The sequence below is a fragment of the Arthrobacter sp. V1I7 genome (assembly GCF_030817015.1).
In the GTDB taxonomy this organism is placed as follows: domain Bacteria; phylum Actinomycetota; class Actinomycetes; order Actinomycetales; family Micrococcaceae; genus Arthrobacter.
Window position 1 is genome coordinate 1,303,999 of the sequence record NZ_JAUSYS010000001.1, and the last position, 55,242, is coordinate 1,359,240.

The following is a 55,242-nucleotide window of genomic DNA, read 5'->3' on the forward strand; positions in this document are numbered from 1 at the left end:
TCCGGGGACTACGCCACGGCTGCCGCCGCGTACCGGCAGGCCCTGCTGGAGATGCCCGCCGACGCCGATGCCAAGGCCGGACTGGCCCAGGTGGAGCTGATGGGCCGGCTCCAGCCGCTCTCCGCCGCGGACACCGAAGCCCTGCGGCGCCTGGCTGCCGACGAGCCGGACAACCTGGAGGCCCAGCTCGGCGTGGCGGATCTCGACGTCGCCGGCGGCCACGTCGAGGACGGCCTGGGCCGGATCGTCTCCTTCATCGGCAGGAACTTCGGCCCCGAGCGCGAAACGGCCAGGGTCCGCCTGCTGGAGCTGTTCGACGTCGTGGGCACCGGCGACGAGCGCGTCGCGAAGGCACGCCAGAACCTCGCCCGGGTGCTGTTCTAGTGGGATCAGCCCTGTTCGCCCCGCTGGAACTGCGCGCCCTGCAGCTGCAGCACCGCGGCTGGGTATCGCCGATGTGCCAGTACAGCTGCGGACCCGAGACCGGCGAAGGAGTGCCCAACGACTGGCATCTGATGCACCTGGGCTCGTTCGCCACCGGCGGGGCCGCCCTGATCCTGACCGAAGCCGCGGCGGTGAACGCCGCGGGCCGGATCAGTCCCCGGGACGCCGGCCTGTACAACGACGAGCAGGCCGCCGCCTGGGAGCGGATCAACGCCTTCGTGCATCGCCACGGGGCCGCGGGAACCAAAATCGGCACCCAGCTGGCGCATGCCGGGCGCAAGGCATCCTCCTATTGGCCGTTCTCCGGTAAGCACGGAACGGTCCCGGCCTCCGACGGCGGCTGGGACACCGTGGGGCCCGGCACCGCTGCCTTCGACGGCTACGCGCCGCCTTCGGCCATGACGCCGGAAGAGATCGACGGCGTGATCGCCGACTTTGCCGCCGCTGCGGTCCGCGCCGTCGATGCGGGCTTCGATACGATGGAAATCCACGGCGCCCACGGCTACCTTCTGCACGAGTTCCAGAGCCCGCTCGTCAACGACCGGGACCGACGCCTGGGGCGGCGACGAGGAACGCCGGAACCGGCTGACCCTCGCCGTGGTGGATGCCGTCCGCAACGTCATTCCCGATTCCATGCCCCTGCTGCTGCGGATCTCGGCGTCCGACTGGGCCGAGGGTGGCATCGACGTGGAGGCCTCCGTGCGGATGGCCCGGGCGGCCGCGGAACACGGGGTGGACCTCGTGGACGTCTCAAGCGGCGGGGCCGTGGCCCACCAACAGATCCCGGCGGGGCCCGGGTACCAGACCGGTTTCTCCGCCCGGATCCGGCGCGAAACCGGCATCCGCACCGGGACCGTCGGGCTGCTGACGTCGGCGGGCCAGGCCGAGCACGCCGTGGCCACCGGCCAGGCCGACGGCGTGTTCATCGCCCGTGCCGCGCTCCGGGACCCGCACTGGTGGCAGCGGGCGGCGTTTGAGCTGGGGCACGAGCTGGCATGGCCCCCGCAATATGAGCGGGCCATCCCGCGCCACTCGTTCTAGGAGGGGCGCTGAACGTTGCGGCAAGGACCGTGCGGAGTAGCCGTGCGGACGAGCCGAATAGCATCCTGCGGCAGTTAGTCTAACGACATGACTATTCAGCCACCGGATCCGCCTGCTCCTGAGTGCTTGCCGCTGCCGCCGGTCCCCGCTCTCTCGCTCCGCGGGCTCGCCAAGCGCTTTGGCGGCAGGATCGCCGTCGACGGCATCAGCCTGGACGTCCCCGCGGGCTCCTTCTACGGGATCGTCGGACCCAACGGGGCGGGCAAGACGACGACGCTGTCGATGGCCACGGGGCTGCTGCGGCCGGACTTCGGGACGGCACACGTGCACGGTGTCGACGTCTGGCAGCGTCCCCTCGAGGCCAAGAAGATGATGGGGATCCTGCCGGATGGTGTGCGCCTCTTTGACCGGCTGACCGGCGAACAACTCGTCAGCTACGCGGGCCTGCTGCGCGGCATGGACAAAGAGGTGGTGGCCTGCCGGGTCCACGAGTTGCTCTCCGCCCTCGACCTGGGCCGGGACGCCGGGACGCTCGTGGTGGACTATTCCGCCGGCATGACCAAGAAGATCGCGCTCGCCTCGGCGCTGATCCATGCCCCGCGGCTGCTGGTGCTCGACGAGCCCTTCGAGTCCGTGGACCCCCTCTCCGCGGCAAACATCCGCGACATCCTGGACCGCTATGTCGCCTCCGGCGGCACCGTCATTGTCTCCAGCCATGTGATGGACCTGGTGCAGCGGATGTGCGACCATGTCGCCGTCGTGGCAGCGGGCCGGCTGCTCGCCGCCGGAACCGTTGACGAGGTCCGGGCCGGCGAGTCCCTGGAGGACCGCTTCGTCCAGCTGGTGGGCGGCCGCAGCCACACGGAAGGGCTGGAATGGTTGCGCACCTTCTAAGGCTCAAGCTCACGCTGCTGCGCAACAGTGTCCGGCGCAGCCCCTGGCAGCTCGTGGGCCTCGGCATGGGCGCCCTGTACGCGCTGGGCCTGGTAGGGCTGGGTATTGCCGGGCTGGTGTTCCTCCGCGGGGCCGACGCCGGCCTGGCCCAGACCGTCGTCGTGCTGGGCGGCGCGGCGGCGCTGCTGGGCTGGGCGATTGTCCCGGTGGCTGCCTCGGCCGCGGACATGACGCTGGACCCTGCACGGTTCACCACCTTGGCCGTGCCGATGCCCCGGTTGCTGACCGGCCTGGCCCTGAGCGGGCTGATCGGCATCCCCGGCATCGCGACATCGCTCGTGGCCCTGGGAACTGTCGCGACCTGGTCCCGGAGTGTCCCTGCCGCGGCAGGCGCCCTCGTGGGCGCGGTCCTCGGCGTGCTGAGCTGCGTTCTGCTCTCCAAAGTGGTCACCACGGCCACGGCCGGGCTGGCCAGCTCCCGCCGGTTCAAGGACGTCAGTTCCGTGGCATTCCTGATCCCGTTGGTCCTGCTGGGCCCCATTCTGGCGGGGATCGCCGAGGGGATTGCCGGCTCCGGTGATTTCCTGGCCGAGCTAGCCGTGGCCCTGTCCTGGACCCCGGTCGGTGCGGCCTGGTCCCTTGGCGGTGAGCTGGCTGCCGACGGCTACGGCGCCGCAGCCCTCAAGCTGGTCATCGCACTTGCCACCCTCGCCGGCCTTGCGCTGTGGTGGAAGGTCCTGCTGCAGCGTGCCCTGGTCACGCCGCCGTATGCCGGCGGCACCAGAAAACGGGCCTCGGGTCTGGGCCTCTTCGGGCTGCTCCCGGCGACGCCGACCGGCGCGGTGACCGCCCGCTCCCTGATCTACTGGCTGCGGGACCCCCGCTATGCCGGCGCCCTCGTCGTCGTTCCGCTGCTGCCGGTGCTCCTGCTGTTCCAGGCCGGCCAGACCGGGTCCTACGGCGCGCTCGTCTTTGTCGGGCCGATGACGGCCTTCCTGCTGGCATGGTCCATCTCCTCGGATGTCTCCTATGACAACACGGCCTTTGCCCTGCACCTGTCCACCGGCGTGCCCGGGTTTTCCGACCGCCTCGGCCGGGCGCTCGCGTGCCTGCTGTTTGCGCTGCCGGTGGTGCTGGCCTTCAGCGTCCTTCCGTTCCTGTTCAGCGGGGACTGGACCCGGCTACCGGGACTGCTGGGGCTCTCCCTCGGTATCCTGTTCAGCGGCATGGGGCTGTCCTCGGTGGTATCAGCGCGCTACACCGTCGCCGTCCCGCTGCCGGGGGACAGCCCCTTGAAAAAGCCGCCGGGGAACGTGGCGCAGACCATGGCCGTGCAGTTCGGCGGCATGGGGGTGCTGCTGTTGCTCGTCGCGCCGGAGATCGCGCTCGTGGCCGCACAATTCATCACCGGCAGCGCGGTGCCCGGCTGGATCAACCTGGGCCTCGGCCCGGTCCTGGGCCTGGCGCTGTTCGTTGCCGGCGTCCGGCTGGGCGGGAAGTGGCTGGACGCGCGCGGTCCGGAGCTGCTGGCGCAGCTGGTCGTCAACCGGTGACCGGACCCCAGGGCGCCGCGGCCCACCCGGAATGGGTCTCACGGCCCGGGACGGAATGGGCCTCACGGCCCGGACCAGGACGGGCCGGAGTGGGATAGCCTGCCAGTTAACGCGCGGGCACCGGCCCCAGCAGCAACGGACACGAGGAGAAGGGCACGGACATGGAAGTCGTTATCCTTTCCGGCAACAAGGCAATTGCCGCACTCGCCGCGGACGCGGTCGAGGCGCTGCTGGAGCGCAAACCGGACGCCGTGCTGGGCCTGGCCACCGGCTCCTCCCCGCTGCCCGTCTACACCGAACTCGCGCTGCGGCACGAACGGCACGGCCTGGACTTCAGCCGGGTCCGGGGATTTACCCTCGACGAATACGTCGGGCTGCCGGCCGGGCACCCGGAGTCCTACCGCGAGGTCATCCGGCGCGAATTCACCGAGCGCGTGAACATCAGTCCGGCCCGCGTCCACAGCCCGGACGGCGCGGCGGCCGACATCCCCGCGGCCTGCCGGGCCTACGAGGACGCGATCCGGGAAGCCGGGGGAGTGGACCTGCAGCTCCTCGGCGTCGGCACGGACGGCCATATCGGCTTCAACGAGCCGGGATCTTCCCTCGCCTCCCGGACCCGGATCAAGACGCTGATCGAGCAGACACGCCGGGACAACGCGCGGCTTTTCGGCAGCCTGGCGGAGGTACCCCACCACGCCGTCACCCAGGGGCTGGGAACCATCCTGGACGCCCGGCATGTGATTCTTATCGCCACCGGGGCGCAGAAGGCGCAGGCCGTCCGCGACCTGGTCGAAGGCCCCGTTGCCGCGATCTGTGCGGCCTCGGTGCTGCAGCTGCACCCGCATGCCACGGTCCTGGTGGACGAGGCCGCCGCATCCTCGCTGAGGCTCGCCGACTATTACCGGCACAGCTATGACCACAAGCCGGACTGGCAGGGTCTGTAGCACCGCGCCAGGATCCCGCCGCTGTGCTGTCGCAATCCGGTCCGTTCCAGCGGCTAAGATAGGTCCCATGACAAGCATGACCGATCCTCTCGAAAACGACCCGATGCGCGAGCTCTCCGGAGCCGGTACGTCGACGGCCACGATCGAGCGCGAGGAACTGCGCCAGGAAGTGGAACCGGGCGACCGGGAACGCTTCTCGCACTACGTGCGCAAGGAAAAGATCATGGAATCCGCACTGTCGGGCGAGCCCGTCATCGCCCTCTGCGGCAAAGTGTGGACCCCCGGCCGTGACCCGAAGAAGTTCCCCGTCTGCCCCGAATGCAAAGAGGTCTATGACGGCCTCCGCCCGGGCAAAGACGGCGGCGACGGTTCCGGCGGCAAATAGGCGGACCCCGCCACAGGGCGGCGTAGCCCGCCGCCCTCTCCGGTGGCGTGATCAAGCTGCCCGCCCCCGGCCGGGGAAGCCCGCGGTCCGGCCGTAATTCTCCATGCGCCGCTGGCACAGGGCCGGGTGCAATGCGGGCATTCAGTGCAGTGCGGCAGTGCGGCGGTGCGGTGCGGCCGTGCGGTGCGGCCGTGCGGTTCAATGTGTCCGGGTCAGGCTCGCGGCTCTTGCTTTCCGCTACATCCGAAGAAGATTGGTGTTTTTGTGCATAGTTCGGTTTCTCCGGCAGCGGAAGACGTACGCGGAATGGAGGGCCCTTAAATGACAGAGACACTTTTTGGCGGACCCACCCTTCCTCCCGCGTATCCCGAGCGGGCAGCCTGGGGCACCGCGCCGAAGCTCCGTGCGTGGCAGCAGGAAGCCCTCGACAGCTATTTCAGCACGAACCCGAAAGACTTCCTCGCGGTCGCTACGCCGGGGGCCGGCAAGACGACCTTCGCGCTCCGGGTCGCATCCATGCTGATCGAGGCCGGCGCCATCAACCGCGTCACCATCGTGGCCCCGACCGACCACCTCAAGCGCCAGTGGGCCGACGCCGCCGCGAAGGTCGGGATCGCCATCGATCCGAACTTCAAGAACGCCGACGGCCAGCACGGCCGCGGCTTCATCGGCGTCGCGGTCACCTACGCGCAGGTGGCCAGCAAGCCGATGCTGCACCGCGCCAAGACCGAAGCGGCCCGGACGCTTGTCATCCTCGACGAAATCCACCACGGGGGTGAGGCCCTGTCCTGGGGCGACGGACTTCGCGAGGCCTTCGAGCCGGCGGCCCGCCGGCTCTCCCTGACCGGCACGCCGTTTCGGTCCGACACCTCACCGATCCCGTTCGTGGAATACGTCCAGGACCGAGACGGCATCCGCCGGTCCAAGGCGGACTACACCTACGGCTACGGCAAGGCGCTGCGGGACCACGTGGTGCGTCCTGTCATGTTCATGGCCTACTCCGGGCAGATGCGCTGGCGCACCAGCGGCGGCGAGGAGATGGCCGCCTCGCTCGGCGAAGCCGTCACCAAGGACGTCACTTCCCAGGCCTGGCGCACCGCGCTGAACCCCACGGGCGAATGGATCCCGGCCGTGCTGGCCGGGGCGGACAAACGGCTCAGCGAAGTGCGCCGCACCGTTCCCGACGCCGGCGGGCTGGTCATCGCTACGGACCACGATGACGCCCGCGCCTACGCCGGGCAGCTGAAACGCATCACCGGCGAGTCCCCCACGGTCATCCTCTCCGACGACGCCAAGGCGTCCAGCAAGATCGAGGAGTTCACTGCCAGCGAGAAGCGCTGGATGGTGGCTGTGCGGATGGTCTCCGAAGGTGTGGACGTTCCGCGGCTGTCCGTCGGGGTCTATGCGACCTCCACGTCCACGCCGCTGTTCTTCGCCCAGGCGGTGGGGCGCTTCGTGCGTGCCCGCAAGCGCGGCGAGACGGCGTCGGTGTTCCTGCCCTCCGTGCCGCAGCTGATGGCGCTGGCGAACTCGATGGAGGCGGAGCGGGACCACGCCCTGGACCGCCCGGAGAAGGAAGACGGCGACGGCCTCTTCAACCCGGAGGATTCGCTGCTGGACGAGGCGAACCGCGAGGAGAAAGCCTCCGACAGCCTCACCAAGGGCAAGTTCGAGGCCCTGGATTCGCAGGCCTCCTTTGACCGCGTCCTGTTCGACGGCGGTGAGTTCGGCACCGGAGGCGAGGTCGGCTCGGAGGATGAGCTTGATTTCCTCGGGATTCCCGGCCTGCTCGACGCCGAACAGGTCGGCACGCTGCTGCGCCAGCGCCAGCACGAGCAGCTGAACCGCAAGAACCAGCGCGCCCCGCAGGCTGCCGCCCCGCCTGCGGCTGGTTCTGCTGCTGGCGCAGCGGTGCCGGACCACCGGATGCTGATGGACCTGCGCACCGAGCTGGCCAAGAACGTCGCAGCCTGGTCCGCCAGGACCGGGACGCCGCACGGGGTTGTCCACACCAAGCTCAGGACGGTCTGCGGCGGCCCGCCAGTCGCACAGGCCGACGAGGAGCAGCTCCAGACGCGGCTGCGGAAGCTCCAGGATTGGTTCATCGGCCGGAAGTAGCCGCGCTGCGGTGACGTGCGGCATGGGAAGCCTGCCTAGCTGAACTCTCATCGACGCCGGTTCGCAGCACAGCCCGGATTCCATTTTTTGTGGAGTCTGACGATAAATGGCGGCGTTCTGCGATCGCTTGGTGTCGCTCAAAGGGGGATGGGACGTGACTCGAGCGTTCTCTTTTATGGGCTAGCCAAGCGTGGATGACCTTCAGAAGGGGCCCGCGCGGCAGGAGCAGCAGCGAATACGTTGGCGTGCCGGTGGAGTCCCTCGGCCCAGCAGGTTATTGACGGTTGGCTGGTCTGAACTGAAGCCGTAGTCGGAGTGGGCCGGCCGCTCGATCAGTTCCTGTTGAGGCCGAATTTGCGGTCATCAGAGCCGCCTTGTAGTGGGATAGATTCCTTGGACCTCAGACAGGGCAGCACGCAGCACGCCAGTCGGCGTAGCGTGGATCCGTCCACCATGTCGCGCAGTTGGTGGTAGGTGAGCAGCACGCCGTCGAACCCTGGGAAGTGGACCTTTGTCCCGGTCGGCGATCGCCAACACAGGCATGTGCGCGGCGCTGGCAGAGCCGGTACGCCTCAGTGCGCTCTACGGCCAAGGTGCCTCCAGCCGGTCCCTTGATGAGTACACGCCTCTGCGAGGCGACAGATATGGGGCTCAGGTCCTTGGCTGTTGGACGGTTCAGCAGTTGAGCCTCAGGGTCGATCGCACTGCTTGGCGTCTACCGGGAAATGAGCTTTGCGCCGTTGCGACTGTTAGCCGGGAATGGCGGTTAAAATCGCAGCTGAGAGTGGCGGTTTTGCAATCCCGTTAGGGGAATGTGGAGAGGCGGCCGACCACCCAAAGAGTGGTCGGCCGCCTCGGCCTTTTACTGCGGTTGCTCGAGGTTATGGGGCTGAATTGACCACCGAGGTCTGGACTGCGGTCCAGGCGGTCGCTGTTCCGGCTGGGAAGGTCTCGCCGGCTGTCAGCGCGACCACCCGTTCTCCAATCAGCAGCCCGGTGGCGGGATCGATGATGATGTCCGTCCGGGTTTCTCTGTTCGGATGCTCGATACCGATCGCTGTGCCTACCTTGCCGTCAAGGTTCGCTTCCCTGTCGACGACGGTGACTCCGGGAATGAGCGCGGCCGCTTTGTACAATGCAGCGCGAAGGTCGGCCGGGACGACTCCGCTCCGCAGGGCAGCCGCGATGCTATCTAGGGTTTCGGCCTCCAGCCTGCCTTGCTTGCCTCGCTGTCGAATTGTCTCCAGCAGTGCTTGGGGGTCGCGGGGCAGATTCTTCACGCCTTCCTCTAAAGGCAAGCCGGCGAACAGCAGCCGGGGTTCTCCGTAGAAGTTCCCCCCCGGTGCCCGCAGCAGTTCTCCCGTCCTGAGGGGGTTGTCAGACTGGGACTGTTGGTATTTGGTCGCCTCCGCCTTGGCTTCCTCGCTGAAGAAGGTCGTTGGGATGCGTGCTTCGCGGTTCCAGATCCATTCCGCTGCATGGTCGGCGGGGACGTAGAGATGGTCCAAGGACTTGTCCAGCCACTCTACCGAACGGCCGCCTGCTCCAGGGTCCCCCAATGCGACGCCAGCGGCGTAGACGGCCGTGGTATCAATCTTCAGGTACTGGCCGGGTCCCAGCATCGGGTCGGAGGTCTGGATGGTTGCTGCCGCTGCGTTGTTCAGGACCTCGGCTGCTTCTGCGGTTACTCCCGGACCACTGGGCCTGACTACATCTGCCACTACGATTCCCCCCACGAGCAGAGCCGCAGCTGCCGAAGCGATCAGGACACGGCGCCGGAAGCGGATCGGAGTCACCTTGGCTGGGGCGTGCGTGATGGTCGGTGCCTCGGGACGGTAGTCGGAACTGATCTTGGACATGAGCTTGTTGCGGCCGCGGGCCAACGTGGCCGGCGGGGCGGAGCCGATGTCGCTACGCATTTCGCGGAGCAGCTGCAAGTCGTTCATGGTCGTTCTCCGTTTCATCAAGTATTTCGAGGTTGAGCCGGGTTCGCAGTGTTCGGCGGGCACGGTTCAAGCGGGACCGCACGGTTCCCACCGAACCTCCATGGCCAGGGCGATGCCTTCGTAAGTCAGGTCTGCCCAGGCATAGAGCAGCAACGTTTCGCGGTCGATGGCAGCCATGGACTTCAGGGTGCCGGCGATGCGCCCGGTCGCCACAACGGCGTCCGCCTGGGCGGCAATCCTGTCCGAGGCATCGGCCACGGCTTCCCGTGAAGCCGCTTTCGCCGCGGTTTTCAGCATCTTGGCTTCGGCCCGGTGGTGCCGCCGGAGCAGATTCGTGGCGATGCCGAACAGCCAGGGCCGGGCGTCGTCCCTGCCGAGGTCGTAGGTTTCGAGTTGTTCCCAGGCGACCAGAAAGGTTTCGGACGTGACGTCGTCGGCGGCGAAGTCGCCGGCCCTTCTGGCGGCGTATCTATAAATGACTGAGGCGTGTTTGTCGTACAACTCCCCGAAAACTGCGGGGCTGTCCCGGGACCGCCTGATGATGTCGTTGTCTGTGCTCACACTATGTATTGCCCGTTCCCCGCAATAGAGTTCACGGTGACTTCCGCTGTATGGGCTTGGGGTCCCTGATCGGGAGGAAAACCAAGCCTATCTGGGGTCGCAGGCGAAAAGATTTGTGAATCGCAGCGGTAGATGGCGGCTTTTTCGCAGCGCTACATGCGCCCCTGGCCGCCCCGTTAGCCAATCCCCGAGGGGCGACGGGAGCATTCAAAGTTTGGGCTTGGATCCGTGCGCAGTCGTGCGTGAGATATATACTCCGAACATGCCAATCACGCGCCTCAACCGAGGCATCCACGCCCAGCCGTCCGGCCTCGAGCAGTACGGGGGCGATCTGTGAGCGGCGGTCTCGTCGCCCTGCTGGACGACGTCGCAGCCCTGGCCCGCATAGCTGCCGCGTCCGTGGACGACGTCGCTGCGGGAGCCGCCAAGGCAGGGGCCAAGGCCGCCGGCGTGGTAATCGACGACGCCGCCGTCACCCCGCAGTACGTGTCCGGGGCGGACCCGTCTCGCGAACTGCCGATGATCAAGCGGATCTTCTGGGGTTCGCTCCGAAACAAACTGTTGATCATCCTGCCGGCGCTGCTGCTCGTCAGCGCCTTCGTCCCATGGGCCATCCCGTTCATCCTCATGCTGGGCGGCACCTACCTCTGCTACGAGGGTGCCGAAAAGGTCTGGCACAAGCTCCGCGGCCACCACTCCGCGGACGAAGATGCGCCGGCAGTCGAACGGGGCCCCGAGGCGGAGGCGAAGGTGACCAAGGGCGCCATCACCACCGACTTCATCCTGTCCTGCGAGATCATGGTCATCTCGATGAACGAGGTGGCCGACGAGTCCTTGTGGGTCCGGGCGCTCATCCTGGTCGTAGTGGCCCTCGTGATCACGGTGCTCGTGTACGGTGCCGTCGCGCTCATCGTCAAGATGGATGACGTCGGCCTGCACCTGGCCGCTAAGGATTCCGCGGGTTCCCGGCGCTTCGGCGAGCTGCTCGTCAAGGGGATGCCCTCGGTGCTGGCGGCGATAACCTTCGTCGGGACGATCGCCATGCTTTGGGTTGGTGGTCACATCATGCTGCAGGGGGCGTACGACCTCGGCTGGCACGCGCCGTATGACTTGGTCCATGTCCTGGAGACACCTTTCACCGGAATCCCGGTGGTGGGCGGCTTCCTGGCCTGGCTCGTGAACACCCTGTGCTCAGCCGTCCTCGGAGTCGCCTGGGGCCTCGGCGTCATGGCTATCGTGCACCCGCTGCTAAAAGTACTGCCGTTCGGCAAAAAGAAGGGCGGGCACGAGGAGGGCGACATCCGCGCCGAACTTGCCGGCTATCGGCCGACGAAACATAACGTCGATCCCTCCTCTTAGCTCGTACCCACCGGGTTTTCAGCCTCAGTCGGCTGTCTTGAAACCTGTTGTTTTTCGAGGCAGCAGCCAGCATGTATCCACGCCAGCTGCTGTCTCTGTTGGTCGCACCTTCACCGGACATTTGGGCACTATGAGTGCGGCTAGGCAATGCTCCCTGTGTTCCTAAACCAGTGTGTGCCAGCCACGAGCACTGCCGCTGTGGCTAGTGCGGCGCGCACCGTGTTTGAAGCCGTCCAGCGGCGGCGGTAAACCGCCCAGAAGGTCGCGCCTTCTCGTTCAAGCCGCCGGTTGAGTGGGACGTTGACCCCCAGGGTAACTATCGTGCTGGCGAGTGACGCTCCTGCAACGACCAGGTCGGTGAGGGCTCCGCGCGGCGCTGCTGTTACGGCTAAACCAATGGCCGCAGCCGCTGACGATCCGAAGAGCAGGATGAACGGGCCGCGTTCGGCCGCTCGATTGATGCTAACCATTGCGGCGGTGGCATCCTGTTCATCGAGGCGTCCAAGCGCCGGCATGACCATTGTTGAAAATGCTGCGTATACACCGCCAACCAGCCCGGCCCCTACAACTGTGGCGACCTGAATCATGACCAGGCCCCGGAGTTTGCAGTCCGGCGCGCGTATGCGTTGAGCGGTGATGCGGGTCGGCCTAGGAGTCGTTCAATCCCGTCGGCCAGTGAGGCGTTTCGCCCATCGAGGATCTCCGTGAAGAGGCGCCCAAGTGGCTCCGCTTCTTGTGCTGGTACTCCATCGGCGGCGAGATCGTCGACGAAGGTCTGAACGCTGACCTCCTCAAAGATGACCGGACGATCGTGGGCATCGGCGAGAACGGCGGCGGCCTGAGCGAAGGTCAGCAGTTCAGGACCTGATAGTTCGTAAGTGGCATTCTCGGGCGGTGTTTGGGTCAGGGCGACGACCACGGCGTCGGCTACGTCGTCAAGATCGACGAATGCCTCAGGAACGTCAGGGGCTGGTAGCCGCAGTCGACCGCGGCGGACGGGGCCGGCGAGGAAGTGCTCGGAGAAGTTCTGCTGGAACCATGAACAGCGCAAAACCGTCGTTGGCACGCCGCCCTCGCGGAGGGCCGCCTCGCTCTCACGGGCCCTCTCCTCACCCCGGCCTGAGAGCAGCACAAGCCGCTCGAAGCCTTCCGTGGCCGATACTTGGCCGAGGGCTCTCATCTTTGCAGGTACTCCAGGGAAGGCAAGGTCGGGGGTGAAACAGACGTACGCGGCGGAGGCGCCGCCTAGGGGGTCGGCCCAGGTTGAGCTGTCATCCCAGTCGAAGCCGGTGCGGCGTGAAGCGGGCCGCGCGGGTAGCGCGGCGGCGGTCAGGCGGTCAAGAACGCGGGAGCCGGAGCGTCCGGCACCGCCGAGAATGAGAGTAGTCATGCATCCAGTAAACCGGCGAGACAGTAGACGTGTAATGGGCAAGACTCCGCAAAACCTTTGCCATCGTCTAAAATGTCTGATGTGGACCCCCTCACACATTTCCTCGACGGCCCTCGCGCGGCCGGTGCGTTCGCTCTCTCAATGCATATGAGCCCCCCTTGGGGGATCAATGTCTGCGACAAAGCCGCTCTCACTGTCCTCGCAGTTACCTCTGGGCAGACCCGCGTCAACGGCTCGCTGCTCGAAGCAGGCGACGTGGCCCTCATACGCGGCCCTGAGCCCTACAGTGTGACCGATGCTGCCGCCAGCGCACCCTCGATCGAGATCGGCCCGGGCCAGCACTGCACCGCCCTCGATGGCCGGGACCTCCGCGACGAACTCCGGCACGGCATCCGCCGATGGGGCAACGCCGCAAACGGAGAGACGGTGCTGCTCATCGGCACGTACGAACGCGCAGACGAGGCTGGTGGTCTCGTCATTCGCGCCCTGCCCCGACTCGCCATCGTGCCGCGCGAACGTGCCGACGGCGCCCTTGTCAGCCTGCTCGCGCGGGAGCTCGCGCACGATGACCCCGCCGCTCAGGTAGTCGTCGATAGACTGCTCGACGTGCTCGTCGTCAGCACCATCCGTCGCTGGGTCAATAGTCCCGACCGCCCTGCGGAGGCTACCTGGCTCACCTGCAATGATCCGTTAGTGGTGCTCGCCCTCGAGTGCCTCCACGCAGAACCCGCAGCACCCTGGACAGTGGAGAGTCTTGCCCGCCGGGTGAACACCTCGCGCGCCTCACTCGCCGCCCGCTTCCGGACCAGCGTCGGGGAGCCACCAATGACCTACCTCACCCGCTGGCGCCTCACGCTCGCCGGCGATCTGCTCCAGGCTCCTGACGCCACAGTGTCACGAGTCGCCCGCAGTGTCGGCTACGACAACGCCTACGCGTTCAGTACAGCTTTCAAGCGCCAGGTAGGCAAGACACCGACAGAGTTTCGCCAACGCCGCCCCGCACTATCGCCAGGACTGTGAGCGCCTCCCGGTCCATACGCCGAAGAAACGACCTGCGTCAATGACGCCCACTGAAGGGTCCTTGGACGGGCATCCCGCCATTTATCGCTGACAGAACAACGCCAAATACCGCTGCGATTCACACCTCTTTTGAACTTTTTTCGTCCCTGTGTAACCTTTTGGGATGTTCCGGACAATACAGGGCATGGGGAACGTTGAAGTCCAAGACGACAGGCTGTGGTCGCGAAGCATTGAGGGCGATGGAGAAGCCTTCGGGGCTTTGTTCGATCGGCACCACGATCGGGTCTTCCGGCACGCTTACCGGCTGTCCGGCGATCGTCATGACGCCGAGGACATTATGTCGACAGCGTTCCTGGAGCTGTGGAGACGCCGGCAAAAAGTCCGGATCGTTGAGGGATCGGTACTTCCTTGGTTACTCGTCACGACAACCAATGTTGCACGCAACTCCGGGCGGGCTGCCAAACGCTACCGCGGACTACTCAGCTCTTTGCCGCGGAGCGAGGAAACTCCCGACGCCGCCGCTGAGGCTTCCTACATCGATGAAGCCGTGGACAAAAACGTGACACTGGCCCTCGGGACGCTAAGCGCCGCGGATCTGCGTTTGGTGAGCCTGGTTGTCTTTGAGGATTACTCCCTTGCGGACGCCGGGGCTGTCCTCAACATGACAGCCGGTGCGGCAAAGACCCGGATGCACCGGGCCCGTCAGCGCATGAAAGCAGCCCTCAGCAGAGCGGCAGGGTCAGTTCCAACCGCGGTAGTGGAAGGAAGTCAGTCATGAACCAACTTCGCGTCGATGACAAGTTCAAGAATGCCCTCCGGGCAGAACTCGTCTCGCAGGTCCAGAAAACAGCGCCTATCCGGTCCCGTAAGCCCGTACGGCTGTGGCTGGCGGCCGGTGCATTGGCCGGCGCCGGCATCCTGGGAGGCGTTGCGGCCGGAGTTTTCGTACTTCCAGGAAGCCAGCAGGCCAGCCCCCAGTCATCCGCGCTGTCGTCATACGAGGTGGAGGATACGCTGGCTGCCTTCGGCGGCGTTTCCTCCGATTACAACCCATTCCATTCCCCGGAGGAGATTGCCGCGGCCAGCCAAGTGATCGTCCAGGGAACAGTGGAGGGGGTCCGGGAAGGACGTACCGGCACGGGCATCGACTCTATTGTCATGATCGTCAACATCCAGGGCGTGGTCCAGGGAGAACTGCCGCGGGGCAACGACGGAAACGTTTACCTCGAACTCCCCGGCTCAGGCAGTTCAGACCCCTTGTACTACGCGAAAGCTCTCCCCGAAGGAGCCGCGGTCGTCGCGTACATGGTGCCCGCCTGGGACGGCACGCCCAGCGAAGGAACCGACGCGACGATCGAAAACCCGAATGCGGGCCGTCCGGACGGGCAGGCCCTGTTCCTCCCGGCGGGGCCGCAGGGTCTTGTCCTTCAAGTCGGAGACCAAGACGTCGTATGGCCGCTCATCGGCGAATGGGCGCCCGGGAAGATAGCCGACACGCTGCCAGGAGGAAGCCTGATCAGAGGATAGGTGTGAACTCGCGGTACATCCCCTGGCCCCTGCCGCTTTCGCTTCGGCGGCTCGGCGACGCACCGCTCGACACGCTCAGTGCGCGCGTACGGGTGGTATCGCCGTTTGGACGGGTCCCACCGGCCGAATCTCGCACCGGACGATCGCGGCCGTCCCGTCCAGGGCATCGTCGGGACGGCCGTCCTCGGGAACCCACCTGCAGGATCAGGTTGCCGAGGACGGCCGTCCTCGGGAACCTGCCTGCAGGGTTGGAGGGATCGGGGCCACCTATCGGGGCCGCTGTGCTGTTACTGGCCTCCGGCGCCGCAGACTTCGTTGAGGCTCTGGCCGGCAGCGGTGTACTGGGGCTGCAGCTCCTCGAGCTTTCCGGTGTCCGGGGTGGGCTTCGCCGACTCATCGAGGAATTCGATGATGGTGTGCAGCGGGGCCTTCAGCTCCTCGGAGGCGGTCGCTTCGATCGGCCGGATCCGGTTGGCGAGACGGGTCATGCCTGTCTTGTCCGAGTTGGACGTCGGGCCGGCACCGACGGACTGGATGCGGGCGCAGGTCTCCTCATTGCTCAGCGGCGGGGCGGCGGAGCAGCCGGCGGCGCCGAGCAGGGCCCCGGCAGCGATGAGGACAGTGAGGGTCTTTTTCATGGTGTACTCCGGGGTTTTGCGGGTCAGACGATAAGTGCAGGATTTCGAGTCTACTGTGGGGACAGCATGTTCCACCCTGGCGCCGCCCTGATGACGGGGCCTCCGGGGAAAGACGCGGCGCGGCCTCAGGCGATGTCGACGCCGCCGAGTTCCATCTCCGCGACGGCATCGTCAAGGTCCTCCGCGACGCCCACGGTCAGCCCGCGCAGGACAGTGACCGAGTAGCCGGCCTGGACGCCGTCCAGGGCGGTGGCTTTCACGCAGTGGTCGGTGGCGATCCCCACGACCACGACATCTTCGACGTCGTGGCTCTGCAGCCAGTCGTCGAGTCCGATCGCATCCTCGTCGTCGGCGAAAGCACCGCCGGCAAACGCCTCGGCGTCCCCGGCAGTACCGGCGTCCCCGGCAGCACCGTCGTCCGATCCGCCGTCCGTGGCGTCCCTGGTGCCGGCCAGCGGCATGGCGCCGGGTTTGCGGTCACCGGTGGGAACGGCGTCGTCCGGGGCCAGGAGCCCCTCGAAACCGGAGTAGGCCGCCGTGTACTGGCCCTTGCGGAAGACGGCCTGGATGTATTCCGTGTCGAGGTCCGGATGCAGTTCCGCCCCGCGCGTTCCGGCCACGCAGTGGCGCGGCCAGCTGTCCACGAAGTCCGGGTCCCCGGAGAAGTGCGGGCCGGGGTCAATGTGCCAGTCCTGGGTGGCGATAATGTGGTCGAACTGGCCGTGGTGGGCGTCGACGTACTCGCTGATCCCGGCGGCAAGGTCCGCACCGCCTTTGACGGCCAGCGAACCCCCTTCGCAGAAGTCGTTCTGCACGTCAACGATGATCAGGGCGCGGGACATTCAGTACTCCTCATAGATGGTGGGGATGGCTGGCTCGCCGCGCTGCAGCCGGTTGACCACGGCAGGTAGTTCCTTCATGCTGTCCGCGTGGCGGCGTCGGGCGCGCTGGACGCCTTCCGGTCCGGTCCAGCCGGGCAGAAGTTCGCCGTTCTTGATGAACTGCTGGAGCAGCGGGCGGTCGTTGCCGTCGTCGTCCGGCCGGGAGCCGATGCCGACGATCTCCTGGCTCGCGGTGCCGCGTTCGTTGAGCCTGCGCAGCGCGTACTTCCGTCCCCCCTTGCTGGTCTTGTTCTTGGCCGCTTTCGCGACCGGGACGAAGTTGCCGTCGTCGCCCGTGCGGCTGACCAGCTTGTAGACCATGCTCGCCGTCGGGGCGCCGGAACCGGTCACGAGCGAGGTGCCCACACCGTAGGAGTCCACCGGGGCGGACTGCAGCGCGGCGATGGCGAACTCGTCCAGATCCGAGGTGACGATGATCCGGGTCCGTTCATTCCCGACCTCGTCGAGCAGCTGGCGGACCCACTGCGCCTGCGCCACGAGGTCGCCGGAGTCCAGGCGCACCGCGCCGAGTTTGTCCCCGGCAAGCTCGACGGCGGCGCGGACCGCCGCCTCGACGTCGTAGGTGTCCACGAGCAGCGCCGTGCCGGCGCCCATCGAGGCGAGCTGGGCCTCGAAGGCCTCGCGTTCCGTGTCATGCAGCAGGGTGAAGGAGTGCGCGGCCGTACCGACGGTCTTCAGGCCGTAGCGCAGCCCGGCTTCAAGGTTGGAAGTGCTGTCGAAGCCGGCGATGATGGCGGCACGGGCGGCCGAGACGGCGGACTCCTCCTGTGTGCGGCGGGAGCCCATCTCCACGCAGGGCCGGCTGCCGGCGGCGGTGATCATGCGCGAAGCCGCCGAGGCGATCGCGCTGTCATGGTTGAGGACCGAGAGGATGTACGTCTCGAGGATGCAGGCCTCGGCAAAGGTGGATTCGACAATGAGGATGGGGGAGTACGGGAAGTACGCCTCGCCCTCCGCGTAGCCCCAGATGTCCCCGGAGAAGGAGAAGCCGGCCAGATAGTCCAGGGTCTCCGCGTTCACCACCTTGGTTCGGCGCAGGAAGTCGAGTTCGGCATCGCCGAACCGGAAGTCCGCGATGCCTTCCAGCAGGCGCCCGGTGCCGCCTACGATCCCGTAGCGGCGGCCGTCCGGCAGCCGCCGGGCGAAGGCCTCGAACACTGACTTGCGGTGGGCGGCGCCGGAATGCAGCGCGGCCTGCAGCATGGTCAGCTCGTAATGGTCGGTGTACAGGGACGTGCGGGGACGCTCCCAGCCAGCTGAGGTACTCAACAAATTCACTCTAGTGCGCATCCCCATAGAATGGACAGATGACCCTTAGCGTTGCGCTCGGCCCGGACACCCAGGCCGGCACCCAGACCGGCACAGCGGCGTCCACCGACGTCCTGACGGCCCCGGATATCCCTTGGAACCTCGTGATCTGGAACGATCCGGTGAACCTGATGAGCTATGTCAGCTATGTCTTCCGCAGCTATTTCGGCTACTCGGAGACCAAGGCCAACAAGCTCATGATGGAGGTCCACAAGAAGGGACGCTCCATCGTGGCGCACGGGAGCAAGGAACAGGTGGAGCAGCACGCCGTCGCCATGCACGGCTACGGACTCTGGGCCACCGTGGAAAAAGCCAGCGGCGGCTCCGGCGGAGCCGGGTCAGGCGGGGGATCGGGCAAGGGCAAAGGAAAACGTGGCTAAGGCATTCAAGTACGGACTCAAGGGCATCACCGGCTATCTGGAACCGGCCGAACGGGAACTGCTGCGCAGCCTCTTCGACGACGTCACTTCCATGCTGGAGCCTGAGGAACGCGCCAGCCAGGACCCCCTCGCGGCGATGGTGGGCCTGGACACGGAGGCCCGCGAACCCTCGGACCGCGCCCTGCGCCGGCTGCTTCCGAACGTCTCGAAGAACGACGACGAGGCCTCCCTCGAGTTCCGCCGGCTCACCGAGCGCTCGCTCCGGGAAAGCAAGATCGGCGCGCTGAAGGCCGCCGCCCTGGGCCTGGACAAGGACGAGCTCGTGCTGAACCCGGCCGACGCCCGGCATTGGTCCACGGCGCTCAACGACGTCCGGCTGGTGCTCGCCGAACGCCTCGACATCCGTGACGATGCGGACGCCGAGCATGTCCACCTCATGCAGGACTGGTCCCAGGCCGAAGACGTGGAAAGCTACCTGGCCCTCGTCTACAACTTCACCACCTGGCTGCAGGAATCCCTGGTCCAGGCCATGCTGCAATCGATCGAAACGCGCGGCTGAACGCTGGAGTACCGGGCCGGGTGTGACCCAGTAGACACGAGTTGCATGCCACAATGTGATGGCCGCGCCCCGGGCTTACCCCTATCCTCGAATAATCATGACTTCAGCATCGAACATTGATCCCGCGGCGGAAGCTGTTGCGGACTCCCCGGCGAGCGGCACCGCGACCAGCGAGCTGGGTTCGCGGCCCATCGGTGTGTTCGATTCCGGCGTCGGCGGGCTCACGGTGGCCCGCTCGATCATCGATCAGCTGCCGAACGAATCCATCCTGTACGTTGGCGACACCGCCCACGGCCCCTACGGGCCCCTGCCTATCGCCGAGGTCCGGGCCAACGCGCTGGGTGTGATGGACGAGCTGGTGGATTCCGGCGTCAAGCTGCTGACCATCGCCTGCAACTCGGCGTCCGCCGCCGTGCTGCGGGACGCCCGCGAACGCTACACCGCCCGCTACGGGATCCCCGTGATCGAGGTGATCCAGCCCGCCGTGCGGCGCGCCGTCGCGGCCACCCGCAGCGGCCGGGTGGGCGTGATCGGCACCTCGGCCACCGTCGGTTCCCGCGCCTACGAGGACACCTTCGCGGCTGCTCCGGACCTCGCCATCACGTCCGTGGCGTGCCCGGCATTCGTGCCGTACGTGGAGGCCGGCATCACCACCGGCCCGGAGCTGCTCGCCATAGCCCGGGAGTACCTCGAGCCGCTTAAGGCCGCCGGAGTGGACACCGTGGTGCTCGGCTGCACGCACTACCCGCTCCTCACGGGCGTCATTTCTTTCGTCTTGGGGGAGGCCGTCACCCTGGTTTCGAGCGCCGAGGAAACCGCCAAGGACGTCTACCGCGCCCTGGCCTCCCGCGGCCTGGAACGGCTGGACGCCGCCGCGCCCGAGCACAACTTCATCGCCACCGGGGACGCCGCCCAGTTCGAGTCCCTCGCCCGGCGCTTTCTCGGCCCCGAGGTCCTCAGCGTCCGCCACGTGGACCACGTCGCCGCGCAGTACCCCACCGGAAGCCTGGCCAGGATTACGCCGGAAATGATCGCTGCCGCGCAGGCCGGCCCGGGCCGGCCGCGGACCTCCAACTTCGTTGGGGGTCCCGGCCTGTGAAGCTGACTATCGTCGGATGTACCGGATCCTTTCCGGGCCCGGGCTCGCCGGCGTCGTGCTATCTGCTCACCGCCAACGACGGCGAACGGAACTGGAAGATTGTCCTGGACCTCGGCAGCGGCGCGCTCGGGGCCATCCAGCGGTACACGGACCTCGAAGACATCGACGCGATCTTCCTCACCCACCTGCACCCGGACCATTGCATGGACCTGTGCGGGCTGCACGTAGCGGTGCGCTGGAAGCCGGGCGGCTGGGGCCGGGGCCGGATTCCGGTCTGGGGACCGGCCGCGACGGCGGACCGGATGGCCACCGCCTATGGCCTGGAACTGGACCCGGGCATGCACGAGGAGTTCGACTTCAGCAACTGGTCCGAGCGCAAGCCCGTCACCGTGGGACCCTTCACGGTCACTCCCTACGCGGTGAACCACCCCGTCGAGGAGGCGTATGCGCTCCGCGTCGAGGTGACCGAGCCGGCCAGGGACGGCAGCCCCGTCACCCGCGTGCTGAGCTATTCGGGGGACACCGACTCCTGCAGCGGGCTTGAGGACGCGGCCCGGGACGCTGATCTGTTCCTCTGCGAAGCGGCCTTCGAGGAGGGCCGCGACGACGGGATCAAGGATGTGCACCTGACCGGCAAGCGCGCGGGCGAGGCTGCCGCGGCCGCCGGTGCGCGCCGCCTGCTCCTCACGCACATCCCGGTCTGGACGTCCCCCAGCACGGTCATGGCGGAGGCCAAGCCGGTCTTCGGGGCGGACGTCGCCGTCGCCGTCGCCGGGGTGCACTACACGGTCTGAGCCGCCCGCCCGGACGCCGTCCGGGCCGGAGCGGCCTGATGTGCTCAGTTGATCCGGTTCGGGGTCGATAAGCTAAGGGCATGACTTCCGAAGCACTTACCGCCCCCGTCATCCGCGCCGATGGCCGCACCCCGGACCAGCTCCGGCCGATCAGCATCACCCGCGGCTGGTCCAAACAGGCCGAAGGTTCGGCCCTGATCGAGTTCGGCAACACCCGGGTGCTGTGCACGGCCTCCCTGACCGAAGGCGTCCCGCGCTGGCTCAAGGGCGAGGGCCGCGGCTGGGTCACCGCCGAATACGCCATGCTGCCGCGCGCCACCAACACGCGCTCGGACCGCGAATCCGTCAAGGGCAAGATCGGCGGCCGGACCCACGAGATCTCCCGGCTGATCGGACGCTCGCTGCGCTCCATCATCGACACCAAGGCTCTGGGCGAGATCACCATCGTGCTGGACTGCGATGTCCTGCAGGCCGACGGCGGCACCCGCACAGCCGCCATCACCGGCGCCTACGTGGCCCTGGCCGAGGCCATCCGCTTCGCCCGCGAGAACAAGATGCTCGCCCGCAACGCCCAGCCGCTGGTCGACACGATCGCGGCCGTCTCCGTCGGCATCATCGACGGCATCCCGATGCTGGACCTGCCGTACGTCGAGGACGTCCGTGCCGAGACCGACATGAACGTCGTGGTCACGGGCTCCGGCAAGTTCGTCGAGGTCCAGGGCACCGCCGAAGGTGCCCCGTTCGACCGCGACGAGCTGAACAAGCTGTTGGACCTGGCCCTGCTGGGCACCGAGCAGCTCGCCGAGATCCAGCGCGAGACCCTGGCCGAAGCCCCGTGACGGGGCGTCCCACGGGGAACAGCACAGCACCTGCGCCGGTGCTGGTCCTCGCCACGCACAACAAGGGCAAGCTGCGCGAGCTCCGCGAACTGCTGCGCGGCCAGGTGCCCGGACTCGACGTCGACACCCAGGTGGTGGACGCCGGCGCCGTCGGCGCGCCCGACGTCGTCGAGACCGGCGTGACCTTCGCCGAAAACTCGTTGCTGAAGGCGCGGGCCGTGGCGCAGGCGACCGGTCTCGTGGCGATTGCCGATGATTCCGGGCTCTCCGTGGACGTGCTGGGCGGCGCGCCGGGGATCTTTTCGGCCCGGTGGGCCGGCCGGCACGGGGACGACGCCGCGAACCTTCAGCTGCTGCTAACCCAGCTGGCCGACGTGCCGGACGAGTACCGTGGTGCCGCGTTCGTTTGCGCCGCGGCCCTGGCCGTGCCCGGCACCTCCGCGGAGGACGGACGCGAAGTCGTGGAGTACGGACAGCTGGAAGGGACGCTGCTGCGCGAACCCCGCGGCGCCGGCGGCTTCGGCTACGATCCGGTGCTCCAGCCGGCCGGCCTCGACCGCAGCTGCGCGGAACTCAGCCCCGAGGAGAAGAACGCCATCAGCCACCGCGGCCAGGCCTTCCGAGCGCTGCTGCCGGCGATCGTGGAAGCCCTGGCCGGACGTTAACGGACCCCGGCGGCACGCGCGGCCACGCCAGCGTCAGACGAAGGAAGGCGCCCCACGCGGGGCGCCTTCCATCGTTACCGCGGCACGCTAGGGGGTCTTGCGGTCCTCTTCGGGCTCGTGTTCTTCGATGAACTCTTCCACGACGTCCGTGCCGTACCTCGCGGCCTGGCGCTTGGCGATGAAGCCCCGGGCGACCTCGATGCCGATCGGGATGACCGAGACCAGCACGATCACAATGAAGATGATGTCCAGGTTCTCGCGCACCCACGGCACCCTGTCGCCGAGCAGGTAGCCCAGCAGGGTGACGCCGCCGCCCCAGAGCAGGGCCCCGATGACGTTGAACAGGAAGAACTTGCGCTTATTCATCTGGGCGACGCCCACGATCACCGGGACAAAGGTCCGGATGATGGGGACGAAGCGGGCCAGGATCAGGGCCTTGCCGCCGTGCTTCTCGAAGAAGGCATGGGCGCTTTCGACGTTCTCGCGCTTGAAGAGCCTGGAATCGGGCTTGTTGAAGATCGCCGGACCTGCCTTGGAGCCGATCAGGTAGCCGGTCTGGTTGCCGACGATCGCCGCGACGATGATCAGGGCCGAGAAGGCCCAGATGTTGAACTTGATGGTGTCGGTCGCGACGAGGAGTCCGGCCGTGAACAGCAAGGAGTCGCCGGGCAGGAAGAATCCGATGAGCAGGCCCGTTTCGGCGAAAATGATGCCGCAGACCAGCAGCACAACCCAGGGCGCCAGGGCCGGATCGGCCAGGAAGACCTGGGGGTTGAGCCAGTCGGGCAGGAAGGAGGCCAGGTATGGCTGCACCGGGCCCGCGCCGCCGATCGTGGACACGGCAAAGTCGCTGATAGCTATAGGGTTCACCCGTTAAGGGTACTTGACGGCCGACGTCGGACCTGGTGCCTGAGCGGGGACGTGCCGGCGCGGCGTGCCGGGGGACGGTACCGGCGGGAGGAGAACGGGGAGGTAAAGTCGGGGGCGTGGGTTTGGACTTTACGGCGATCGACTTTGAGACCGCGAACGGCTTCCGCGGTTCACCGTGCGCCGTTGGCCTGACGAAAGTCCGCGGCGGCGCCGTGGTCGAGGAGGCCTCCTGGCTGATGCGGCCGCCGGAAAACCACGACCGCTTCGACCACCACAACGTCCGGATCCACGGCATCCGTCCGGAACAAGTCGCCGGGCTGCCCCGCTTCGGCGAGCTGTTCCCGGAAATAGGGGCGTTCATCGGCGGGGACGTGCTCGCGGCCCACAACGCCGCCTTCGATCTCGGCGTCATCCGCTCCGGCCTGGAAGTCTCCGGGCTGCCGGGCCCCGCCTACGACTACGTCTGCACGGTGATGCTGTCCCGGCGCTGCTACTCGCTGGTGTCCAATTCCCTGCCTTACGCGGCGGAGGAAGCCGGCGTCCCGCTGGTCAACCACCACGATGCCGCCGAGGATGCCCGCGCCTGCGCCGGTATCCTGATTGACATTGCCGCCCGGAACGGCGCCGGGAGCATCGCGGAACTCTACCTGTCCCTGGGCCTGGCCGTGTCGCGCCAGCCCGCCTTCGATCCGTTGCGGGACCCGCTGTCCAAGGCCAGCCGGTCCGCCCTTGACGCGCTGGCCGCCGGACCGGGAGCGGGGGCCAGTTCGCCGGGGGCGGGCCGGCCCTTCCAGTCCGGCTGGCCGGTCGAAGGCGCCAATCCGCTGCCGAATGCCCTGGCCGAGGCCGGCCACCCGCTGTTCGGCCAGACCGTGGTGTTTACCGGCGAACTGGTGATTCCGCGGTCCGAGGCGAAGATCCGCTCCGCCGAGCTCGGCGCGCGGCCCGAGAGCCGGGTTACCGCCCGCACCACCGTCCTGGTGGTGGGGGACGGCTTCGTGGCCGCCGACCTGCGCTCCGGACGGCTCACCGGCAAGGCCCGGCGGGTACTGGAGCTGCACGAGCGGGGCCAGCGGATCGAGGTCCTCTCCGAAGGCGAATTCCTGCAGATGGTCGGAGGCCACCTGGCCCCGGCGGCGGTCGCCTAACGCCGTCTGGGTGGCGGCCGGGACGGGTCACACGGCGCAACAAACATTTCGCCCGGCCTTGGGTGTCCCTAGCCTTGGACGATGACCAACCCGAGCGGTACACCGGCGCCCGCAGCGCCGGCCACGGATCCTCATCCTTCCGCTGCGGCGGCTGCGGCGAAGGCCGGGACCGGCTGGCGGCAGGTCTTCGCCTTCCCCAACCCGGTGAACGAGTACTCGGCGCGCATCACGGCCGCGCTGGTCGTGGTGTTGGCCGTGGTGACCCTGCTGACCGGCTTCGGCTGGGGACTGGCCGTGATCGCCGTGGGTTTCTGGCTCCGGCTGCTGTTCGGCCCCCGGATCTCGCCCCTGGCTGTGCTGTCGGTCAAGGTCCTGACGCCGCGGCTGGGGAAGAAGCGGCTGGTGCCCGGGCCGCCGAAGCGCTTCGCCCAGGGCATCGGCGCCGCCGTGTCCACCGCCGCTGCCCTCCTGCTCGCGGCCGGCCTGGCCCCGGCCGCCTGGATCCTGCTGGCGGTCCTGATCGTGGCCGCCTCGCTCGAAGCCTTTGCGGGCTTCTGCCTCGGCTGTGCGATCTTCGGCTTCCTGCAGCGCCGCGGCCTGATCCCCGAAGACGTGTGCGAGGCCTGCAACAACGTTCCGCTGCGGCAGGCCTAGGCGCCCGATGCTGATGGCCGGCGGTCGCCGGGCGTCAGCCGCCGGGGACCGCGGCCACCGACCTGCGGCGGACCTGCGGCGGCCGGACCGGCGGCGCGGGTCAGGGGCCGGTGACTGCCGCCAGCCGCGACGCCATGCCCCGGATGACCTCCGGGGCTTCCAGCGCCTCCAGCCATGCCGCCGGCAGGCACTCCTCGCCGTAGAACGTGCCCAGGATGTTCCCGGCGATCGACGCCGTGGAATCGCTGTCCCCGCTGTGGTTGACCGCAAGGGCGATGGCCGCCCGGAAGTGCGCCTCCGGATCGCCGGCCGGGGCCGCCTGCTCCGCTGCTGCGGCGTCCGGAGCCGTCGGCTGCGGAGCCGTCGCGAGCACTGCATAGAGCGCGACGGCGAGCGCCTCCTCGGCCACCCAGCCCTCACCGAGTTCCCGGACCAGTTCCTCGGGGTCCAGCAGGTGTCCGGTGGCACTGAGCCGCAGGGCCGCCTCGAGCCGCGCCACCAGGTCGGGATCGGGTGCCTCACCTTTGTGCAGGAGGCCCTCATCAAGCCGGCCGAGCGCGCCTGCGGCGGCCTCACGCAGGCCGCGGCCGGAGGCCAGGGCCTGGATGAGAAGGCTGAAGACTCCGGCGCTCTGCCGTGCCGCGGGGTGACCATGGGTCAGCGAGGCGGCGTCCGCGCTGAACTTGTAGACGGCTTCGGCGGCGATGTAGGGAAGCAGACCGAACGGGGCCGACCGCATCACCGTGCCGCAGCCCTTGGAGTCCGGGTTGACCGGCCGGTAGAACGTCCCCATTTCACCGGTGGCCAGACCGCTCAGGCACGCGTTCCCGGGAGCGCGGCGATGCTTGAGGACCTGGTGGGAGTCGATCCAGCGGGGAGGCTGGAAGGGCGCCGCCTCCGGGACCGGTACGCCCTGGGTCGCCAGCCAGCGCAGGTAGGCGAGCCACAGGCACGCGTTCGTATCCGCGCCGACGCCGGAGTTCGCCCATTCCAGGGCTTCCAGCAGTCCGTCCACGGTGTATAGCGTCAGCTGGGTGTCATCGGAAATGTGGCTGCCGCCGTCGAGCGCGGAAAAATCCTGAAGGCCCGCGGGGCCGAACTTCGCCCGGATCGCGGAAATGTCCTCGAACTCCACCGCATAGCCAAGAGAATCGCCCAGGGCACCGCCCAACAGGCAGCCGTGGATACGGGATTCGTGGGTCGGGGCGGGGATCGTTGCGGGGGTGCCGCCGGACTCGCTGCTCATAGGTTCAAATTTACCCCGGCAGTGTGACACGGAAGGCACGGGCAGTCCCCGCGGCCGGGCCAGGCGGAGGCCGTGCGGCGTTCGGCCGGGCACAGCGGACGTCCAGACTTCGCTGAAAGACTGCTCGCAGACCATGTCCCGGGCAGCGGCTTCCGCGCCCCGGGCAGGGCGCAGGCTGCAGCTCCCGCCAGCCTGGCCTCACGACCCCAAGCAAAGGAACCCTGGATGACCACGCCTGCCCCAGTCCCCGATCCGATGAGCCCCGCGGCCCCGCCCCGTCAGGCCGCGGCCGCCCGTCCGGCCCGTCCGGCCGCGGCCGCTGACGCATTCCGGCCCGCACTCCTGGCCCGGCTGTCCGCCGAGGCCCTCGGAACCCTGGTCGTGGTCGTGGCGGGCCTGGGCGTTCCGCTGTTCACGATTCCGGACTCGAACCCGCTCTCCGCCTCCCTGGCCGCGGGCCTGGCGCTCACCGCCGCGATGCTCGCCTTCGGCTACCTCTCCGGAGGCCACTTCAACCCGGCGGTCACTGTGGGCAACGCCATCGCCGGCCGCATCCGCCTTCCGGACGCCGGCGCCTACCTGGGCGCACAGCTCGTCGGGGCGCTGCTCGGCGTCGTGACCCTCTTCGCCATCCTGCGCACTGTCCCCAAGATCAGCGACACCCGGGCCGCGTTCGATACCGTTGCCGCGGGATTCGGCGAGCACTCCATCATCCAGGCGCCGATGGCCGGCGCGCTGCTCGTGGAGGTCCTGAGCGCGGCCCTGCTCGTGGCCGTCTACCTGGGCGCGACCTCGGATCGGAACCCGTCCCGGGCCGCGGCTCCGTTTGCCGTCGGCCTGACCATGGCCGTCCTGCTGCAGCTCGGCCAGGCCATCGGCAACACCCCCTTCAACCCGGCCCGCGCCACAGCCTCGGCTCTCTTCAGTAACGCGGACGCGGCCGGCCAACTGTGGCTGTTCTGGGTGGCCCCGCTCGTCGGCGCGGTGCTTGCGGGCCTGGTGTTCCGCGGCTTCACCCAGGGCAGCCCGGTCCCGGCCGCGGTGGCCGAAAATGAGGATGAACTCGACGCCGACGACGAGCTTGGCGCCGGGGACGAGCTTGGCGCCGACGACGAGCTTGGCGCCGGGGACGACGAGGCGTCGGCCAGCGCCGCTCCGGCCCGCCCCGCCCGCTCGGGCCAGGCACGCGCCGAGCAGGCACGCACGCCGGGCGACGAGGCCCGGGACTTCTTCGACGGCAACCGTGGACGGTAGCCCCCGGGGCGGTGGCACAATGGCGGTGGCACAATGGCGGTGGCACAATACTGTCGGTGCCAGCCGATACCGTAGGAACATGCTGTTATTGCACACCTCGGACTGGCATTTGGGCCGGTCGTTCCACGGCGTCGGGATGCTTGACGCCCAGCGCGCGTTCATCGACCAGCTCGTCGCCTTCGTGCGGGACGAGTCGGTCGATGTCGTCCTCATCGCCGGCGACGTCTACGACCGTGCCCTGCCCGGCGTCGACGTGGTGGGCTTGCTCGACGACGCCCTCGTCCGGCTGACCGGTGCCGGCGCCCAGGTGGTTCTTACCAGCGGCAATCACGATTCCGCCATCCGGCTGGGCTTCGCTTCGAGGCTCCTGGAGCGCGGGGGAGTGCATCTGCGCACCCGGCTGGCCGATCTGGACACCCCCGTGATGTTCCCGCTCGACGGCGGCGCTGACAGCGCCGCCGGTGCGGACCCCGGCGCCGGCCCGGTGCTGGCGGTCTACGGCATCCCCTGGCTGGAACCCCGGCTGGTCGCAGAACAGCTCGGCGTCGAAACCGCCAGCCACTTCGAGGTGACACGGGCCGCCACCGCCCGTATCCGGACCGACCTCGCCGCCCGCGCCGCCACCGGGACCGTCCACTCCGTCGTCCTGGCGCATACCTTCGCCAGCGGGGGCATCAGCTCGGACAGCGAACGGGACCTGAGCATCGGCGGCGTGGGCGCCGTCCCGCTCGATCTCTTCGACGGCTTCGATTACACGGCCCTGGGCCACCTGCACGGCCGGCAGGAACTGTCGTCCACCGTGCGGTACTCCGGATCGCCGCTCGCCTACTCCTTCTCCGAGGCCAAACACAAGAAGGGCAGCTGGCTCGTGGAGGTGGACGCCGCCGGAATCGGCGAGGTCCGCGAAGTGCTGTGGGAAGCGCCGCGAACCCTTGCCGTGCTGCGCGGAAAACTCGACGAGCTTCTCTCGGCCGAAGATTTCGCCTGGGCCGAAGGCGCCTATTGCCAGATCACGCTGACCGACGCCCAGCGCCCGGCGCAGGCCATGGAGCGGCTGCGTGCCCGCTTCCCCGACACCCTGGTGCTGGGATTCGACCCGGACGGTGCCGGCGCCGCCGCCAAGGCCAGCTACAGCAGCCGGCTCGCTGCAGCCGACGACGATCTGTCCGTCTGCTGCGGCTTCCTGGAACACGTCCGCGGCCGCGGCGCCGACGACGCCGAATCTGCCGTCCTTGCCGACGCCCTGGAAGCCGTGCGACTGGAAGGGGTGTCCCTGTGAGGATCCACCGCCTCGAGATCTCAGCCTTCGGCCCCTTCGCCGGAACCGAACATATTGACTTCGACCGCCTGAGCACGCACGGCCTGTTCCTCCTCAACGGCCCCACCGGTGCCGGCAAGACCAGCGTCCTGGACGCAGTCTGCTTCGCCCTCTACGGCTCGGTGCCCGGTGCCCGGCAGGACGGCAAGCGGCTGCGTAGCGACCATGCCGTGGCGGCCGCCGAGCCCCGTGTCACGTGCGAGTTTTCCGCCCGCGGCCGGCACTTCGAGGTTTCCCGCTCGCCCGCGTGGGACAAGCCCAGCGCCCGCGGCAAGAACGGATTCACCGTCCAGCAGGCCAACACGGTGCTGCGCGAGCGCGTCAATGGCGAGTGGATTGAAAAATCGGGCCGCAATGACGAGGCCGGCGCCGAGATCACCGACGTCCTGGGCATGAACCGGGACCAGTTCACTCGCGTGGTCATGCTGCCGCAGGGCGACTTTGCGGCCTTCCTCCGGTCCAAGGCCTCCGACCGGCTCGAGCTGCTCCAGAGCCTGTTCGGCACCCAGCGGTTCGAGGCCGTAGAGCTGGAGCTCGGACGCAAGGCGAAGGCCGCCGCGGCCGAGGTCGCCGCCCTCAACCAGAAACTCGACGTGCTGCTGGCCCAGGCTGAAGCCGAAACAGACGCGCTTGAGCTCGACATCTCGGACGCTCCCGACCGGACTGACGCCGAGGCCTTCCTGTCCTGGCTCGAGGGAACTGCCGCCACGGTCGCGGAGGAACGCCAGACGGCCGCGCTGGTGGCGGAACTGCTGCGGGCCGAACACCTCTCCGCCCGGGACACCGCGACGGCGCGCGCGGCCCGCCAGGCCAAACTGGCCGCCGCCGAACGCCGCCGCTCCGAGGCGGCGGCTGCCGCGCCCGAACTCGAGGCGAAGAGCCGGCAATTGGGACTGCACCGGAAGGCCGAAGTGCTCGGCGGACAGTTGCAGGCGGTGGCCAGTTCCGCGGCAGCCGAGGAACTAGCAGCGGCTGCCATGGCGGCAGCCACGGAAGAACTTCGAGCCGCAGCCCTCACCGACCCCGAACTCGCCGCGCTGGGGACCGGGACTGCGGACCCGGCCCTTGGCTTGTTCGCCGGAAACCCCGTGACGGGCGGCGGTCGGACCGACAGCGCCACGGTGGACGGCGAAGCCCTGCATTCGGCACTCCGGGGACTGCGGTCCCTGGCTGCGGTGCTCGAAGAGCGGCTGCCGGATGAAGCACGACTCGCCGGGCTGCGGGGCCGCACCCGCCAGCTTCGAGGGACCGCGGCACAGCTGGAAGCCGGACGGACGTCCGGAGCTGCGGCCCTCGCCGCACTGCGGAACGAATCCGAGACGCTGCTCGCCGGGTTGCGTCCGCTCGAGGCGCTCGCCGCCGAGGTCCAGCTGCGGACCAAGGAGGCAGCCGCCGCGGAGGAACTCGTTGTCCTGGTCCGGCGCCATGCCGCAGCCCTGAAGGCCTGCGGCATCGTGGAGCAACGCCACGGCAGCGCCCGGGAGGAATACCAGGACCGGCGCCAGCGCTGGTTGGACCTGCGCGAGGAAAGGCTCGCCAACGCCGCCGCCGAGCTGGCCGCACAACTGCGGCGCGGCGTCCCGTGCCCGGTCTGCGGCAGCCCCGAGCATCCGGTCCCCGCCCCGGCCGCGGCTTCCGCCCTGACCGTGGCCGAGGCCGAACAGTCAGCGCAGCTGGAGTGCGAGGTGGCCGAGGCTGCCCTCGCCGGGCTCGAACGCGAACTATCGGACGCCCAGCAGGAAGTCGCCGTCCTGGCGGCCCAGGGCGGACACATCGCCATAGAGACCGCCAGCATGGAGGCCACCCGGGCCAGGGAACGCGCCGCCGAAGCCCGCCGTGCGGCGGAGGAGCTTGCCGTCAACCGCGCCCGGCACGCCAGGTTGGAAGAGGAGATCGCCGGCGCCGAGCAGGCGCTGGCGGACTCGACGTCCCGCATCGCCCGGACGGAGTCCACGATCACCGAAGTGCAGGAACAGGTCGACTCCCTCGAACAGGCACTCGACAAATTGCGCGCCGGGCACCCGGTCCTCGCCGGGCGGATGGCAGCGCTGGGCGCCACGACCGCCGTCCTGGAACGGGCCGACGCGGCGCGGACCAGGCTGGAACAGGCCGGGACCCGCGCCGCGGATGCGCGGGAGCAGTTGGAGCGTGCCCTTCCGGGCACCGGCTTCGAGTCCGCCGAGGAGGCGCGGGCCGTGCTGCTCCGCGCAACGGATGCGGCGGCGCTGGAAGCTGCCGTCCGTGCCGGGCAGGACGAGGCAGCCCGGATCCAGGAGCTCTTCGCCAGTGCGGAACTGGTGCTGGCCGCCACGGAACTGGAAACGGTGGCCCCCCTCGAGGAGACGGTTCTGGAGCAGCTCCGCGCGGCGGCAGCAACGGCGGAACGCTCGGCCCGGGAAGCCGCCCTCGCCGCAGGCCTCGCGGAGAAATCCCGCCGTACCCTGGGCAGGACCGCCGCCGACTTTGCGCGGCTGGCAGCGGCCGGCAGGGAGCCGCGTGCGCGGGCTGCGCTGCTGAACGCCGTTGCCGAGGCCGCGCGGGGTGGGGGAGAGAACAACTACCGCATGAGCCTGAACAGCTATGTGCTGGCAGCCCGGCTCGAACAGGTGGCAGTGGCCGCCTCGGAGCGGCTGATCGGCATGAGCGACGGCCGCTACACCCTGCAGCACACGGACGCAAAGGCAGCCCGCGGGGCCAAATCCGGTCTGGGGCTGGAAGTGGTGGACGAGTGGACCGGACAGCGCCGGGACACCGCGACGCTCTCCGGGGGCGAGTCGTTCATGGCGTCGCTCGCCCTGGCCCTCGGCCTGGCGGACGTCGTGCAACAGGAGTCCGGCGGTGTGGACATCGAGACCCTCTTCGTCGACGAGGGATTCGGCAGCCTCGATGAACAGGCTCTGGAGCAGGTCATGGACGCCCTCGAGGGGCTCCGGGATGGCGGCCGCGTGGTCGGGCTCGTGAGCCACGTGGCGGAAATGAAACAGCGCATCGGCACCCAGTTGCAGGTGGTCAAGCAACGCAACGGCTCCACCCTGCATATCTCCGACGACGCCCTGCTGTGAAGTCCGCGGATTTGGCTATACTCGGATAGTTACCGGGTCGCGTGCATCGGGAGGAGGGACGATGCGCACCATTGAGTGAACCCGGAATCATGAATCCTTCAACGTCTTCCCTGGCGCCCGTTTCGGCGCCCGTGTCCCAGCAACCCGCCGTGCCGGCGCCCGTAGCCGCCGACACCGCCTCACCCGCCGAGTCCGGCTCCCCGCGCCGGAGGCTCTCCGCGCGCCGGACCGGCCGCTTCGCCCGGCTACCGCTGCTGGCAGGGCGGAGCTTCATCCCGCTGGGACTCTTTGCCCGACTTCCCCTCGCCATGCTGACGATCGGCGCCCTCACCCTGGTCACGGCTGTCACCAGCTCCTACGCCGTCGGCGGCGTGTCGGCCGGCGCGGTCGGCATCGGCTCCGCCCTGGGTGCGCCCGTTCTCGGCGCGCTCGCGGACCGGCTGGGCCAGCGCCCGGTACTGGTGTTTGCCGCGGTCTTCAACACCGTCGCGGTCATCGCCCTGATTCTCGCCGCCCACCTGATCCCCGGCGGACAGGACCTAGCCGCTGCCGGGCCCGTGCTGGCGGCCGCGTTCGTGGCCGGTGCGAGCTGCCCGCAGGTCGGTCCCCTGGCGCGGGTCCGTTGGATGGCCCTCACCTCCCGGGGCGGACGCGGAGCCAACACCGCGGATCTGGACACGGCCCTCTCCTACGAAGGCACGGCCGACGAGCTGACCTTCGTGCTGGGCCCGGCGCTGGTCGGAATCATTGCCAGCCTCTTCGCCCCCTGGCTGCCGCTGGCCCTTGCCGCCGCGCTGACCATCACCCTGGTACCGGCCTTCGCCGTGCACCCGACGCACCGCGCGGTGATCCGGACGCCGGCGCGGACCGCGGTCGCTGCGGCGGAAGAGAAACAGCGCCGGAGCGCCTTGCCGGCCGGTCAGCGGGCGGGGGCGTTTGCCGCCGTCGCGCTGCCGGTGCTGGCCATGGTCTGCATGGGCACGTTCTTCGGTTCCACACAGACCGCGCTCAGTTCGTTCGCCGCCGGCTTTGCCACCTCCGAGCTGGCCGGGCTGCTGTACGCCGTGATGGGCCTGAGCTCGGCCGCGGCCGCCCTCTCGGTCGCCTACTGGCCGCAGCGGTTCACGGTGAACGCCCGCTGGCTGGCCTGCGCGGCGCTGATGGCCGCCCTCGCATTGCTGCTGCTGCTGCCCTCGGCCGCGCTGCCCATGATCCTGGTGCTGCTGGTGCTGGGCCTGCCCGTCGGCCCGCTGATGGTCACCGTCTTCGCCATCGGCGGCATCGTCGCCCCGGCCGGCAGGCTCGGCACGGTCATGACGGCGCTGGCCAGCGGCATCGTCGCCGGCACCGCCCTCGGATCCGCCATCGCCGGGCAGCTCGCGCAAAACCACGGCTACTCCACGGCCTTCCTCGTCCCGGTCTGCGCCGCCTCGGCGCTGTTCCTGCTGGGCGCCGCCGCCGCCGTCGTCCTCCACCGGAAGCAAATGACGTCGGCGGACCCTGCCTGACCCCGGATGCGCCATCACTCCTGGTTGCCTCCAGGGCCCCGGAACGACATCAAGTGAAAGGGCATCGGAGCGCGGGCCGGTCCTGTCAGCCCAGCTGGCCCTCGATCCGCTCCGCGCTCGCGGCCAGTGCCGCGGCAACGTCCTTGGCATCCTGGGCCGCGCGGATGTAGACGACGGCGAGGGCTGCCGGGCGTCCGCCCGGAACCCGGAGTGGCACGGCCAGCGAGGAGACCCCGGCGATCACCTCATCGTGGCTGGCGGCATAGCCCCGGCGCCGGGCTTCGGCGGCCTCGGCGCGGTACGGGATACCGGGCGCCGCGTCGTGCCATTCCTGCTCGGAGAACGCGGACTGGATGGCGATGCCGGGGGCACCGGCGCTGATCGGATGCCGCGAGCCGGGATGCTGCACCACGGTGGGCCCGGTGTGCCGCGGATCGACGGTGACCAGCGTGACGCACTCCGCGTGGTCCCAAACGGCCACGAAGGCGCTCATCGTGAGCGCATTGGCGAGCTGGGTCAGCTCCGGAAGCGCGGCTGTCTGCAGGCTGCGCGAAACTCCGCGGGCCAGCACGGCCAGGCCGGGGCCGGGCTGGACCCGGCCGCCGTCGTCGCGTACCAGCAGGGAGTGGTCCTCCAGGGTGCGGAGGATGCGGTAGGCCACAGAGCGGTGGACGCCCAGCGCGTCGGCAAGTTCGGCAATGGTCAGGGGCTGCTGCGCTTCGGCGAGGATCTCCAGGGCGCGGATGCCGCGGGACAGCGTCTGGGAAGGGGAGGCCTGGGCGCTGGCGGCGGTCGGGGTCATGGGGTCCATCCTAGGTGGAAGCGGTCGCGGCGCCGGCTCACCGCGGCACCCCTTGTGCTCCGGTTCACACTGCGCTAGCGTTCTATATGGGAATTACATGTTCGATTATAGAACAGATTGCCAGCTTGATATAGGGCCCGGCTGGGACGTCCAGGCCACGAAACATCATCCAACGCAAGGGATCAACGATGATTGCCAAGCCCCGCACCGAGGCCGTTCCGGTTGTTCCGGGCCGCACCTCAGCACACCGGGCCCACCACTTCCGCGGAAGCCTGGGCCGGTTCGCCACCGGCGTGGCGATCGTGACGTTCGACGGCGTCACCAAACGCCACGGCATCACCGTGAACTCCTTCACCTCGGTGTCGATGGATCCTCCGCTCGTGCTCGTGAGTATCGCCCGCACCACCAAGGCCCACGACGAGCTCGCCGGCCGGCCCTTCACCGTGAACATCCTCGGCGCCGAGCAGCGCCAGCTGGCCATGCACTTCGCCGGACGTCCCGGCCCCGAACCCCTCTGGGTCGAAGGCGAGACCGCGCCGCGTCTGTCCAATGTGCTCGCCTACTTTGAATGCAAGCCCTGGGCGGCCTACGACGGCGGGGACCACACCCTGTACATCGGCGAAGTGGTCGACTTCAACTACCGCAACGGCGACGCCCTGGCCTTCGCCAACAGCACTTTCACCACCATCCCGGAGAGCCAGCTGGGGATGGAAGACCTGCTCTAAGACCGCACCGCTTTCCCGAGGACAGCTCAAAGACGACTGGAGAAACAACCATGGGTATCCGTACCGGCCAGCAGTACCTGGACAAGCTCAACGCGATGACGCCGCACGTGGTGATCGACGGCGAGGTGGTCAGCGAGAAGATCGCCGAGCACCCTGCCTTCCGCAACGTCGCGCGGTCCTACGCCCGGCTCTTCGACATGCAGCATGACCCCAAGTACCAGGAGGCGCTGACTTATTCCTCGCCCAGCACCGGCGATCTCGTGAATGCCTCCTTCCTGGTGCCCCGGACCGTGGAGGACCTGGAGCGCCGCCGCCGCGCCATCTCCACCTGGGCCGAGTCCTCCAACGGCTTCCTGGGCCGATCGGGCGACTACATGAACTCCTCGCTGACCGCGCTCAGTACTGCGGAGAAATGGTTCGCGCAGGCCGATCCCAAATTCGGCGAAAATATCCGCAACTACTATGAATGGGCGCGCGAAAATGACGTCCTCGCCACACATACGCTGATCCCGCCGCAGGTCAACCGCTCCGTCTCCGGCTCCGAGCAGATGGGCGGGCAGCTGTCGGCGCACATCGTCGAGGAGCGGGAGGACGGCATCGTGATCAGCGGCGCCCGCATGCTGGCCACCATCGCGCCGATTGCCGATGAACTCCTCGTTTTCCCGTCCACTGTGCTCCGCGGCACTCCGGAGGATGCGCCCTACTCCTTCGCGTTTGCCATCCCCAACGATGCGCCGGGCCTGCGCTACCTCTGCCGCACCTCGCTGTACAACGGCGGCAGCTCCCACGATGAGCCGCTGGCCTCGCGCTATGAGGAGATGGACGCCGTCGCAATCTTCGACAACGTATTTGTGCCAAGCGAGCGCATCTTCATGCTCGGCAACCCGCAGCTCTGTAACGCCTTCTATACAGAGACCGGCGCCGGCGCGCTCATGACGCACCAGGTGGTCACCCGCACCATCGCCAAGAGCGAGTTCTTCCTCGGCCTGGCCTCCGAGCTCGCGGACTCGATCGGCATCGACGGCTTCCAGCACATCCAGGAGGACATTGCCGAACTCATTATCTACGTCGAAATCGGCAAAGCGCTGGTCCGGGCCTCAGAGGCCGACGCGCGACCCAATGATGCCGGGGTGATGCTGCCGAAGTGGTCAACCCTGAACGCCGCCCGTAACTGGTACCCGAAGGTCGCCCAGCGCTTCCCGCAGATTATCCGGAAATTCTCCGCCTCAGGGCTGATGGCGCTGCCCGGCGAGGCGGACGTCAACAGTGCGGCCCGGGCGGACATCGAGATGTATCTGCAGGGCAAGACCCTCACCGGACCCGAACGCGTCCGGCTGTTCAAACTGGCCTTCGACGCCTCAATTTCCGGTTTTTCCGGCCGCCAGTCGCTCTACGAATACTTCTTCTTCGGCGACCCGGTGCGGATGGCGGGCGCGATGGTGAACAGCTATGACCGGGAGCCCGTCCGGGCCCGGGTCCGCGAGCTGCTCGCCCGCGAAGACTGACCGGAAAACCCGGCCGGAAGCCCCACAACCCGGCCCGAAAGCCCGGGCTTCGCGGTTCTGAATGCCGGCCGCGAAGCCCTTTTACACCGGTGTGTGCTTTATCACACCATTCATAGTATGATCCTTGATACTAACTGACCGTTCGATCAGTAATCCCGAGGCATTCAGTTATTCGCATGCACCCACCCCGGGCAGTACCGCTGCCCCCAGCAACGGAGTTTCAATGACCGCAGCTTCAACCGTCGATTCCGAGGCCGGCCCCAGCAGCAAGCATGAGGAACGCAAGGTCCTCGCCGGGACGCTGGTCGGAACCACCATCGAGTGGTACGACTTCTTCATCTTCGCCCAGTTGACCGGAACGCTGCTGTCGCCGCTGTTCCTGGCACCGCTGAACGCTTCCAATCCGGGCCTGGCGCAGATCCTGTCGTTCGCCCTCATCGGCATCAGCTTCCTGTTCCGCCCGCTCGGCGCCATCATCGCCGGCCACCTGGGTGACCGCCTCGGACGCAAGGCCATGCTGGTCTTCACCCTGATCATGATGGGTGCCGCGACGGCCCTGATCGGCATGCTGCCGACCTACGCCCAGATCGGCGTCTGGGCCCCGATTCTGCTGATCACGCTCCGCATCATCCAGGGCTTCTCCGCCGGCGGCGAATGGGGCGGTGCCGCCCTGATGGCCGTGGAGCACGCACCCAAGAGCAAGCGCGGCCTCTTCGGCGCCTACCCGCAGATCGGTGTTCCGGTCGGCATGATCCTGGCCACCGGCCTGCTCTTTTTCCTCAACTCCAGCATGTCCAAGGAAGACTTCGCCTCCTGGGGCTGGCGGGTGCCGTTCCTGCTCTCCATCGTCCTGATCGTGGTCGGTTACCTGATCCGCCGTGCCGTCGCCGAGAGCCCCGTCTTCAAGGAGATGGCCGCCCGCAAGGAGGAAAGCAAGGCTCCCCTCGGTGAGCTGATCCGGAAGCACAAGAAGGCAGTCCTCTACTCGACGATGATCTTCGTCGGTAACAACGCCGCCGGCTACCTGCTGATCGCCTTCTTCATCTCCTACGCCACCAGAACCCTGAAGATGCCCACCCCGCAGATCCTGCTCGCCACCACGCTGGCATCCTTCGGCTGGCTGATCTTCACGCTGGTCGGCGGCTGGCTCTCGGACAAGATCGGCCGGGTCAAGACCTTCCTGATCGGCTACGCCATCGTCTTCGCCTGGATGATCCCGATGTTCGCCCTGATCGACACCACGGACATCGTGCTCTACGGCGTCGCGCTGTTCGTCCTCACCATCGGCCTGGGCCTGTCCTACGGCCCGATGTCCGCCATGTACGCCGAGATGTTCCCGGCGAACGTGCGCTACTCCGGCATCTCGATCGGCTACGCCTTCGGCGCCATCCTCGGCGGCGCCTTCGCGGCCACCATCGCGGAGGCCCTGCTGCAGAGCACCAAGTGGACCGGATCCATCGGTATCTACATCATGGTCCTCTGCGTCATCTCCGCCGTCGGCGTTCTCCTGGCCAAGGAAACCAGGGGCAACCCCCTCGGCGTCAGCAGCCACCACTAGGCCGGCCGCGGCAACAGCACTCCAGCTGAACACCGGGAAGGGCACGGACCAGTGGTCCGTGCCCTTTCCGGTCCGTGCCCTTTCCGGTCGCCGGCTTAGGGCTGCTGCGCGTTGAGCAGACGGACGACGTCGCCGTCCGTCACCTGGGGGAACGTCCGGTAGTAGCTGCCGACGGCGCGGAACCCGCCCGGGATATGAAGGCTCAGGACGGCGTCGGCGGTGTCCTGCAGCGAGTCCTGCGCATAGAGCGAGGCGACGGGGACCGCGACGACGATGCTGGCGGCGCCGGCTCCGCGGACGGCTTCGACGGCGGCCCTCATGGTGGCCCCGGTGGCCATGCCGTCGTCGGCCAGGATGACCGTCCTGCCGTGGACGTCCGGCCCGGGCCCCGGGTACGCCTCCGCCCGGCGTTCCAGCTCAGTGCGTTCCCGGTGCTCCACCTCAGCCAGGGCCGCGGGCCGGATCCCGAGCTGCAGGAGCTGGTCCACGAACGAACGGTTCAGCACGCGCACCACCTGGCCGCCGGACCAGGCGAGCGCGCCGAAGGCTGTCTCCTCATGGCCCGGGATGCCGAGCTTGCGCACCGGGAGAGCGGCGAACGCCAGCCCGAGAGGTTCCGCGGCCGCGGCCGCGACGGGCACGCCGCCCCGGGCCAGGCCGAAGATGCTGGCGTCCGGCCGGCCGCGGAACTGCCGGAGGGCGCCGGCCAGCAGCCTGCCTGCCTGTTCGCGGTCGGTGAAGCGCATGCCCATCGGTCCCTCTTCCGCGGTCCGGGATGCAGCCCGGGCTGCCGTTCGGCTCAGACGCCCAGGAAGCTGATGGCCCCCTGCTTGAAGGCGCGGCTGGTGATGGCGTTGGTGTGGTTGCGGCCCGGAAGCACAAGCTGTTCGACCATGCCCCCGGCCTTGCTGGCAAGCGCGGCGAGATCCGGCAGCGAACCGGCACGCTCGTCGTTTTCCCCGGCCACCAGCAGGACCGGCATGTGCGGCACGGCCTCGGCGGGATCGAACGGCTCGCCCTTGATGGCCTCCACGAGGGTCAGCAGGGCGAAGATGTTGTTGCCCGGCAGCAGCATGGCCATCTTGAGCAGCCCCGCGGTGGATGCGTCGGCGATCGGCGTGCCGTCGGCGAGGTAGCGCTGGGCGGCGACGAGATCGAACTCGGCCAGGGGGTCGGCGACGTTGAGGCCGCCGAGGACCAGTCTGTGGACCAGCTCGTGCTGGGTCGCCCCGAATTCCCAGCCGAGCCGGGAGCCCAGGGAGTAGCCGATCACATCGAGCCCGCTGGTCGGGTCACCGTCGCGCAGGGGCCGGGCTCCGGCGTCGAACGCGATCTGGAGCAGGTCCGCGCGGATCCGGCTGGGGGAATAGGAGTCCATGTCCTCCGGAGCGCCGCTGCGGCCGTGTCCGGGCAGGTCCACGGTGATGACATGGCGGCCGGCGTCCAGCAGGGCACTGATCCAGCCGCTGTCTTCCCAGTTGAGCTTGGCGGACGAGGAGAATCCGTGCAGCAGCAGCACCGGACGCAGCCCGGCGTCGTCCCTGGGTTCGTGCACCCCGACGAACAGCTGGGGGTCGGTGCCCTCAACGGTGTGGGAGTGCCGGTCGCCGGTGTGTCTGCCGCTCATGGTGTCAGTCCTCATCAAGTACGGCGCTCAGGCGGACCCGGCGCGTCGGTGCCTCTTCCCTCGGGACGGTGCCCACGATGCCGGCGGTGTTGTCCGGCACCTCAAACACAATCAGGGGCTCGCCGACATTGATCCTGTCGCCGGGCCCGCCGTGGATACGCACTACCTTACCTGCCTGCGGGCTGGGCAATTCAACCGCCGATTTGGTGGTTTCGACCTCCACGAGCGGCTGGTTGCGTTCCACCTGGTCGCCCGGTGCAACCAGCCATTCCAGCACGGTCGCCTCGATCAGGCCCTCGCCCAGGTCGGGGAGCGGAAAGGAAATTTCAGCCACGTCGGTACTCCAATACTCGCTGGGTCCCGAAGAGGATCCGGTCAATGTTCGGGATGTATTCGTCTTCCAGGTCGCCCGAGGGGTACGGGACGTCGAAGCCGGTGACGCGCTCCACCGGCGCCTTGAGGGTGTCGAAGCAGCTCTGCGTGATCAGCTGCGCCACTTCGGCACCGAGGCCGGACGTCAGCGGTGCCTCGTGGACGACGACGGCGCGGCGCGTCTTGCGCACGGAGGTGGCCAGCGCGTCGGCGTCGATCGGCTTGAGCCAGCGCAGGTCCAGGACTTCAATGTCGATCCCGTCCTCGGCCGCAAGCTCGGCCACCTGCAGGCAGCGCGCCACCATCGCGCCCCAGGCCACGAGCGTGAGGTGGCGTCCCTCGCGCTGAACCTTGGCCCCGGTGGGGGAGCCGCCGTGTTCCGGGGCGACGTCGCCCTTTTGCCAGTAGCGCGACTTCGGCTCCATAAAGATCACCGGGTCCGGCCGGGTGGCGGCGTACTTGAGCAGGTGGTAAGCCTCGTGCGGGTTCGACGGCGCGACGACTTTGAGGCCGGGGACGTGCGCGAAGAGCGCCTCGAGACTCTCGCCGTGGTGTTCGGGGGCGCGGATGCCGCCGAAACTCGGGACCCGGAGCGTGATGGGCATCGGCAGGGTGCCCCGGCTGCGGTAGTTCATCCGCGCGATCTGGCAGACGATCTGGTTGATGGCCGGGTAGGCGAAACCGTCGAACTGGACCTCGGGAATGGGGTGGAAGCCCGCCATCGCCAGCCCCACGGACATGCCGAGGATGCCGGACTCCGCCAGCGGGGTATCGAAAACGCGCTGCTCGCCGTGCTTGGCCTGCAGCCCGTCGGTGATGCGGAAGACGCCGCCAAGCCGGCCGCAGTCCTCGCCGAAGATGACGGCCTTGGGGTTCTCTGCGAGCACCTCGTCGAGCGCCCGGTTCAGCGCCTGCTGCATGGACAGCACCGCGGTGGCCGCCGGGGCGCCCGGCGCGGTGCCGGGCTCAGCAGCGGCGCTCTGACCTGCAGAGCCCTGACCTGCGGTGCTCTGACTTGCGGCGCGCCCGCCTTCGAGAATCGAGTTAGACATGTTCGGACTCCTCGCGCCAGCTGGCGGCCTGGGCCTGCAGGGCAGGGGTGGTTTCCTGGAACACCAGGTCAAACATTTCCGCGCCGGGGCGGGACTCGAGGGCCTGGAGGCCGGTGCGGATCTGCTCCTCCTCGGCCCTTGCAGCGGCCAGGGCTCCGGCGAAGAACTCGTCGTCGCCGATGCCGTCCGCCAGCAGCCGCTGCCGGAAGCGCTCCAGCGGGTCCGCGCCCGCGCCGTCGCGTTCCTCGTCCAGGGAGCGGTAGCGCCCGGGGTCATCGGAGGTGGAGTGCGGGCCGCGCCGGTAGGTCATTGCCTCGATGAGCACGGGGCCGTTGCCGGCCCGGGCGTGCGCAAAAGCGCGGCGGGTCGCCTCGACGACGGCGACGACGTCGTCGCCGTCGATCTGCAGGGCGGGCATGCCGTAGCCGGCGGCGCGGGCGGCAACCGAGCCGCCGGCCACCTGGCGTTCGGTGGGAACCGAAATGGCCCAGCCGTTGTTCTGGACAAAGAACACCACGGGCGCCTTCATCACGGCCGCGAAGTTCATCGCCTCGTGGACGTCGCCCTGCGAGGAGGCGCCGTCGCCGAAGTACGTCAGTGCGACGCCGGACCCGCCGCCGGCGGCTGCACCGTCGGCGCCGGCTGCGGCGGCGAGCGTCTGGCCGTGCGCCCAGCCGACGGCGTGCAGCACCGAACCGGCCACGACGGCCTGGATCGGGGCGAGCCGGGACTTCAGCGGGTCATAGAGGCCGCCGTGCCAGGTGGCCTTGTGGGTGGACATGTAGGCCACCATGTCCACGCCCATGGTCCGGGCGACGCCCATCTCGCGGTAGGTGGGGAAGACGAAGTCGCGACCGGTGTCCACGGCGTAGCCACTGCCCACCTGGGCGGCCTCCTGGCCGAACTCCGGCGCGTAGCCCGGGATAATGCCCTGCCGCTGCCAGGCGATGGCCGAGGTGTCGAGGTGGCGGACAGCCACCATCAGCGAATAAAGCTCGCGGAGCTGGGCCGGAGTAAGCGGTCCGGCAGCGTCGCCGGAAGCCACGGGAGTAAGTGTGTCCATGCCTGTGACCCTAGTCACGGGGACCGGGCTGGGCAATCAGCGCGGAAAACGCTGACCAGACTGCACAACATTGCCGGGCGCACCGCCGTGCGGCTTTACAGTTTGTGCAGTCTGGCCGGTGCTCTTCGTTGAGGCTCTGCTGGCTCAGGCGCTACTTCCTCAGGTCCGCCGCCTCGCCGCGGCCTGCGCCTTCTGCGGCCTGGCGGGAGCGGGTCAGCCGGGCGCCGATCCAGCACGCCGCCGCGATCCCGGCGACCAGGGCCAGGGTGCTGAAGAGCTGCCGGCTGCTGTCCGGGTTGCTGAAGCCGACGGCGAAGATGAGCGCCAGGAGCACGAGCCCGAAGATGGTCAGCCCGGGAAATCCCTTCATCCGCAGCGGCAGCACGGTGCCGTCGCGGTCCGCGCGGCGCCGGAGAATCAGCTGGGATACCAGGGCCGTGCCCCACACCATGAGGCAGGTGGAGCCGACGAGCTGGAACAGGGCCGGCAGGATCTGCTCCGGGAAGAGCAATTCGAGCACGGTGGCGAGGAAGCCGAAGGCCACGGAGACGCCGACGGCGACCGCGGGGACACGGGCCGTGGTGAGCCGCGACAGGATCCGCGGGGCCTCGCCGCGCTCGGACAGTGAAAAGACCATGCGGGAGGCGCCGTAAAGGTTTGCGTTCAGGGCCGAGAGCAGCGCCACCACGGCCACCAGCGTGATCGCCGTACTCGCCCCCGGGATGCGGGCCATGTCGAGGACGCCCGCGAACGGCGACGCCAATGCCTCAGAGGTGGACGGAAGGACGGCGGCGATGACGAAGACGGAGCCGATGTAGAACACCAGGATCCGCCAGACCACCGTGCGGATCGCCTGGCCGACGCTGTGCTCCGGATTCTCGGTCTCGGCGGCGGCCACGCTGACGATCTCGGTGCCGCCGAAGGCGAAGATCACGACGAACAGGGCGGTGGCAATGCCGCCCAGGCCTGCGGGGGCGAAGTCGGAGGCGATGTTGGCCAGGCCGGGGGAGGGGACGTCCGGCAGCCAGCCCAGCAGCAGGGCGGCGCCGATGGCCAGGAAGATCACAATGGCGGCCACCTTGAGGATGGCGAACCAGAACTCGAACTCGCCGAAGTTCTTCACCCCGGCGAGGTTGATGGCGGTGAAGACCACCATGAAGATCAGCGACAGCCCCCAGACGGGGATCACCGGCCAGACGCTGAACAGGAGCCCGGCGGCACCGAGGGCCTCGGCCGCGATGACGACGACGAGTTGCAGCCACCAGAGCCAGCCGACGGTCGCGCCGGCGGTCTGGCCCATGGCCTTTTGGGCGTAGACGGAGAAGGCGCCGCTGTTCGGATGGGCGGCGGCCATCTCGCCGAGGGCCCACATGACGAGGATGATCAGCGTTCCGGCAACGAGGTAGGAGATCAGGACGGCCGGTCCGGCGGCCTGGATCCCCGCCCCCGAGCCGAGGAACAGGCCGGCGCCGATCGCGCTGCCCAGTCCCATCATGGTGAGCTGGCGGGGCTTCATGGTGTGGCCAAGTTCCAGGGCCGGGCGCTCCGCGGTGGACTTCATTGTCATTTGGCGAACCTTCTTGTGGTTTGGATCGGGGGTCCTTATGGGACCTCTTGAATTTACCGTCTTTGAGCCGCAGCCTCGGGCTGTCGGCGGTTCAGGGCGTGGGAGTATGGTGGCAGTTTGTTACCAAAACGGGAGTCTTGACGGCGGTTTGTCGGCCTGGAACTCCTTCAGGAGGGAAATTCGATGGACATTGATGCTCTGGACGCGAAAATTGTTCGATTCTTCACGGATTCCCCGCGTGCTTCGGTCCTGGAGGCCTCGCGGGTGTTGAACATCGCCCGCGCCACCGTCCAGTCGCGGCTGGACCGGATGCAGGACCGTGGTGTGATCGGCTCATGGGTGCCCCAGCCGGATCCGGCCCGCTTCGGCTTTCCCGTGGTCGCTTTCTGTTCCCTGACGATCAACCAGGACCTGGGGCACGACGCCGTCGTGGAGGCCCTGGCGGCGATCCCGGAACTGATCGAGATCCACACCGTCTCCGGCAGCTCGGACCTGATGGCCCGCATCGCCGCCCGTTCCAACCCGGACCTGCAGCGGGTTCTGGATGCCATGATCGCCACCCGGACCGTGCTGCGTTCCTCCTCGGTGATCGTGCTCAACACCCATTTCCAGGGCCGCACGCTGCCACTCCTGGAAGCCGCGGCCAAGGGCCGGAGCTAGACCACGCTCAAGCCGCCGGGCAGGCCGGTCCGGCCGGTGAGCAGGAGCAGCAGGTCCCCGGCGGTCGGCAGCCGTGCACCGATGGCCCCGGCGAGCTCCAGCGACGCCGCGATGCCCGGGCCCAACGACGCCGGCGTCGGGAGCCCCAGGGCACGCGCCAGATCCAGGCCGTGGACGGCCAGCTCGAAGGTGCGCGTCGGGAGGTAGTCGACGAGGGTCATCGTTCCGGCCGGGGTGGCGAGAAGGGCATCGTCGGGGGTGTTCCGGACGAGGGCCGTGATCCGTTGGACGAGTTCCTGGACGGCTCCGGCCGGGTCGTGGCCCAGGGCATCCCCGGTTTCCCGGCCGCGCAGCGCGATCGCCTCCGGCGACGTCCCTCCCCGGATGGTGAGGAAATAGCAGACCGGGCCGCCCTGCCGCGGTCCCGACGCCGACGCGGCCAGATACGTTTCCACAGTTGTCAGGGCGCGGCTGGCATGGCCTGTCAGCCCGCGCACGTCCCACTCGCCGAGGGCGGGTTTGGACCAGGCGCCTTCGGGCACCTGCCGGACCAGCTCCAGGAATGCCTGGGCCGCCCCCAGATAACCGGCCTCGACTGCAGCAGTTTCCATAGCCTCGAGTTATACCGGCGCCGGAAGGAGCCCACAAGCCCGTCGCCCGGCCGGCCTCCGCCCACAAGCCCTCCGCCCGGTCTGCCTCCGCCCGGGCCGGCGTGCGCCGGGTCCGGACCGACACATTTTGCCCCCGGGCGGCAACGCCGTAGAATCAGTTCTAGTCAATTTGACTATAACTATCCGGCGTCGGGCCGGAACCGTCCGGGCCGGAACCGTCCGGGCCGGAACTGTCCGGGCAGCGCCGTCCGCGGCTTGCCGGGAACCTAAGAATGCGGAGTGGATCACCGTTTACACGACAGCAGCCAACGTCTCGGAGCGCCAGCTTGCGCCGCCGTCGCTGGCCATCTCCACCGTGATCTTCGCACTGCGCCCCAGCGAGCGTTCCGGACGTCCCACGCTCTGGATCCCGCTGGTGCGCCGGATCCGGGAACCGTTCAAGGGTCAGTGGGCCCTCCCCGGCGGCCCGCTGACCCACTCCGAATCGCTGCAGGATGCCGCCTCCCGGAGCCTGCGGGAGACCACGGGACTCGCGCCCAGCTACCTCGAGCAGCTCTACGCCTTCGGCGGCCTGCACCGCTCGCCGACCCAACGCGTCGTGTCGATCGTTTACTGGGCGCTGGTCCAGCCGACCGAGGCGGCCCTCGCGGACGAATCCGAGAACGTGCGCTGGTTCCGGGCCGACCGGCTCGGCGAGCTGGCCTTCGACCACAACGCGATCATCGACTACGCCCTGTGGCGGCTGCGCAACAAGATGGCCTACGGATCCATTGCCTACCACCTGCTCGGCGAGTATTTCACCCTTGCCCAGGTGCGGGAGGTCTACGAGGCGGTCCTGGACCGGGAACTGGACCCGGCGAACTTCCGCCGCCAGATCAAAGCCACGCCCGAGATCGAAGAAACCGACCAATACCTGCAGGGCGGCAAACACCGCCCGCCCCGCCTTTACCGCTTTACCGGCCGCCCAGGCCTTGACCCGGACAACAGGAGCACACCATGAGCAGCGTCAACACGGCCATCCAGCTGACCACGCGCGAACAGGCCACCGCCCTGGCCGCCAACAGCGCCAAGGGCGTTGCAACAGTCGCTTCCACCTGCAGCCCGGCGCTTGCCCGCGGGCCCTGGGACTACGACCTCGCCGAGGCGCTCGCCGGCGTACCGGCCTACGGGCCGGGTGCCTCGGTCTCCGACGTCGCCCCCCCGTCGACTCCCCGGCAGGGCCAGCTGCCGGAGGAGTACAAGCTCGCGAGCGACGCCGAACTCGACGCCCGGATCCGGGCCGCGAAGGCCGCCCTGGGGGACCGTGCGGTGGTCCTGGGCCACTTTTACCAGCGCGACGAGGTGGTCGAATACGCAGACTTCGTGGGCGACTCGTTCCAGCTGGCCAACGCCGCCCTGACCCGGCCGGATGCCGAGGCCATCGTCTTCTGCGGCGTGCACTTCATGGCCGAGACCGCGGACATCCTGTCCCGCGCGGACCAGGCCGTGATCCTGCCGAACCTGGCCGCCGGCTGCTCGATGGCGGACATGGCGGACATCGACTCCGTCACCGAGTGCTGGGAACAGCTCGAGGAGCTGTTCGGCACCGAGCCCGACGCCGATGGACGGGTCCCGGTCATCCCGGTCACCTACATGAACTCCTCCGCCGCCCTGAAGGGCTTCTGCGGCGAGCGCGGCGGGATCGTCTGCACCTCCTCCAACGCCTCGACGGTGCTGGAGTGGGCGTTCGAGCGCGGCCAGCGCGTGCTGTTCTTCCCGGACCAGCACCTGGGCCGCAACACTGCCAAGGCCATGGGGGTGCCGCTGGAGCAGATGCCGATGTGGAACCCGCGCAAGGACCTTGGCGGCAACGACGACCAGACCCTGCTCGATTCCCGGGTGATCCTGTGGCACGGCTTCTGCTCCGTGCACAAGCGCTTCAACGTGGGCCAGATCGAGAAGGCCCGCGCGGATTTCCCGGGTGTCCAGGTGATTGTGCACCCGGAATGCCCCATGGAGGTCGTGGACGCCGCGGATTCCGCCGGGTCAACCGACTTCATCAAGAAGGCCATCGCCGCCGCCACCGAACCCACCACGTTTGCGATCGGCACCGAAATCAACATGGTCAACCGCCTGGCAGCGGAATACCCGCAGCACACCATCTTCTGCCTGGACCCGGTGATCTGCCCGTGCTCCACGATGTACCGCATCCACCCGGGCTACCTCGCCTGGGTGCTGGAGGCACTCGTCCGCGGTGAGGTGCTCAACCGCATCACCGTCGAGGACTCCGTTGCGGCCCCGGCCCGGGTCGCCCTGGAGCGGATGCTGGCGGCGCGGCCGTGACCAGGCGGCTTGTGGTGATCGGCAGCGGCATCGCCGGACTGTACGCAGCGCTGCTGGCCTCCGAAGCGGTGGAGACCGGGACAGCCCATGTTCCGGGCGGCAGCTCCGCCGTCGAGGTGGTGCTCCTGAGCAAGGGGACCCTCGAACAGAGCAACACCTTCTACGCCCAGGGCGGCGTCTCGGCCGTCCTGTCGCCGGGCGAAGCCTTCCCCGGCGATTCGGTGGCGGCCCACATTGCCGACACCCTTGCCGCGGGCGCCGGGCTGAACGACCCGGAGGCGGTGCGGATCCTGTGCACCGAAGCCGTCCGGGACATCGCCGGGCTGCAGCGGTTCGGGGTGCAGTTCGACCCGGGTCCCGGCGGCGGCCTGGCGCTGGGGCTCGAAGCCGCACACTCGGCCCCCCGCATCCTGCACGCCGGCGGCGACGCGACCGGCGCGTGTATCGCCCGCGGGCTCGTGGCGGCCGTCCTGGCACGGGCAGCCCAGGGCCGGCTCCGAGTGGAGACCGGAGCCTTCGCCACCGAACTCCTGACAGACCCGCTGTCCGGGCGCCTGACCGGCGTCGCCTACCTGTCCTCCGGCGGACAACGCAGCCAGCTCGCCGCGGACGCTGTCCTGCTGGCCACCGGCGGCGCAGGCCGGCTGTTTGCCCGGACCAGCAACCCCTCCGTGGCGACCGCCGACGGCCTCGCGCTGGCGTGGCGTGCCGGAGCGGCGGTGCGGGACCTTGAGTTCTTTCAGTTCCACCCCACCACCCTGGCCGCAGCCGAAGTTCCGGGCGGGCCCCCGGCGCTGCTGATTTCCGAAGCGGTCCGGGGCGAGGGGGCGGTGCTGCTGGACGCCGCCGGCCACCGCTTCCTGCCGGACTACCACCCGGACGCGGAACTGGCCCCGCGCGACGTCGTCTCCCGCAGCATCGCCCTGCATCTGGCCGCCACCGGCGCAGCGCCGGACAGCCCGGTCTACCTGGACGCCCGTGGCGTTGAGGAGGCCCGCGGACCTGGCTTCCTGGCCCGGCGTTTCCCCACCATCAGCGCGGCCACCCGCGCCGCCGGCTACGACTGGGCCACGGAACCACTGCCGGTCTCTCCGGCGGCGCACTACTGGATGGGCGGTGTGGCCACCGACCTTTGGGGCCGCACCACAGTTCCGGGGCTGTACGCAGCGGGCGAGGTGGCCTGCGCCGGGGTGCAGGGCGCCAACCGCCTGGCCAGCAATTCGCTCCTGGAGGGACTCGTCTTCGGCCGCCGCGCGGTGGAAGCCTTCCTCGCCGGAGCGGCTCCGGAGACCGGCCCGGCGGCCGTCGCCGGCACCAGGGATGAACTCCCTGCCGCGGAGCCCGGGGAGTCGACGGTTCCGTTCAGCCGGGACGCCCTGCGGCGCCTGCTGACCGGCGCCGCCGGTGTGCTGCGCACCGGAGCCGATCTCGACGCCGCCGCGGCCCGGCTCGCCGCGTGGGCGGCGGCCGCACCGCCCGCGGAGCACGGGAGAGCGGATGCCGGGGCCGGCCTCGACCGGGCCGCCCACGAGGACCGGAACCTGCTGCTCGCCGCACAGCTGCTCGTGGCAGCGGCGCAAAAGAGGACCGGCTCCGTCGGCGCGCACTACCGTGCCGACAGCCAGGGCGGCGCCGCACCCTGTCCCGCGGTGCTCGCCGCGCCCGCCCGCCCCACCTCGACTGCCGGCAGGTCCGGCCACCGGCATGCCTCCGCATCCCGACCCAAGCAAAGGATCTCCTCATGACTGCACCGCTTGCCACTGCACCCACTGCACCCACCGCTGCCACTGCACCCACGGCTGGCACCGCACCCACCGCGGCGGGGCCGGCCGCCCCCGCGCAGCCTTCGGCGCTCGCCGGAACCCTGCCCGCCGCCGCCGTCGACGCCGTGCTGCGCGCCGCCCTTCTGGAGGACGCACCCTACGGGGACATCACCTCGCAGACGCTCATCCCGGCGGAGGCGCGCGCGACAGCCGTGCTGGCCGCCCGGGTCCCCGGGGTGTTCAGCGGCGGAGAAGTGTTCGCTGCCGCCATGAAGCTGACCGATCCCGACGCCGCCGTCGACCTCCTCGTTCCGGACGGGTCCTCCTTCGCTGCCGGAACACCGCTCGCGAGGGTGAGGGGCAACGCCCGCGCGGTGCTCCTGGCCGAACGCGTCGCCCTGAACCTGGTCCAGCGGCTGAGCGCCATCGCCACCCGAACGGCGGAGTTCGTGGCCCTCGTGGACGGTACCGGCGCCCGGATCACCGACACCCGGAAGACGACGCCCGGGCTGCGCGTGCTGGAACGCTACGCCGTGCGCTGCGGCGGCGGCGCGAACCACCGCTTCGGCCTGTCCGACGCCGTGCTCGCCAAGGACAACCACCTTGCGGTCCTCACCGGCGGAGATGCCTCGAAACTCACGGCGGTCCTCCGGGAGGCCAAGGCGCGGCTGGGCCACACCACGCACTTCGAGGTGGAGGTGGACGGCCTGGAGCAGATCGAACCGGTTCTCGCCGCCGGCGTGGACACCATCATGCTGGACAACTTCACCCTTGCCGAGCTCGCCGCCGGGGTGGCGCAGGTGGCCGGCCGCGCCCGCGTCGAAGCCAGCGGCAACGTCAACCTCGCCACGGTGGCCGGCATTGCCGGGACCGGGGTGGACGTCATCTCCATCGGCGCACTGACCCACAGCGTCGCGGCGCTGGACCTCGGACTCGACCTGGAACTCGAGACCGTCCCGTCAACCGGGGCGCCGTCCACCGGGACGCTGTCCACCGGGCACGCGGCCGGCTGAAACCCGCCATGATCTTCCTGGATGCAGCTGCCACCACTCCGGTCCGCCGCGAGGTGATCGAGGCCATGTGGCCATACCTGACGGGGGAGTTCGGCAACCCCTCGAGCCACCACTCGCTCGGCGACGCCGCCGCGACGGCGCTCGCCGATGCACGGGCGGCGACGGCCCGGGAGCTGGGCTGCCGGCCGGGCGAGATCACCTTCACGTCCGGCGGCACGGAAGCGGACAACCTCGCGGTGAAGGGCATCGCCCTGGCGCGCCGGGCCGCGGACCCCCGGCTGGACCGGGTGGTCATCAGCGCCGTCGAGCACCCCGCCGTGGAGGAATCGGCCCGCTACCTCGAACGGGTCCACGGCTTCGCCGTCGATGTGGTTCCGGTCGACCCCCACGGCCGCGTCACCGAGGAAGCCCTCGCCGCAGAGCTCCGCCCGGAAACGGCCCTGGTCAGCATCATGTACGCCAACAACGAGGTGGGCACCGTGCAGCCCATCACCCGGCTCGCCGCCCTGGCCCGCGCGGAGGGGATCCCGTTCCATACCGACGCCGTCCAGGCCGCCGGCTGGCTGCCGCTGGACACCGCAGCGCTCGGCGTGGATGCGCTGAGCATCTCCGGCCACAAGCTGGGAGCACCGAAGGGAAACGGTGCCCTGTTCGTCCGCAACCGGACCCGGCTGGAACCGATGATCCACGGCGGCGGGCAGGAGCGCGGACGCCGCTCGGGCACTGAAAACGTCGCGGGAGCCGTGGCCCTCGCAACCGCGCTCACCCTGGCCGGGGGAACCGGGCCGGAACTTGCGGCCCGTGTGGCGGCGCTGCGCGATGACTTCATCCGTAGCGTGCTGGCCGGCGTCCCCGGCGCGGTCCTGACCGGCCACCCGTCCGAGCGGCTTCCCTCGGTGGCCTCGTTCTGCTTTCCCGGGACCAGCGGTGAATCGGTCCTGCTGGAACTCGAGCGCCAGGGGGTCATCTGCTCCAGCGGCTCCGCCTGCGCCGCGGGTTCGGACGAGCCGTCCCCGGTGCTGCTCGCCCTCGGGATCGGGCCCGCCGTCGCGCAGACCGCGGTCCGGTTCAGCTTCGATTCAACGGTGACGGCGGCCGAGCTGCAGGAAGCGGCGGCCGCGGTCCGCGCCGCCGTCGGAAGCGTCCGGGCGCTGGGCCCCGCCGGCTAGGGGCGTCAGCGGTGCCGGGCCCGCCGGAAGATCCAGTGCCGCAGCAGCGTGAAGCGCACGGCCGTCGCGAGGAAGCCGGACAGCGTCGTGGTCCACAGCTCGTCGGCCACGGTGGCGTCCGGGTTGAGCCAGTGCAGGACGCCCAGGCTGCCGCCGGTGAGCAGCAGCGCCACGAGGATCACGATCAGCCCGTTGAGATGGTCGCGTTTCATCCGCTTCCGCTCGGTGATCTTGAACGTCAGGCGCCGGTTCAGCGCGGTGTTCATCAGCGAGGTGAGGACGAGGGCCGCCGCGTTCGCCGGCTGGGCGCCGATCCACGGCCGGAGGAAGGCATACAGGGCCAGGGACGTGATGGTGCAGACGATCCCGACGCCGGTGAACCTGATGAGTTGCCGGACCAGCGGGTAGCGGAGGATCCCGCGGTGCCGGCGGCGGGCCGGAGGACGGACGACGGCGGGGGCATGGGGGAGTTGCTCGAGCTGGGAGTCCATCCGCTCAGTACAGTTCGCCGACCGGGATCTCCACGGCAAGCCGGTTGGAGGGGCCGGCGAGGGGGCATGCCCACGCCTCGTTGTAGGCGCAGGAGGGGTTGTAGGCGAAGTTGAAGTCGACCACGAACTCGGCCTCCGGTCCGGAGCCGCGGACGCCGTGGAAGGCGCCCTTGATGGTGTCCAGCAGGTAGCGGCCGGCCCCGTAACTGCCGCCCGGCTGCCCGGCGGTGGCGTCGCGGAACGGCACGAAGATGCCGCCGCCGTAGCCGTTGAGCTTCCAGACGGCCAGCTGGCCCAGCTCGGGCAGGTCGAAGGTGCCCAGCCGGACGAACCGGACCAGGCCGTCGGTGCCGGTCTCGACGTTCATCTCGCGCCCGGCGCCCTCGCCCGTCAGCGGGATATGGAACCGGTAGATCGGGTCGTAGTCCGCCGTCTTGAGCCCGCCGAAGCGGGACTTGGCCTCAGCGGTCAGGGGTGAGGCGGGGTGCGTGCCGAACATCCGGTCCCGCTCGTGGCGCCAGTAGGAGTGCGCCTCGGCCGGGTCCTCGGCAGCGAGCTTCCGCACGGTGGCGTAGAGCGCAAAGGTCCGGAGCCGCCAGTCCGCGATGTCGAGAGCGGAGATGTCCGCCACGCTGTCCTGGTCCCCGGAATCGATTCTGTCCGTACGCTGTTCCGCCATGTCCCCAGCGTAGCCCTCTTTCTGCGCGGGTATCTCAGGCGCGGATTGCCCGGCGGAGCCCTCCGGGCGCCGGGTCAGCTGCGCCGAAACACCGGTCCGGAATCGCCGCACCGTCCCCGCACCGGACTACGCTGGCACCATGACTCGGACGGCTACTTCCCTCGGGATCCGGACCGCCGCGGCGCTGGCAGTGACCCTGGCGGCGCTTTCCGGCTGCAGCGGGGGACAGGGCGCGCCGGTCTGGACCGCAGGCGGCAGCCCGGGCGCCAGCACGGCGACGGCCGGCCCGCCGACGGGCACCGGCTCGCCGGGCGCGGCCTCGCCCGGGGCTTCGCCTGACGCCACGGTGTCAGGAACTGCCTCGGGAACTGCCTCGGCGTCACCCGGTTCCACCGCGACGGCATGGAAAGTCTTCACCGATCCGGCCAAGAGCGTGAGCTTTGAACTCCCGCAGGAATGGATCGCGCAGTCCGTCCCGCCGGAGCAGGGAAGCCTGCGCGGCGCGCTCAAGATCGAGGTCAAAAACGCCGAGGGCGGCTACCTGGCCACCCTCCAGACCGGCCTCCCGCCGCAGCTGGTCCCGGCCTGCCCGGACGACGCCGCCAAACCGTACGTGGTGATCAGCAGTGTTCCGGTCGAGCTGCCGCACGGCGGGGGCGAGGGCCTGATCGATCCCCGCGTCGTGTTTCGGGTGATCCAGGGCTACAAGTTCTTCGGCTCCTACGGCATCACCAACATGGTGGGCGGCGCCGATGGAAAGTCCTGCGGCCTGCAGAACGTGGTCCGCGGGCCAGAGGGCAAGGGCGACTACTCTTTCGGCGACCTGACGGTGCTGAAGGTGCTGGCCCCGGACCAGAAGGTGGCTCCGGCGAAGTCCTTTGACACCCTCGACCAGGCGGCCAAATACGTCAACCAGGGCTCCGAATTCGCCAACGTCCAGCGGATGCTAATGTCTCTGAAGGTCAAAAACTAGGACCGCCGCGCCCCGCACAGCGACCGACGAGCGAGGGCGGCCGGCCTGCCGCCATTCCGTTGCCACCCCACCCCTGGAGATACATGGAACGCTTTGTCGCCGCACGCCTGGCCTTCAAGACCGTGGCCGAAACCAAAGTCGCGCTGGCGGTCTCCGTGGCACGCAATGCCGGATACAGCGGCTTCGAGGAATCGCTCTCCGTGACGGCCGGCGGCGAGGACGTCGCCCTGACAGAGCTCTCAGACCATCACGGCGGCCGGTTCCACTACATGGAATTCGCCGAGCCCACCGAGGTGCTGGTGGAATACTCCGCTACAGTCACCGGATTCGCGCTGCCGGAAGAACCGAGGCTGATGGAGCTCATCCGCTACGTGCGGCCGAGCCGCTATGCAGAGTCGGACCGACTGCTGCCGACGGCGTACGCGGAGTTCGGCGGGCTGGCCGGCGAAGAGCTCCTGCACGCCGTGCGCAACTGGGTCTTCAGCGAACTGCGGTACGTGAGCGGGTCCTCGCGGGGGACCGACGGCGCCGTCGAGACCTTGCTGCACCGACGTGGAGTGTGCCGGGACTACGCCCACCTGGCCATCGCGCTGCTCCGCTCCAAGAATGTTCCGGCGCGGCTGGCCGCGGTCTATGCGCCGGGGCTGAGCCCGATGGACTTCCATGCGGTGGCCGAGGTGCACCTCAACGGTGCGTGGCAGATCATCGACCCCACCGGACTGGCGCCGCGGGAAAGCATGCTCCGGATCACGGCCGGCCGGGATTCCTCGGACACCGCGTTCCTGTCCACGGTGGGCGGCAGCCTGTCCCTGAGGGAGCTCAGCGTGACGGCCATTGTCAACGGCGAGCTGCCGGAAGAGGATCCGGCGAAGCTCGTCGTCCTCCGCTAAGGGGCGCCCTTACCCGGGCCTTCGCCAGGGGCGTCTTACCCGGGCGGTTCCGCTCTTCAGCGTGCGGCCACTGATGCCCGCAGCTTCTCGGTCAGCCGGAGCAGCTCCTGCTGCTCCGCCGTGCTGAGGGCCGGGACCACCAAGGCCGCGATGTCGCGGACATGTTCCCGGCCGATCTGCTTCTGGAGTTCCCGGCCGGCCTCCGTGAGCTTGATCAGCACCCCCCGCCCGTCGTCGGGGGCGGGCATCCGTTCCACGTAGCCGCGCTTTTCGAGCCGTTCGACGAGCCGGCTCAGGCTCGACTGGCTCAGCAGCACGTGGTCGTTGAGCTCGTTCAGGCGGAGCCACCCCGACGGACAGCGGGAGAGCGTGAACAGGACGTCGTACTCGTTGAGGGCGAGGCTCTTGAACGCGGGACCAGCCTGCAGCCGGCGCATCACGGCCACCTGGGCGCGGAACAGGGATTCCCAGGTCTCCGCGGCCAGGCGGACCGGCGACTCTGTGGTCTTGGCGGACATTACGCTTCCTGATCGGCGGGTGCGCCGGCGGGTTCGCCGGCGGGCTGGCCGGCTGCCGCCAGGGAGGCCGCGACGCGACCGGCGTGGGTGGGCGGCTCCGGAACGTGGGCCGGGGTAAGGGCGGCGTATTCCTTCCGCAGGACCGGCAGCACCTCTTCGCCGAAAAGGTCCAGCTGTTCCAGCACGGTCTTCAGCGGCAGGCCGGCATGGTCGACCAGGAAGAGCTGACGCTGGTAGTCGCCGAAGTACTCACGGAAGGTGAGGGTCTTCTCGATGACTTCCTGCGGGCTGCCGACGGTCAGCGGGGTCTGCGAGGTGAAATCCTCCAGCGACGGACCGTGGCCGTAGACCGGGGCGTTGTCGAAGTACGGGCGGAACTCCTTGACGGCGTCCTGGGAGTTCTTCCTCAGGAAGAACTGCCCGCCGAGGCCCACAATCGCCTGGTCTGCCTTGCCG

55 protein-coding genes and 1 pseudogene (2 of these 56 cut by a window edge) are annotated in these 55,242 nt (G+C 68.9%); 34 read left to right on the forward strand and 22 right to left on the reverse strand.

The genetic code is table 11. From position 1 onward, the window contains the following. The 7 genes and pseudogenes from QFZ69_RS06135 to QFZ69_RS06165 form a co-directional block, all read left to right on the forward strand. A protein-coding gene (locus QFZ69_RS06135) for a tetratricopeptide repeat protein (protein WP_306916390.1) crosses the window boundary here: on the forward strand, positions 1-384 show its 3' end. It extends 624 nt beyond the left edge of the window; the window shows 384 of its 1,008 coding nt (coding positions 625-1,008); its start codon lies off the left edge, out of view; the stop codon is at positions 382-384. Continuing rightward, positions 384-1,485: pseudogene (locus tag QFZ69_RS06140) on the forward strand (NADH:flavin oxidoreductase/NADH oxidase). Before QFZ69_RS06135 ends, QFZ69_RS06140 begins: the two are co-directional and overlap by 1 nt. A gap of 87 nt (positions 1,486-1,572) precedes the next feature. Further along, complete coding sequence (locus QFZ69_RS06145) at positions 1,573-2,379, forward strand: ABC transporter ATP-binding protein (RefSeq protein WP_306916394.1); 807 nt, start codon at positions 1,573-1,575, stop codon at positions 2,377-2,379. Then, on the forward strand, positions 2,361-3,932 hold the full coding sequence (locus QFZ69_RS06150) for a transporter (protein ID WP_306916396.1): 1,572 nt from the start codon (positions 2,361-2,363) through the stop codon (positions 3,930-3,932). Before QFZ69_RS06145 ends, QFZ69_RS06150 begins: the two co-directional genes overlap by 19 nt. 161 nt (positions 3,933-4,093) lie before the next feature. After that, complete coding sequence (gene nagB / locus QFZ69_RS06155) at positions 4,094-4,876, forward strand: glucosamine-6-phosphate deaminase (RefSeq protein ID WP_306916398.1); 783 nt, start codon at positions 4,094-4,096, stop codon at positions 4,874-4,876. Positions 4,877-4,943: 67 nt separating this feature from the next. Then, positions 4,944-5,261 (forward strand): DUF3039 domain-containing protein, encoded by a 318-nt coding sequence (locus tag QFZ69_RS06160; RefSeq protein ID WP_306916399.1) that lies wholly within the window; start codon positions 4,944-4,946, stop codon positions 5,259-5,261. 321 nt (positions 5,262-5,582) lie between these two features. Beyond that, entirely contained in the window at positions 5,583-7,379 is a 1,797-nt protein-coding gene (locus QFZ69_RS06165; RefSeq protein ID WP_306916402.1) for a DEAD/DEAH box helicase, read from the forward strand. Between the two features lie 881 nt (positions 7,380-8,260). Here the strand turns inward: QFZ69_RS06165 and QFZ69_RS06170 are convergent. Both QFZ69_RS06170 and QFZ69_RS06175 read right to left on the reverse strand, forming a co-directional pair. After that, positions 8,261-9,325 (reverse strand): CU044_5270 family protein, encoded by a 1,065-nt coding sequence (locus tag QFZ69_RS06170; protein WP_306916404.1) that lies wholly within the window; start codon positions 9,323-9,325, stop codon positions 8,261-8,263. A gap of 66 nt (positions 9,326-9,391) precedes the next feature. Further along, a complete protein-coding gene (locus QFZ69_RS06175) occupies positions 9,392-9,886 on the reverse strand; it encodes an RNA polymerase sigma factor (protein WP_306916406.1) in 495 nt (164 codons plus the stop codon). 333 nt (positions 9,887-10,219) lie between these two features. Between QFZ69_RS06175 and QFZ69_RS06180 the strand changes: the two genes are divergently transcribed. Then, positions 10,220-11,245 (forward strand): DUF808 domain-containing protein, encoded by a 1,026-nt coding sequence (locus QFZ69_RS06180; protein WP_306916407.1) that lies wholly within the window; start codon positions 10,220-10,222, stop codon positions 11,243-11,245. Positions 11,246-11,385: 140 nt separating this feature from the next. On the opposite strand, the gene QFZ69_RS23255 is transcribed toward QFZ69_RS06180, so the two are convergent. Both QFZ69_RS23255 and QFZ69_RS06185 read right to left on the reverse strand, forming a co-directional pair. After that, complete coding sequence (locus tag QFZ69_RS23255; protein WP_373461807.1) at positions 11,386-11,832, reverse strand: anthrone oxygenase family protein; 447 nt, start codon at positions 11,830-11,832, stop codon at positions 11,386-11,388. After that, positions 11,829-12,635 carry an SDR family oxidoreductase gene (locus tag QFZ69_RS06185; RefSeq protein ID WP_306916409.1) on the reverse strand — a complete coding sequence of 269 codons (807 nt, stop codon included), beginning with the start codon at positions 12,633-12,635 and terminating at the stop codon, positions 11,829-11,831. The genes QFZ69_RS23255 and QFZ69_RS06185 overlap by 4 nt, the downstream gene beginning before the upstream one ends. Positions 12,636-12,716: 81 nt before the next feature. On the opposite strand from QFZ69_RS06185, the gene QFZ69_RS06190 reads away from it, so the two are divergent. Next, positions 12,717-13,655: an AraC family transcriptional regulator gene (locus QFZ69_RS06190; protein WP_306916411.1), complete on the forward strand. Its 939-nt coding sequence runs from the start codon at positions 12,717-12,719 to the stop codon at positions 13,653-13,655. 118 nt (positions 13,656-13,773) lie between these two features. On the opposite strand, the gene QFZ69_RS06195 is transcribed toward QFZ69_RS06190, so the two are convergent. After that, a complete protein-coding gene (locus QFZ69_RS06195; protein WP_306919729.1) occupies positions 13,774-13,977 on the reverse strand; it encodes a hypothetical protein in 204 nt (67 codons plus the stop codon). Here QFZ69_RS06195 and QFZ69_RS06200 point away from each other — a divergent pair. Continuing rightward, on the forward strand, positions 13,915-14,433 hold the full coding sequence (locus QFZ69_RS06200) for an RNA polymerase sigma factor (RefSeq protein WP_306919615.1): 519 nt from the start codon (positions 13,915-13,917) through the stop codon (positions 14,431-14,433). The two genes, QFZ69_RS06195 and QFZ69_RS06200, sit on opposite strands and share 63 nt — an antisense overlap. Then, positions 14,430-15,182: a hypothetical protein gene (locus QFZ69_RS06205; protein ID WP_306916412.1), complete on the forward strand. Its 753-nt coding sequence runs from the start codon at positions 14,430-14,432 to the stop codon at positions 15,180-15,182. Before QFZ69_RS06200 ends, QFZ69_RS06205 begins: the two co-directional genes overlap by 4 nt. Before the next feature lie 287 nt (positions 15,183-15,469). Here QFZ69_RS06205 and QFZ69_RS06210 read toward each other — a convergent pair whose 3' ends face one another. The 3 genes from QFZ69_RS06210 to QFZ69_RS06220 form a co-directional block, all read right to left on the reverse strand. Further along, positions 15,470-15,820, reverse strand: a complete 351-nt coding sequence (locus tag QFZ69_RS06210) for a hypothetical protein (protein WP_306916414.1) — start codon at positions 15,818-15,820, stop codon at positions 15,470-15,472. Positions 15,821-15,945: 125 nt separating this feature from the next. Further along, complete coding sequence (locus QFZ69_RS06215; protein WP_306916416.1) at positions 15,946-16,662, reverse strand: isochorismatase family protein; 717 nt, start codon at positions 16,660-16,662, stop codon at positions 15,946-15,948. After that, the gene (locus QFZ69_RS06220; protein WP_373463161.1) at positions 16,663-18,012 is read right to left on the reverse strand and encodes a nicotinate phosphoribosyltransferase; all 1,350 of its coding nucleotides are present in this window, start codon (positions 18,010-18,012) and stop codon (positions 16,663-16,665) included. It lies immediately after the preceding gene. 17 nt (positions 18,013-18,029) lie between these two features. Here QFZ69_RS06220 and clpS point away from each other — a divergent pair, with 17 nt between their 5' ends. The 6 genes from clpS (at position 18,030) to rdgB (ending at position 22,366) form a co-directional block, all read left to right on the forward strand. Further along, the gene (gene clpS, locus QFZ69_RS06225; protein ID WP_306916419.1) at positions 18,030-18,410 is read left to right on the forward strand and encodes an ATP-dependent Clp protease adapter ClpS; all 381 of its coding nucleotides are present in this window, start codon (positions 18,030-18,032) and stop codon (positions 18,408-18,410) included. Then, entirely contained in the window at positions 18,403-18,969 is a 567-nt protein-coding gene (locus tag QFZ69_RS06230) for a DUF2017 domain-containing protein (RefSeq protein WP_306916420.1), read from the forward strand. The genes clpS and QFZ69_RS06230 overlap by 8 nt, the downstream gene beginning before the upstream one ends. 97 nt (positions 18,970-19,066) lie before the next feature. Then, on the forward strand, positions 19,067-20,068 hold the full coding sequence (murI, locus tag QFZ69_RS06235) for a glutamate racemase (protein ID WP_306916421.1): 1,002 nt from the start codon (positions 19,067-19,069) through the stop codon (positions 20,066-20,068). Beyond that, entirely contained in the window at positions 20,065-20,862 is a 798-nt protein-coding gene (locus QFZ69_RS06240) for an MBL fold metallo-hydrolase (RefSeq protein ID WP_306916423.1), read from the forward strand. Before murI ends, QFZ69_RS06240 begins: the two co-directional genes overlap by 4 nt. 80 nt (positions 20,863-20,942) lie before the next feature. Continuing rightward, positions 20,943-21,701, forward strand: coding sequence for a ribonuclease PH (rph, locus tag QFZ69_RS06245; RefSeq protein WP_306916425.1), 759 nt, complete (start codon positions 20,943-20,945; stop codon positions 21,699-21,701). Further along, positions 21,698-22,366, forward strand: coding sequence for an RdgB/HAM1 family non-canonical purine NTP pyrophosphatase (rdgB, locus tag QFZ69_RS06250; protein ID WP_306999969.1), 669 nt, complete (start codon positions 21,698-21,700; stop codon positions 22,364-22,366). Before rph ends, rdgB begins: the two co-directional genes overlap by 4 nt. A gap of 87 nt (positions 22,367-22,453) precedes the next feature. On the opposite strand, the gene QFZ69_RS06255 is transcribed toward rdgB, so the two are convergent. After that, positions 22,454-23,221 (reverse strand): VTT domain-containing protein, encoded by a 768-nt coding sequence (locus tag QFZ69_RS06255; protein WP_306919616.1) that lies wholly within the window; start codon positions 23,219-23,221, stop codon positions 22,454-22,456. 131 nt (positions 23,222-23,352) lie between these two features. Between QFZ69_RS06255 and QFZ69_RS06260 the strand changes: the two genes are divergently transcribed. Both QFZ69_RS06260 and QFZ69_RS06265 read left to right on the forward strand, forming a co-directional pair. Next, entirely contained in the window at positions 23,353-24,384 is a 1,032-nt protein-coding gene (locus QFZ69_RS06260) for an exonuclease domain-containing protein (RefSeq protein ID WP_306916428.1), read from the forward strand. Between the two features lie 81 nt (positions 24,385-24,465). Further along, on the forward strand, positions 24,466-25,038 hold the full coding sequence (locus QFZ69_RS06265; protein WP_306916430.1) for a DUF4395 domain-containing protein: 573 nt from the start codon (positions 24,466-24,468) through the stop codon (positions 25,036-25,038). 100 nt (positions 25,039-25,138) lie between these two features. Here the strand turns inward: QFZ69_RS06265 and QFZ69_RS06270 are convergent, their stop codons facing one another. Continuing rightward, positions 25,139-26,284: an ADP-ribosylglycohydrolase family protein gene (locus QFZ69_RS06270; protein WP_306916431.1), complete on the reverse strand. Its 1,146-nt coding sequence runs from the start codon at positions 26,282-26,284 to the stop codon at positions 25,139-25,141. 225 nt (positions 26,285-26,509) lie between these two features. Here QFZ69_RS06270 and QFZ69_RS06275 point away from each other — a divergent pair, with 225 nt between their 5' ends. The 4 genes from QFZ69_RS06275 (at position 26,510) to QFZ69_RS06290 (ending at position 33,426) form a co-directional block, all read left to right on the forward strand. After that, a complete protein-coding gene (locus QFZ69_RS06275; RefSeq protein WP_373463151.1) occupies positions 26,510-27,538 on the forward strand; it encodes an MIP/aquaporin family protein in 1,029 nt (342 codons plus the stop codon). A 79-nt stretch (positions 27,539-27,617) separates the two neighbouring features. Then, positions 27,618-28,817, forward strand: coding sequence for an exonuclease SbcCD subunit D (locus tag QFZ69_RS06280; RefSeq protein ID WP_306916433.1), 1,200 nt, complete (start codon positions 27,618-27,620; stop codon positions 28,815-28,817). Continuing rightward, positions 28,814-31,918 carry an SMC family ATPase gene (locus tag QFZ69_RS06285; RefSeq protein ID WP_306916436.1) on the forward strand — a complete coding sequence of 1,035 codons (3,105 nt, stop codon included), beginning with the start codon at positions 28,814-28,816 and terminating at the stop codon, positions 31,916-31,918. Before QFZ69_RS06280 ends, QFZ69_RS06285 begins: the two co-directional genes overlap by 4 nt. Before the next feature lie 89 nt (positions 31,919-32,007). Further along, positions 32,008-33,426, forward strand: coding sequence for an MFS transporter (locus QFZ69_RS06290; RefSeq protein ID WP_306916437.1), 1,419 nt, complete (start codon positions 32,008-32,010; stop codon positions 33,424-33,426). A gap of 85 nt (positions 33,427-33,511) precedes the next feature. Here QFZ69_RS06290 and QFZ69_RS06295 read toward each other — a convergent pair whose 3' ends face one another. After that, positions 33,512-34,228, reverse strand: a complete 717-nt coding sequence (locus QFZ69_RS06295; protein ID WP_306916438.1) for an IclR family transcriptional regulator — start codon at positions 34,226-34,228, stop codon at positions 33,512-33,514. Positions 34,229-34,416: 188 nt separating this feature from the next. Here QFZ69_RS06295 and QFZ69_RS06300 point away from each other — a divergent pair, with 188 nt between their 5' ends. The 3 genes from QFZ69_RS06300 to QFZ69_RS06310 all read left to right on the forward strand — a co-directional run bounded on the left by QFZ69_RS06300 (position 34,417) and on the right by QFZ69_RS06310 (position 38,016). Further along, on the forward strand, positions 34,417-34,953 hold the full coding sequence (locus QFZ69_RS06300) for a flavin reductase family protein (protein WP_306916439.1): 537 nt from the start codon (positions 34,417-34,419) through the stop codon (positions 34,951-34,953). A 50-nt stretch (positions 34,954-35,003) separates the two neighbouring features. Beyond that, positions 35,004-36,458 carry a 4-hydroxyphenylacetate 3-monooxygenase, oxygenase component gene (gene hpaB, locus QFZ69_RS06305; protein ID WP_306916440.1) on the forward strand — a complete coding sequence of 485 codons (1,455 nt, stop codon included), beginning with the start codon at positions 35,004-35,006 and terminating at the stop codon, positions 36,456-36,458. 223 nt (positions 36,459-36,681) lie between these two features. Then, the gene (locus tag QFZ69_RS06310) at positions 36,682-38,016 is read left to right on the forward strand and encodes an MFS transporter (protein WP_306916441.1); all 1,335 of its coding nucleotides are present in this window, start codon (positions 36,682-36,684) and stop codon (positions 38,014-38,016) included. A 95-nt stretch (positions 38,017-38,111) separates the two neighbouring features. Here QFZ69_RS06310 and QFZ69_RS06315 read toward each other — a convergent pair whose 3' ends face one another. From QFZ69_RS06315 to QFZ69_RS06340, 6 genes are all read right to left on the reverse strand, one after another. Continuing rightward, entirely contained in the window at positions 38,112-38,768 is a 657-nt protein-coding gene (locus QFZ69_RS06315) for a phosphoribosyltransferase (RefSeq protein ID WP_306999971.1), read from the reverse strand. 47 nt (positions 38,769-38,815) lie between these two features. Next, positions 38,816-39,643, reverse strand: coding sequence for an alpha/beta fold hydrolase (locus QFZ69_RS06320; protein WP_306916443.1), 828 nt, complete (start codon positions 39,641-39,643; stop codon positions 38,816-38,818). Between the two features lie 4 nt (positions 39,644-39,647). Continuing rightward, positions 39,648-39,977, reverse strand: coding sequence for a biotin/lipoyl-containing protein (locus tag QFZ69_RS06325; protein WP_306916444.1), 330 nt, complete (start codon positions 39,975-39,977; stop codon positions 39,648-39,650). Then, positions 39,970-40,935 (reverse strand): alpha-ketoacid dehydrogenase subunit beta, encoded by a 966-nt coding sequence (locus QFZ69_RS06330; RefSeq protein ID WP_306919618.1) that lies wholly within the window; start codon positions 40,933-40,935, stop codon positions 39,970-39,972. Before QFZ69_RS06330 ends, QFZ69_RS06325 begins: the two co-directional genes overlap by 8 nt. A gap of 124 nt (positions 40,936-41,059) precedes the next feature. Further along, positions 41,060-42,130 carry a thiamine pyrophosphate-dependent enzyme gene (locus QFZ69_RS06335; RefSeq protein WP_306916445.1) on the reverse strand — a complete coding sequence of 357 codons (1,071 nt, stop codon included), beginning with the start codon at positions 42,128-42,130 and terminating at the stop codon, positions 41,060-41,062. 151 nt (positions 42,131-42,281) lie between these two features. After that, entirely contained in the window at positions 42,282-43,697 is a 1,416-nt protein-coding gene (locus QFZ69_RS06340) for an amino acid permease (protein WP_306916446.1), read from the reverse strand. A gap of 183 nt (positions 43,698-43,880) precedes the next feature. Here QFZ69_RS06340 and QFZ69_RS06345 point away from each other — a divergent pair, with 183 nt between their 5' ends. Further along, a complete protein-coding gene (locus tag QFZ69_RS06345; protein WP_306916447.1) occupies positions 43,881-44,357 on the forward strand; it encodes an Lrp/AsnC family transcriptional regulator in 477 nt (158 codons plus the stop codon). Here the strand turns inward: QFZ69_RS06345 and QFZ69_RS06350 are convergent. Beyond that, complete coding sequence (locus tag QFZ69_RS06350) at positions 44,354-44,968, reverse strand: maleylpyruvate isomerase N-terminal domain-containing protein (RefSeq protein ID WP_306916448.1); 615 nt, start codon at positions 44,966-44,968, stop codon at positions 44,354-44,356. The two genes, QFZ69_RS06345 and QFZ69_RS06350, sit on opposite strands and share 4 nt — an antisense overlap. A gap of 283 nt (positions 44,969-45,251) precedes the next feature. Here QFZ69_RS06350 and QFZ69_RS06355 point away from each other — a divergent pair, with 283 nt between their 5' ends. Genes QFZ69_RS06355 through QFZ69_RS06375 form a run of 5 tightly spaced genes read left to right on the forward strand, consistent with a single transcriptional unit; the run spans position 45,252 to position 51,235 of the window. Next, positions 45,252-45,968, forward strand: coding sequence for an NUDIX domain-containing protein (locus QFZ69_RS06355; RefSeq protein WP_306919619.1), 717 nt, complete (start codon positions 45,252-45,254; stop codon positions 45,966-45,968). Continuing rightward, positions 45,965-47,290 (forward strand): quinolinate synthase NadA, encoded by a 1,326-nt coding sequence (gene nadA, locus QFZ69_RS06360; RefSeq protein ID WP_306916449.1) that lies wholly within the window; start codon positions 45,965-45,967, stop codon positions 47,288-47,290. Before QFZ69_RS06355 ends, nadA begins: the two co-directional genes overlap by 4 nt. Continuing rightward, entirely contained in the window at positions 47,287-49,035 is a 1,749-nt protein-coding gene (gene nadB / locus QFZ69_RS06365) for an L-aspartate oxidase (RefSeq protein WP_306916450.1), read from the forward strand. Before nadA ends, nadB begins: the two co-directional genes overlap by 4 nt. Further along, entirely contained in the window at positions 49,032-50,066 is a 1,035-nt protein-coding gene (gene nadC, locus QFZ69_RS06370) for a carboxylating nicotinate-nucleotide diphosphorylase (protein WP_306916451.1), read from the forward strand. Before nadB ends, nadC begins: the two co-directional genes overlap by 4 nt. Before the next feature lie 8 nt (positions 50,067-50,074). Beyond that, positions 50,075-51,235: a cysteine desulfurase family protein gene (locus tag QFZ69_RS06375; RefSeq protein WP_306916452.1), complete on the forward strand. Its 1,161-nt coding sequence runs from the start codon at positions 50,075-50,077 to the stop codon at positions 51,233-51,235. Positions 51,236-51,240: 5 nt separating this feature from the next. Here QFZ69_RS06375 and QFZ69_RS06380 read toward each other — a convergent pair whose 3' ends face one another. Further along, positions 51,241-51,726, reverse strand: coding sequence for a GtrA family protein (locus QFZ69_RS06380; RefSeq protein WP_306916453.1), 486 nt, complete (start codon positions 51,724-51,726; stop codon positions 51,241-51,243). A gap of 4 nt (positions 51,727-51,730) precedes the next feature. Continuing rightward, complete coding sequence (locus tag QFZ69_RS06385; protein WP_306916454.1) at positions 51,731-52,405, reverse strand: DUF1684 domain-containing protein; 675 nt, start codon at positions 52,403-52,405, stop codon at positions 51,731-51,733. A 139-nt stretch (positions 52,406-52,544) separates the two neighbouring features. Between QFZ69_RS06385 and QFZ69_RS06390 the strand changes: the two genes are divergently transcribed. After that, complete coding sequence (locus QFZ69_RS06390; RefSeq protein ID WP_306916455.1) at positions 52,545-53,378, forward strand: hypothetical protein; 834 nt, start codon at positions 52,545-52,547, stop codon at positions 53,376-53,378. A gap of 83 nt (positions 53,379-53,461) precedes the next feature. Beyond that, a complete protein-coding gene (locus QFZ69_RS06395; protein WP_306916457.1) occupies positions 53,462-54,268 on the forward strand; it encodes a transglutaminase family protein in 807 nt (268 codons plus the stop codon). Positions 54,269-54,324: 56 nt separating this feature from the next. Here the strand turns inward: QFZ69_RS06395 and QFZ69_RS06400 are convergent, their stop codons facing one another. Both QFZ69_RS06400 and QFZ69_RS06405 read right to left on the reverse strand, forming a co-directional pair. Continuing rightward, positions 54,325-54,786 (reverse strand): MarR family winged helix-turn-helix transcriptional regulator, encoded by a 462-nt coding sequence (locus tag QFZ69_RS06400; protein ID WP_306916459.1) that lies wholly within the window; start codon positions 54,784-54,786, stop codon positions 54,325-54,327. Beyond that, a protein-coding gene (locus tag QFZ69_RS06405) for an LLM class flavin-dependent oxidoreductase (RefSeq protein ID WP_306916460.1) crosses the window boundary here: on the reverse strand, positions 54,786-55,242 show its final stretch. Its footprint extends 674 nt past the window's final position; 457 of the gene's 1,131 nt are visible here — the last part of the coding sequence; its start codon lies off the right edge, out of view — the gene reads right to left on this strand; its stop codon occupies positions 54,786-54,788. Before QFZ69_RS06405 ends, QFZ69_RS06400 begins: the two co-directional genes overlap by 1 nt.

What these genes read in the sequence shown, in the direction of transcription:
- QFZ69_RS06145 (WP_306916394.1), top strand. Translation starts at nt 1,573, where the DNA reads ATGACTATTCAGCCACCGGATCCGCCTGCTCCTGAGTGCTTGCCGCTG.
- QFZ69_RS06150 (WP_306916396.1), top strand. Translation starts at nt 2,361, where the DNA reads ATGGTTGCGCACCTTCTAAGGCTCAAGCTCACGCTGCTGCGCAACAGT.
- nagB (WP_306916398.1), top strand. Translation starts at nt 4,094, where the DNA reads ATGGAAGTCGTTATCCTTTCCGGCAACAAGGCAATTGCCGCACTCGCC.
- QFZ69_RS06160 (WP_306916399.1), top strand. Translation starts at nt 4,944, where the DNA reads ATGACAAGCATGACCGATCCTCTCGAAAACGACCCGATGCGCGAGCTC.
- QFZ69_RS06165 (WP_306916402.1), top strand. Translation starts at nt 5,583, where the DNA reads ATGACAGAGACACTTTTTGGCGGACCCACCCTTCCTCCCGCGTATCCC.
- QFZ69_RS06170 (WP_306916404.1), bottom strand. Translation starts at nt 9,325, where the DNA reads ATGAACGACTTGCAGCTGCTCCGCGAAATGCGTAGCGACATCGGCTCC.
- QFZ69_RS23255 (WP_373461807.1), bottom strand. Translation starts at nt 11,832, where the DNA reads ATGATTCAGGTCGCCACAGTTGTAGGGGCCGGGCTGGTTGGCGGTGTA.
- QFZ69_RS06185 (WP_306916409.1), bottom strand. Translation starts at nt 12,635, where the DNA reads ATGACTACTCTCATTCTCGGCGGTGCCGGACGCTCCGGCTCCCGCGTT.
- QFZ69_RS06195 (WP_306919729.1), bottom strand. Translation starts at nt 13,977, where the DNA reads ATGACGATCGCCGGACAGCCGGTAAGCGTGCCGGAAGACCCGATCGTG.
- QFZ69_RS06205 (WP_306916412.1), top strand. Translation starts at nt 14,430, where the DNA reads ATGAACCAACTTCGCGTCGATGACAAGTTCAAGAATGCCCTCCGGGCA.
- QFZ69_RS06210 (WP_306916414.1), bottom strand. Translation starts at nt 15,820, where the DNA reads ATGAAAAAGACCCTCACTGTCCTCATCGCTGCCGGGGCCCTGCTCGGC.
- QFZ69_RS06215 (WP_306916416.1), bottom strand. Translation starts at nt 16,662, where the DNA reads ATGTCCCGCGCCCTGATCATCGTTGACGTGCAGAACGACTTCTGCGAA.
- QFZ69_RS06220 (WP_373463161.1), bottom strand. Translation starts at nt 18,012, where the DNA reads ATGCGCACTAGAGTGAATTTGTTGAGTACCTCAGCTGGCTGGGAGCGT.
- clpS (WP_306916419.1), top strand. Translation starts at nt 18,030, where the DNA reads ATGACCCTTAGCGTTGCGCTCGGCCCGGACACCCAGGCCGGCACCCAG.
- murI (WP_306916421.1), top strand. Translation starts at nt 19,067, where the DNA reads ATGACTTCAGCATCGAACATTGATCCCGCGGCGGAAGCTGTTGCGGAC.
- rph (WP_306916425.1), top strand. Translation starts at nt 20,943, where the DNA reads ATGACTTCCGAAGCACTTACCGCCCCCGTCATCCGCGCCGATGGCCGC.
- QFZ69_RS06265 (WP_306916430.1), top strand. Translation starts at nt 24,466, where the DNA reads ATGACCAACCCGAGCGGTACACCGGCGCCCGCAGCGCCGGCCACGGAT.
- QFZ69_RS06270 (WP_306916431.1), bottom strand. Translation starts at nt 26,284, where the DNA reads ATGAGCAGCGAGTCCGGCGGCACCCCCGCAACGATCCCCGCCCCGACC.
- QFZ69_RS06275 (WP_373463151.1), top strand. Translation starts at nt 26,510, where the DNA reads ATGACCACGCCTGCCCCAGTCCCCGATCCGATGAGCCCCGCGGCCCCG.
- QFZ69_RS06280 (WP_306916433.1), top strand. Translation starts at nt 27,618, where the DNA reads ATGCTGTTATTGCACACCTCGGACTGGCATTTGGGCCGGTCGTTCCAC.
- QFZ69_RS06290 (WP_306916437.1), top strand. Translation starts at nt 32,008, where the DNA reads ATGAATCCTTCAACGTCTTCCCTGGCGCCCGTTTCGGCGCCCGTGTCC.
- QFZ69_RS06295 (WP_306916438.1), bottom strand. Translation starts at nt 34,228, where the DNA reads ATGACCCCGACCGCCGCCAGCGCCCAGGCCTCCCCTTCCCAGACGCTG.
- QFZ69_RS06300 (WP_306916439.1), top strand. Translation starts at nt 34,417, where the DNA reads ATGATTGCCAAGCCCCGCACCGAGGCCGTTCCGGTTGTTCCGGGCCGC.
- hpaB (WP_306916440.1), top strand. Translation starts at nt 35,004, where the DNA reads ATGGGTATCCGTACCGGCCAGCAGTACCTGGACAAGCTCAACGCGATG.
- QFZ69_RS06310 (WP_306916441.1), top strand. Translation starts at nt 36,682, where the DNA reads ATGACCGCAGCTTCAACCGTCGATTCCGAGGCCGGCCCCAGCAGCAAG.
- QFZ69_RS06315 (WP_306999971.1), bottom strand. Translation starts at nt 38,768, where the DNA reads ATGGGCATGCGCTTCACCGACCGCGAACAGGCAGGCAGGCTGCTGGCC.
- QFZ69_RS06320 (WP_306916443.1), bottom strand. Translation starts at nt 39,643, where the DNA reads ATGAGCGGCAGACACACCGGCGACCGGCACTCCCACACCGTTGAGGGC.
- QFZ69_RS06330 (WP_306919618.1), bottom strand. Translation starts at nt 40,935, where the DNA reads ATGCAGCAGGCGCTGAACCGGGCGCTCGACGAGGTGCTCGCAGAGAAC.
- QFZ69_RS06335 (WP_306916445.1), bottom strand. Translation starts at nt 42,130, where the DNA reads ATGGACACACTTACTCCCGTGGCTTCCGGCGACGCTGCCGGACCGCTT.
- QFZ69_RS06340 (WP_306916446.1), bottom strand. Translation starts at nt 43,697, where the DNA reads ATGACAATGAAGTCCACCGCGGAGCGCCCGGCCCTGGAACTTGGCCAC.
- QFZ69_RS06345 (WP_306916447.1), top strand. Translation starts at nt 43,881, where the DNA reads ATGGACATTGATGCTCTGGACGCGAAAATTGTTCGATTCTTCACGGAT.
- QFZ69_RS06350 (WP_306916448.1), bottom strand. Translation starts at nt 44,968, where the DNA reads ATGGAAACTGCTGCAGTCGAGGCCGGTTATCTGGGGGCGGCCCAGGCA.
- nadA (WP_306916449.1), top strand. Translation starts at nt 45,965, where the DNA reads ATGAGCAGCGTCAACACGGCCATCCAGCTGACCACGCGCGAACAGGCC.
- nadC (WP_306916451.1), top strand. Translation starts at nt 49,032, where the DNA reads ATGACTGCACCGCTTGCCACTGCACCCACTGCACCCACCGCTGCCACT.
- QFZ69_RS06375 (WP_306916452.1), top strand. Translation starts at nt 50,075, where the DNA reads ATGATCTTCCTGGATGCAGCTGCCACCACTCCGGTCCGCCGCGAGGTG.
- QFZ69_RS06380 (WP_306916453.1), bottom strand. Translation starts at nt 51,726, where the DNA reads ATGGACTCCCAGCTCGAGCAACTCCCCCATGCCCCCGCCGTCGTCCGT.
- QFZ69_RS06385 (WP_306916454.1), bottom strand. Translation starts at nt 52,405, where the DNA reads ATGGCGGAACAGCGTACGGACAGAATCGATTCCGGGGACCAGGACAGC.
- QFZ69_RS06390 (WP_306916455.1), top strand. Translation starts at nt 52,545, where the DNA reads ATGACTCGGACGGCTACTTCCCTCGGGATCCGGACCGCCGCGGCGCTG.
- QFZ69_RS06395 (WP_306916457.1), top strand. Translation starts at nt 53,462, where the DNA reads ATGGAACGCTTTGTCGCCGCACGCCTGGCCTTCAAGACCGTGGCCGAA.
- QFZ69_RS06400 (WP_306916459.1), bottom strand. Translation starts at nt 54,786, where the DNA reads ATGTCCGCCAAGACCACAGAGTCGCCGGTCCGCCTGGCCGCGGAGACC.